The sequence below is a fragment of the Kitasatospora sp. NPDC030952 genome (assembly GCF_055571335.1).
The window spans coordinates 207,432-265,102 of sequence record NZ_JBVIFM010000004.1 but is presented as its reverse complement, the minus strand read 5'-3'; the positions used below and the strand labels follow the sequence as shown (position 1 = coordinate 265,102).

The following is a 57,671-nucleotide window of genomic DNA, read 5'->3' as shown; positions in this document are numbered from 1 at the left end:
CCACCGGCGGCAGGTACGACGGCCGGTCGTCCAGCCACCCGCGCATCGCCGGGTCCAGCGACACGTACCGCGTCCGCCCCAGGAACTCCCCGTCCCCGGGCACCCCCACGGCCTCCTCCCCGTACGCCCAGTCCTCCGGCCGGACCTCACCGACCGGACGACGGGCAAGGCGGATCTGGCGGTTGACGGCGGTCATGGGCAACTCCCGGGGGCGTACTCGCACGGAACACGGACAGATGCCCGAGTCTAAGCAAGCGCTTAATCAGCTGGCTAGAGATCGTCCGAAATCGGTTCACCCGCAGTGGTGGGACCGGCGGGTTCCAAGGCGCTCCTACCGGGCCAGCAGGTCGCGGAGGGCGGTGGTGACCAGGGCCGGTGCCTCCTCGGCCATGAAGTGGCCGCAGGTGACGGTGCGGTGGTCCAGGTCGGGGGCCCAGGCGCGCCAGCGGGCGGCGGCGTCGAAGCCGAGGGCGGCGCCCCAGTCCTGCTGGAGGACGGTGACGGGCATGGCGAGCAGGCGCCCGGCCGCGCGGTCGGCGGTGTCGTGGTCGACGTCGACGCCGGCCGAGGCGCGGTAGTCGGCGACGATGGACGGGACGGCCGCGCGGCAGGCGGCCAGGTAGGCGGCGCGGACGTCGGCGGGGATCGCTGCGGTGTCGCGGGACCACGAGTCGAGGAAGTGGCCGAAGAACGCGTCCGCCGAGGCGGCGATCATCCGCTCCGGCAGGCCCGGCGGCTGGGCCATCAGGTAGAGGTGGAAGCCGACGGCCGCCGTGGTGCCGTGCATCACCTCCCACATGTCGAGGGTCGGCAGGACGTCCAGCGCGGCGAGGTGGGTGACCCGGTCGGGGTGGTCCATGGCGGCGCGGAAGGCGACCAGCGCGCCCCGGTCGTGCCCGGCCAGCGCGAAGCGCCGGTGGCCGAGCGCGGCGGCCAGGGCGACGATGTCGGCGGCCATGGTGCGCTTGGCGTAGGCGAGGCCGTCGGGGGTCTCGGCGGGCTTGTCGCTGGCGCCGTAGCCGCGCAGGTCGGGGCAGATCACGGTGTGGTCGGCGGCGAGGTCGGCGGCCACGGCCCGCCACATCAGGTGGGTCTGCGGGAAGCCGTGCAGCAGCACGACCGGGCTGCCCTGGCCGCCGATCGCGGTGTGCAGCGAGACCCCGTCGGCCACGGGCACGCGGCGGTGGTCGAAGCCGGGGATGGTGACGGTCATGGCGAAGCCTCTCGTTCGGGGGCGGACGGTACGAGCCTGCCGGGCCCGGATCAGCATTCGATCAGCGCGGTAGCCTGACCTGCGGGAACGGCGGGAGGACGGAATGGCGCAGGTCACCTTCGGGGTGCTCGGTCCGCTGACGGCGGAGCGGGACGGCACCGCCCTCGGGCTCAGGGGGCCCCGGCACCGGGCGGTGCTGGCCCGGCTGATCGTGGCCCGCCGCCGGGTCGTGCCCGTCACCCGGCTGGTCGACGACCTGTGGGCCGACCCGCCGCCCGCCGCCCTCGGCGCCCTGCGCACCTTCGTCGCCGACCTGCGCCGGGTGCTCGAACCCGACCGGCCGCCCCGGGCGCCCGCCCGGCTGCTCGCCACCGAGGGGCCCGGGTACGTGCTGCGCGCCGAACCGCGGGCGGTGGACGCCTGGCGCTTCGAGGCGGCCGTCACCGGGACGGCCGCCACCGACGCGGACTCCGGCCCGTCCGCCGAGCGTGCCCTGGCCGTGTTGGACGAGGCCCTGGCGCTGTGGCGCGGCCCCGCCCACGCCGACCATCCGGACGAGGACTGGAGCCGCGCCGAACGGACCCGGCTCACCGAACTGCGGCTGCGCGCCGTCGAACAGCGCGCCGGAGCCCTGCTCGCGCTCGGCCGGGCCGCCCAGGCCGTGCCGGACCTGCGCGCCCACCTCGCCGACCACCCCTGGCGCGAGGAGGCCTGGCGGCTGCTGGCCCTCGCCCAGTACCGGAGCGGCCGTCAGGGTGAGGCACTGGCCGCCCTGCGCGAGGCCCGGGCGGTCCTCGCGGACGGCCTCGGACTGGACCCGGGCCCCGCGCTGCGCCGCCTGGAGGCGGACATCCTGGCCCAGGACCGGGGGCTCGACCCGGCGGCCGACACCTCGGCGGCCCGGCTGTGGCACGACGCGGCGACGGTGTACGACCGGACGGTGGCGCTCGGCGCGCGGGCGCGGCTGGAGAGCACGGTCGGCCTGATGCGCAGCCTCGCGGTGAGCGGCGGCGAGGGCCTGCACGCGGCCCGCGAGCAGCGGATGGCGGTGATCGCGGGCGCGGAGGAGTACGGCGACCCGGAGCTGACCGCCCGGGTCATCGGCGCGTACGACGTCCCGGCGATCTGGACCCGCAGCGACGACCCGGACCTCGCCGCCCGGGTGGTCGCGGCCGCCGAGCGCACCCTGGCCGCCCTGCCCGCCGGTGACGGCGTCGCCCGCTGCCGACTGCTCGCCACCGTCGCCCTGGAGTCACGCGGCAGCCGCGAACCACGGCCCCCGCGGGCCGCCCGCGAGGCGGAGGCGATCGCCCGCCGGCTGCACGACCCGGCGCTGCTCGCCTTCGCCCTGAACGGACGGTTCATGCAGTCCTGCACCCGGGCCGGCCTGGCGGCCGAACGCGACGCCGTCGGCGCCGAGCTGGTGGCGCTGTCGGCCCGGCACGGGCTGACCGTCCACGAGGTGCTCGGGCGGCTGATCCGCCTCCAGTGCGCCTGTGCCCGGGGGGACTTCGCGGCCGCCGACCAACACGCCGACGCGGCAATGGAGTTGTCGAACCGTCATGAACTGCCGCTGGTGCGGGTGTTCGCCGACTGGTACCGGGCGCTGCGCTCGGCCGCCCGCGGGCGCACCGCCGAGGCGGAGTCGGCCTACCGCGCGGCGGCCGCGGGCCTGCACGGCGCGGGCATGCCGGGGCTGGCGGCGGGCCTGTTGCCGCTCGCGCTGCTGGCTCTGCGGATCGCGGACGGGGAGCGCCGCCCCGAGGTGGACCTGAGTCTGGACTGGGGCCCGCACCGGCCCTGGGCCGAGCCCTTCGCCCTGCTGGCCGCCGGTGACCGCGCCGCGGCCCGGGCGGCGCTGCGGGCGCTGCCGCCGTCGCCCGCCGACCTGCTGTACGAGGCCCGCTACGGCCTGGAGGCCGTGCTGGCGGTCGAGTCGGGCGACCGCGAGGCGATGGCGCGGGCCCGGGACGCACTGCTGCCCGCCGCCGGCGAACTCGCCGGGGCGGGCAGCGGTCTGCTCACTCTGGGGTCGGTCGACGGCCATCTCGCCGCCCTGTCGAAGGGGTTGGGTTAGGGCGTGCCTGACAGTTCGCGTCGGATCAGCGCGTGCCCCGGCGTCGCGCGCCCGGCGGGAATTGTCAGACACGCCCCAGGCCTGAGCCGGTGGTGCCGGTCGGTCAGTACTGGGCGCTGACGGTCACACCGCTGAAGTCGGTGTCGGCGTGCAGGCTGACGTACCGGTAGCCGGCCGTCGGGTTGGTGACGGTGAGGGTCTGCGCGGTGCCGGGCTTGGTGGAGGAGGCGGTGAAGGCGGTGGGGGAGGCCCAGGTGTCGGCGTTGTAGTAGAGCGAGGCGTTGCCGGTGCCGCCAGAGCTGGAGACCTTCAGGGTGGTGGTGCCGGCCGGCAGGTAGAGGTAGAAGTAGTCGAGGCTGCCGGCGGTGCGGGCCTGGTTCGGCCGGGAGCAGTTCTGGCCGAGCGCGTCGGTGCGCGGGTCGGTGCAGGTCGGCAGGGTGGTGCTGCCACCGCCGGCGGTGACGGTGACCGAGGTCGGGGTGGCGGCGGTCCGACCGGCGCTGTCGGTCACGGTCAGGGCGACGGTGTAGGTGCCGGCGGCGGCGTAGGTGTGGACCGGGTTGCGCTGGTCGGAGCTGCTGCCGTCACCGAAGGTCCAGTGCCAGGAGGTCAGCGAGGCCTGGGAGTTGGTCTCGACGGACTTGTCGGTGAGGGTGACGGTGGCGCCGTCGACGGCCTGGCCGAAGAGCGCGGTGGGGCCGTCGGCGTAGCAGGCACCGGCGGCGCAGGCGTTCAGCCAGGTGTCGAAGTCGGCGTCGTAGGAGGTGCCGAGGCCGTTGTAGACCGCGTAGCCGCCCTGGTAGTCACCGGTGCGGAAGTGGCCGAGCATGTTCTGGACGTCGGCCGGGTGCTTCTCCAGCATGTAGCGGACGGCGAGGTAGCCCCACGGGTAGGTGCGCACCGTGTCCGAGTTGTCGTAGGTGTTCTGGAGGACGGTGCTCAGCTTGTACCGGTGGGTGGCGGCCTCGGCCATCGCCTGGGTGTCGGTGGTGCCGCGGTAGCTGTAGGACTCGTACTCGGCGACGCCCTCGATCCACCAGATGTCGGGGACGGAGATCTCGGTGCCGAAGTTGCCCTTCATGTCGTAGATGTTGTCGAGGTAGTGGGTGTACTCGTGGTTGAGGTTCCACACGTTGGCGGGGAAGCCGTCGTCGTAGGACTTCCGGTACATCACCGACACGGGCTTGTTGTTGGGGTCGGTGACGTCCATGACGGTCTGGCCGCCGTTGTTGGTGGAGTTGTTGTAGATGGCCCAGGAGTAGGTGAGGTAGTCGGCCTGGCTCTTGAAGACGGCGAGGGTGATGGTCTTGCCGTACTGGCCGGGGATCGGGCCGTTGTCCTTGACCATGGAGTGGAAGAAGGTGTCCTCGCCGCGCAGGCTCGCGCAGACGGTGGCCAGCTCCGCGGAGGTGAGGTTCTCGGTGCGTATGGTGCGGTTGTCGCACTCCAGGGTGTTGGGCAGGACGGCGGCGGTGAGCTTGCCGGGCAGGTCGCAGGTGCCGTAGTAGGAGCACTGCGCGCCGTCGTACTGGTTGGCGTTGTACGCGGTGTAGACGTACAGCGGGCCGGTGCTGCCGACGACCGGGGTGCCGTCGAGGACCTGCTTGACCAGCGGGCGGGTGAAGGCCGTGACGGAGCCGCCGTCGCCGGTGGTGCGGGCGAGGTCGTTGCCGGCGTTGACGTCGAGGAACTGGTTGGCGGTGCCGAGCAGGTCCTTGTGCTTCTGCGCGAAGTTCGCCAGGGCGGTGATCACGCCCTGGTCGGCGCTGATCGCGCTGACGTAGTCCGGGTTCCAGTTGGCCCGCCACAGCGGCGCGTACAGCACGGCGTTGACGGCCTTCACCATCTTGGGGAAGGCGTTGTAGCCGTTGTCGTAGCCGTTCAGGACCTGCTGGTAGACGTTCAGGTAGTGGCCCTGGATGTCGGCGCTGTCGGTGAGGATCAGCACCTCGTTGAGCACGGTGCCGTTGGCGTCGCTGACGTCCTTCCAGTGCGCGCCGGCGAAGAAGGCGTCGAGGCCGGCCTGGACGGTTCCGGTGAGCGAGGCGTCGTAGGGGCCGACGGTGCCCGCGTTGTTGGACTGGACGTAGTAGCCGGCCCGCAGGAAGAGCACCAGCTGCAGGAGGTTGGCGGAGTTGTCGCCGGTGTAGCTCCCGGCCTGGGCCTTGAAGGCGTTGGCGACGGCGAGCATCTGGGACTGCTTGAAGACGGCGGTCGCGTCGCCGCCGGTGACGTTGAACAGGGTGTTGACGCAGTCCGTGGTCGCGCCCTGGACGAAGGAGACCAGGTCGGCGCCACTGCGGGAGCCGAAGTCGGCGGGCGTGCAGCCGGCGGCGGCCGGTGCGGCCTGGGCGGTCGGCGCGTGCTTGGCCGCCGCCGGGGCGGTCGGGTGCCGGCTGGTCTGGACGGCCGTGCCGGTGGGCTGCAGCGCCTGGCCGAGCTGCTCCGGCGGCAGCGGCGCGGCGGTGCGGCCCAGGTCCTCGGAGACGGGGGCCGCGACCTCGGCGCCGAACGGCTTGGGCGCTGCGGGCGCTTTGGCCGTGGCGGACTGCGCCGTCGGCGCCGCGGCGGCGGTCGTGGACGCGGCGAGGGCGGGGGTGGGGAGCAGGGTGGCGGGGCCGGCGAGGGCGGCGGCCACCAGGAGCGGAAGGGATTGGCGCAGGCGCACTGCGGTGTCCTTGTCCTGAGGTGGGGGAGGTGACGCGGCGTCGGCCACGAGGCGGAGGGGGAAGTTGACGTGTGACCTGTCACCGGAATCAGGGTCAGAACAATGTCACAGGTTATATGTCATCGCAAGGGCGTGCGCAGGGGTGCGTGGAGGGGTGTGCGGAGGGGTTGCGGAGGGGCGGACGGACGCGGACGGGCGGCCGTCGGTGACCCTGCCGTGCTTCGTGTCCGAAGGGCGGATGCACGAACCAAAGTGACATGTCACACCCTATTGATTGTGACGGGTCGTCCGTGGCACGGTGCCAGGCGACGCCTCCGCGGCAAGCGCGTCGGAGGCTCACCCCCACGCCCCCCAGCAAGGAGTGACGATGCGTCACCTACGTCGGCTACCCCGGGCACTGGCCGTGCTCGCCGCCGCCAGCACCGCCATCACCGGCCTCGCCGCCGCCCCGAGCTTCGCCGCCCCCACGGCGCAGGCCGGCCAGCAGGTGAGCCGGGCCCCGCAAGCCGCGCACCCCCAGGGCATAGCCCCCACCGGCACCGCGTTCGGCCTCGACACCCACGCCGAGACCCAGGCGGGCCGCCTCGCACCCGCGCAACTCCCGCCCCGCTCACCGCAGTCGGCCGCCCCGCAGGCCCCGACGCCCAAGCTCGCCAAGGCTCCGACCAAGGGGGCCGCCGCCGTCGGCGGGCACGCGGCCGGTGCGGCCCAAACCTCCTGCACCCCGGCCGACTTCAGCAGCCGCAGCGGCGCCGACCTGGTGAGCTACCTCCAGGGCTCGCCCGTCGACTGCGTCAGCTCGCTGTTCCGGATCACCGGCGGCGACGCCCACGGGGTGTTCCAGCAGAGCCAGATGCTCGCCGTCGCCAACGGCCTGAAGGGCGCCGCCGCCTCGTACACCGGCGACAACTCCACCGGGATCTACCAGCTGGTCTACTTCCTCCAGGCCGGCTACTTCGTGCAGTACTACCACCCGGCCGACGTCGGCACCTACGACGCGACGCTCACCGCCGCGGTGCAGTCCGCGCTCGACACCCTGGTGGCAAGCCCGCACTTCCTGGACGTCAACGACGGCAACGGCCAGGTCGCCGGCCAGGCGATGGTCCTCTCCGACAGCGCCAACCTCCAGGCCCACTACCTGGGCACCTACCAGCGGGTGCTGAACGCGTACAACAGCTCGTGGGACGCGTCCTGGTACATGGTGAACTTCGCGAACAGCGTGTACACCCCGATCTTCCGCGGCCACCAGAACGCCGACTACGTCGCGGCGGTCACCGCCGACCCGAGCATCATCAACACCCTCGACAGCTTCGCGCTGAACCACAAGGGCATGCTCGGCGGCACCAACTCCTTCCTGGACTCCAACGCCGGCCTGGAGACGGCCCGGTTCATCGAGCACCCGGCGCTGACCGACACCGTCCGGCCGCTGATCAAGGGCCTGATGGACGCCTCCGCGATCACCGGCCCCACCGCGCCGCTCTGGGTCGGCGTGGCCGGCATGGCCGCCTTCTACGACAAGGCGAACTGCTCGTACTACGGCGTCTGCAACCTGTCGGACCAGCTCAAGGCCGCCGCCCTGCCGGTCAGCCACACCTGCGACTCCAGCCACAGCATCCTGGCACAGAGCCTGACCGCCGCCGATCTCGCCGCCGTCTGCGCCAGCCTCCAGAACCAGGACCCGTTCTTCCACAACCTGGTCAAGGACAGCGGCCCGATCGCCGGTCAGTACGAGAACTCGCTGCAGCTGGTGGTGTTCGCCTCGCCGCAGGACTACCAGACCTACGCGGGCGGCATCTACGGCATCAGCACCAACAACGGCGGCATGACCCTGATCGGCGACCCGACGGCCCCCGGCAACCAGCCGATCTCGGTGACCTACCAGAACGGCAACGACGGCTTCACCGCGGGCGTCTGGAACCTCAACCACGAGTACACCCACGCCCTCGACGGCCGCCTCGACATGAAGGGCGACTTCACCCAGCAGATCTCCGTCCCGGACGTCTGGTGGATCGAGGGCGTCGCCGAGTACGTCTCCTACAGCTACCGCAACGTCACCGACACCGGCGCGATCGCCGAGGCGCCCAAGCACACCTACGCGCTCAGCACGCTGTTCCAGAACACCTACGACAACAGCGACACCACCCGCACCTACCCGTGGGGCTACCTGGCCGTCCGCTTCATGGCCGAGAAGCACCCGGACGTCATCCGGAACATGCTGGGCCACTTCCGCACCGGCGACTACACCGGCGGCTACGCGACCTACAACTCGATCGGCACCGCGTACGACGCCGAGTTCAACACCTGGCTGGACGCCTGCGCCGCCGGCGCCTGCGTGGTGGGCGGCACCCCGACCGCCGCCTTCACCGCCGCCCCGTCCGGCCTGAACGTCCAGTTCACCGACCAGTCGACCGAGTCCGGCGGCTCCATCGCCTCCTGGGCCTGGAACTTCGGTGACGGCGCCACCTCCACCAGCCAGAGCCCCGCGCACAGCTACACCGCGGCCGGCAGCTACACCGTCAGCCTCACGGTGACCGACGGCAACGGCAAGACCAACACCATCAGCCAGTCCGTCACGGTCGGCAGCCTCACCGGCTGCACCGCCGCCGACGCCCGCGTGCTGGACAAGAACTGCTCCCGCACCGGCCAGTCCGCGACCGCCGGCAACCTGGACTACTACTACATCTACCTGCCGGCCGGCACCACCACCCTCAAGGTCTCCAGCTCCGGCGGCACCGGCACCGCCTACCTGCTCTACAACCCCGACACCTGGGCCACCCCGAGCGCCTACACCACCGGCTCCACCACCAACGGCACCACCAGCCAGAGCCTGACCGTCACCAACACCACGGCCGGCTACCGCTACATCAGCCTCTACGCCCAGACCGACTTCAGCGGCGTCACCATCACCACCCAGTACTGATCCCGACCCGCACGACGGCGGCGGCCCGGAGCACCGGCTCCGGGCCGCCGCCCGTTCGCCGTTCGCCGTTCGCCGGGCCCCGGGATGCGGGACGCTCGCGGTCCGTCAGCCGGCCCACGAGCACGTCAGGTCAGTCGGTGAAGTCCAGTTCCGGGTAGTAGCCGCGTTGGTACGGCGACAGACCGAAGACGCTCAGCTCGCCCCCGCCCCGACAGATGGCGCAGACCTTCGTCGTGCGGCACTCCCGGCATCGGCCCTTGCGCCCGGTCCGGTCGAGCACCCAGCCGCGGCCGGCGCAGCCGGGGCACCAGCCGAGGCCGTCGCACTCGTAGCAGAGGACGTAACCGGGTGTGAGGGTTTCCGGCGTCCGCACCGGCTCGGGCGTCGGCTCCGGCTCCGGCTCCGGCTCCGGCGTCCGCTCCGGCTCCGGCTGCCGGACCGGTGGCGGGGCGGACAGGTCCAGGGCCGGCGTCCGCGCGCGGAACACCACGGCGGGTGTGTCGTCGCTGGTCAGGATGCGGATCTCGTTGCCGTCCCGGTGAGCGACGAGCACCGTCCAGAGTCTCCCGTCGTCATCCTCCTGTGACGCCGTGACGTCCCAACCGGCGGCACGGAGGAGGGAGGTCGCACGGGAGGCCGTCTCGGCGGCGGTGGAGGTCTTCGGACGATTGCCCTGGTACCGCGTCGCGTAGTGGTGGAGCGGCGGCTCGTGTCGGCCGGCGACCTTCGGCTCGTCGAGGGACAGTCGGCGGAGGTGCACACGAATGGTCAAATGCGTGAGCAGCGTGACCAGTTGCTTGCGCAGCGAGTGCCTCAACCGGTCCAGTTCGGCACGCGCTTCCGATGTCTCATCCATGTCAGCCCCCTGGCGCTGGAACGTACCACAGGGCCACTCCCGCATCCGCCGGTCGGGGGGTCGGGGGGTCGGGGGGTCGGGCCGCGGCGCCGTGGCCCGACCACCCTGTCCAGGGGGTGCTGCTATCCGCTGCGTCAGGCGGTGGGCTCGGCGGCCTGCAGGTAGGCCCGCAGGTCGCCCACCGAGATCAGCACCAGTCCGTCGCGTTCGGCGAGGGCCCGCAGGTCGCCGAGGCGGGCCATGCTCCAGTCCGGCCGGACGACCTCGCACATGGTGGTCACGCCGGACAGTCCGGCCAGGCGGGACAGGTCCACCGCGGCTTCGGTGTGCCCGTCCCGCTCCAGCACGCCGCCGCGGGCCGCCCGCACCGGGAAGATGTGGCCGGGGCGTCCGAGGTCGTCCGGCCCGGTGGTCGGGTCGGCCAACGCCTGGGTGGTGCGGGCCCGCTCGTCGACCGGGATGCCGGTGGTGCCGCCGGCGATCAGGTCCACCGAGACGGTGAAGGCCGTGCCGTGCAGACCGGAGTTGTCGGCCGTCATCTGCGGCAGGCCGAGTTCCTCGCACCGCTCGTACGGCAGTGCCGCGCAGACCACGCCGGAGGAGTGGTCCAGCATGTACCGCATCGCGGCCTCGTCGGTGTGCTCGGCCGCCACCATGAGGTCGCCCTCGTTCTCGCGGGACTCGTCGTCGAAGACGATCACGAAGGCACCGCGGCGAAAGGCCTCGATCGCCTGTTCCACGTGGTGCAGGCGGTCGGTGGGGGTCGGAAATGTGGTTGCCATCTGCTCTCTCCTGGTCGGGAACCCCGGACCGGTGGGTCCGTGGGGTTCGCTGATCTGCGAGAGAACGCGGCCATCCGGAAGGACGCGTGACGACGCACACGGCCTTCCGCAATGGACGGCGCCCGGTGCGCGGGAGGATGACGAGTTGGCAGCCCGCCCCCGTGCACAGACGCCGTTCCGGGGAAAGCGAGCACCAAGCCGCGCGGCGGGCAGGGGAGTTGACCCCCGCCCGGGCGGACGATGTGTCGCCGCGCACTACCTTTCATCCGGACTTTCACCGTCGGTCCTGGAGTTTCACCAGGTCAACCAGCCGATGGCTTCGGCTGGGTCGCGGACTTTCACCGCCGGTTCGGAATTGCACCGACCCCGGAGCGCGCGAACACTCGGGAGGATCATGACACATCCTCCGCGGTACGTGGAGGTGGTTCATGACACATCGAAGGGGACCGGGCCGTCGCCGCGGCGGTCGAGCGGGCCGAGCACCCGGGGGTGCTCGGCCCGCGGCGCGGCAGGTCCGCCGGGGTCGGCCGGTCGCTGAACGGCCCTGGTCAGTAGGTCACTTGAGGGTCCAGTGCTGGAGCGCCGAACCGCTGTCCGGCTGCTGGGTCACCGGGGCGCCGTCGGTGGTGGAGGCGGTGGTGAGCAGCAGGCCGCTGTGGACGTTGGTGAGGGTGTACGTGCCGTCGGCGCGGCGGCCGGCGCTCCAGTGCTGGTTGGCGCCGCCGGTGCAGGTCCACTGGATGACGGTGGTGCCGGGGGCGGTGGCGCCGCCGTCGTCGTCGGCGCAGAGCCGGGACTCGGCGTTGACGAGCTGGTAGGAGCCGTCGGGCTGTTGGGTGAACTGCCAGTTCTGGTTGGCGCCGCCGTTGGGGGCCCAGGTGATCAGCTGGGTGCCGGCGGTGGTGCTGTGGCCGGGGTCGTCGAGGGCCTTGCCGTTGGCGGTCAGGGTGTGGGTGCCGTTGAGGTTGCCGGGGGCGGTGCCGACGGCGGTCATGGTGAGGGTCTGCTGGGTGGCGGTGCGGCCGCCGCCGACGCCGCTGCCGGTGGTGTCGGTCCAGTTGCGGGGGGCGGTGGTCTCGGCGGTGCCGCCGTTGCCGGCGGTCAGGCCGAGGACCAGGCCGCTGTACCGGTTGACCAGGCGGTAGCCGCCGGTCCCCGTGGCGTCGGGGAGGATGAACCACTGCTGGCCGACGGCGGCGGTGCCGCCGGCGGGGGCGGTGACGGTGGGCTGGGCGCCCCAGGCGCGGCCCGCCGTGCCGGTGGCGTCGACGCCGAGCAGTGCTCCGCTGGCGGCGTTGGTGATCCGGTAGGAGCCGTCGCCGTTGCCGGTGAAGCTCCAGGCCTCCCGGGCGGAGCCGGTGGGGGCGGCCGTGGAGGTGGTGGCGGAGCCGCTCGCGGCCTGGGTGAGGATCCGGCCGTTGCCGCTGGCGATGCGGTAGGTCCTGGTCGGGTCGAAGGGGGAGGCGGCGGGGGCGGAGGAGTCGACGGTGACGTTGGCGTACTCGCCGTCGGACTTGGCGCAGGCGATGGAGCAGTAGGAGCGGAAGCTCTTGCCGATGATGGTGGTGCTGGTGAGGTTGGCGCTGTCCAGCATCCAGCGGTACCAGGAGCCGGAGGTGTAGCTGCCGGAGTCGCCGGCCAGGTGCCACTGCTGGGTGGCGAGGTCGGAGGTGACGTAGAACTGCTGCGGCGCGGTGCCGGAGACCACCTCGGGCTCGCCGATGTACAGGCCGAGGTAGGCGTCGTAGGAGACGTTCATGATGAACAGCGGCGACTTGGCGGGCAGCACCCCGGCCGCGACCTGCTGGTCGACGCTGCCGGTGTTGGTGGGGCGATAGTCCTGGGCGACCGGGGTGTAGCCGCTCGGGGCGGCTGCGGTCGCCGGGACCATGTTGCTCTCCAGACCGCCCGTGCCGGGCTGGGTCCAGGCGCCGTCGTACCACTTCTGCCAGGTGCCGGCCGCCATCTTGCCGGAGATCGGGGAGCGGGCGACGTGCGCCAGGCCGCCGTTGCCGCCGCCGACGCCCGCCTTGGGGACGATCCGCGAGCCGTAGAAGACGTAGAAGTAGCCGGAGGCGGTGTCGACGAACAGCCGCTGGTCGCCGTCTCCGTAGTCGTAGGTCTGCTGGGGGAAGGCCGAGTTGTCGCCCCGGGTGGTGCTGTAGGGGGAGGTGATGGCGTGGCCGGAGATGGTCCAGGTGTGGCCCTGGTCGTGGGAGACGGCGGTGTCGATGGCGTCGTAGTGCAGGCCGTCGCCGAACGGCTGCGGGGTGAACTCGTTGTGCACCAGGCCGCGCCAGTCCCCGGTGTCCGGGTCGACCCAGACCCCGACCAGGTCGCAGTAGTTCGGCTGGGAGTAGCCCGAACCGGCGGGCGCGGACGTGGCGTTGACACCGGTGGGGCTGTGGTTGCAGCGCCAGGTGGTGTCGTTGTTCCGGTCGGCGGTGTTGGCGGGGTTGACGGCGTTGTCGAGCCCGGAGTCCGGGGTGGCGGTCTCGAAGTCGCGGCCGGTGAAGAAGTTCCACTGGCGGGAGTCGGTGGCGCCGTAGAGCGAGTGGGACTCCTGGAAGTGGAAGGTGCCGTCCTTGTCGAGGTACGGGGCGGCGGGGGTGTCGTCGGCGTAGTTGTACGGCCCGGTGGAGCCGATGGTGACGGTGTACGCGGGCGCGGCCGGTGCGTGCTTCGCGGGCGCCGCCGACGCCTGGAGGGCGGTGCCGCCGACCAGGGTCATGCTCAGGGCGGCTACGGCGCCGAGCAGTTTTCGTCGAGGAGCTGACACAGTGACTCCTTCTCGTCTCGGGGCCCCGCCGTGGGGGCGGGCCCCCGGGGGCACCGGCGCCGTGGGCCGGCGCCGGCGGGTCGGGGTGGGGGCCCCGACCAGCTCGTGGGTTCAGACCGACCGGCACATGGTGAGCGGCGTCGCCATGTGCCGGTCGGTCTCAGCCGTCCGCCGCCATCCGGAAGTCGTAGTGCGGGGGCACCGGTCGGCCGGGGTGGACGGCGAGCCAGAGGGTGTCCAGGGAGACCTCACCCTCGCGCATGTTGTCGACCCGGATCCCCTCGGCCAGCAGCCGGCGCACCCGGTCGTCGTCGCCGACGGCGTGGGCGGCGGTGGCCTCGGCCAGCCGGATCCGGCCGTGGGCGCGGACCGCCTCGGGCAGGGCCTCGATCAGGGAGAGGGCCTGGTGGGCGCGGTCGGCGGCGAGCAGGGCGGCCAGCACCTCGATGGTCAACTCCCGCAGCTGCGGCCGGAGTCGGTGCGCCTCGGCCATCAGGTCGGCGGCTTCCTGCGGATCGGCGGTGAGGAAGGCCAGGGCGCGCAGCGCCCAGGGGGTGCGCTGCTCGTCGAGGGAGCGGGTGAACGCCTCCCGGGCGGAGCCGGGTTCGCCGTCGGCCAGGCGCAGCAGGCCGAGCTGGTACCGGGCGTGCCAGTCCTCGGCGTGCCGCTCCAGCCGGGCGCGCCAGTGGGCGCCGGTGACCGGGGCGGCGGGCGGGTCGCTGACCGGCAGGGTGCCGGTGGTGAGCAACTGCCGCCAGGGTTCCTGTTCGACGCCCGGGGTGCCGAAGGGCAGCAGCTCCGACGGCGGCAGACACCCCGACTCGATCTCCAGGGCGGCCCAGCCGGAGCCCTCGGCCAGTTGCTCGACGGGCTCCCCGAAGTCGGCGGCGAGCCGGTGGGCGGTGTCCAGCCCGGCCGGCGGGAGCAGCCGGGCCAGCGCCTCCCCGGCGCTCTGTCGGGCCCGCTCCCAACTCCCGTGCACGGCGGCCGGGTCGGCTTCGAGCAGTCCGTACGCCTCGGTCCAGGACCAGGTCGCGCCGCCGGGCATCGGCAGGTGTTCCAGCTGGGTGCGGGCCAGTCCGGCCTGGATCTCCAGGTAGGCCGCGTCCGGGCCGGAGAGCCACTCCTGCCAGTGGCGGCCACCGGTCGAGGTGCCCCAGCAGAACAGCTTGCGTCCGCGCAGCCGCTCGGTGGAGGCCTGGACGAGGCCGGAGCCGTGGGCGTCCAGCGCGGCGATCCAGCGGCGTTCGCCGGCCGGCAGGTCGAGGAAGTAGTCGGCGGCGCGGGTGACCCGGCCGGGGTAGCTGCGATCGGTGCCGTCCAGGTGGGGGAAGTCCACCCGGGTGAGGTCGCTGACGTAGTCGCAGTGGAAGGCGTGGTCCGCCGGGCCGAGCACCCGGGTGCCGGCGTCCTGCGGGACGGCGATGTTGGACCACCAGTAGACCGGGGTGGTGTGCGGGGCGGGGTTGTGCAGCTCGACGTGGACGAAGAGCACCGGCGATCCGGCGGGCAGCCAGGTGTCCAGCCGCAGGACGACGCGCCGCAGCCGCTCGAAGGCGTACATCCGCAGCACCGGGGTGCCGTCCGGCGCGGCCAGGCGTACGGCGTGCAGCGGTTCGCAGGTGAGCGGCCAGTGCCCGGTGGTGCCGAGGTTCCACTCCACCCCGCCGGCCAGCCAGGCGTCGCGCAGCGCCAGGTTGGCGGGCTGGAGGACGGGGTTGCGGTGCAGCAGCTCCCGGCCGCTGGGCCGGTGCACCAGCGACCACAGCCGGCCGCCGAGCGAGGGCAGGAAGACCGCCGTCAGCTGCTCGTTCTCCAGTACCACGCACGGCAGTTCACGCTCGGCGCGGTTCCGGTCGTAGTCGCCCTGCCGGGTGTACGGCAGCAGCGAGGGCGGGGCGCCGTAGGCCAGGTTCCGGCGCATCTCCTCGTCCACCCCGACCCCGTCGGCGGTGTACGAGGACAGGCCGTGCAGGATCGGCAGCACCCCGGCGGCCGGATCGGCCGTGCCTTCGATCCGCAGCAGGTCCTGGCGCAGCGTGGAGGTCATTTCCCGATCCCAACCGTCATGCCCTGGATGATCCGCGTCCCCATCCAGGAGAACAGCGCGATCATCGGGGCGAGGATGATGCAGACTCCGGCGAAGGTGGTGCCGTAGTCCAGCCCGTTGAACTGCTGCGAGGCGACGAACTCGGCGAGGGCCACCGGGAGGGTGACCTTGCTCTGGCTGTTCGTCAGCACGATCGCGAAGAGCGTCTCGTTCCAGCCGGTGATGAACTGCAGCAGGAACGCGGTGATCAGCCCGCCGCGGGCGACCGGCAGGACCACCTGGAGGAAGGTGCGCAGCGGCCCGGCGCCGTCCAGGACGGCGGCCTCCTCCAGGACGCGGGGGATGCCGGAGAAGAAGCCGGTCAGCAGGAAGACGGTGAAGGGCATGGCCAGGCCGACGTAGACCAGCCCGAGGCCGAGGTCGCTGTCGGTGAGGTCGAGCTTGGCCAGGCCGACGAACAGCGGCACCACCAGCACCTGGCCGGGCACGCCCAGGCCGAGGGCGAAGAGCAGGGACAGCGAGGACGAGGTGCGCGAGCGGCGCCGGGCCAGCGCGTAGGCGCAGGGTGCGGCGAGGGCGATGGCCGCCAGTGAGGAGCAGACGGCGACGAGCACGCTGTCGACGGCGGCCTGGGCGAAGCCGCCCTCGTCCAGTGCGGTGCGGTAGTTGCCGAACCGCAGGGCGTCCGGCAGGGCGAAGTTGTGCTTGAGGATGTCGGGGCCGCTGCGCAGCGAGGTGAGGAGGATCCACAGGAGCAGCAGCAGGTTGGCGGCGACGACGGTCCACACGACCGCCGTGCCGATCCGGACCGCCGGCCCCGCCGATCGGCGTGTGCCGGGCACGGGAGTGGCCTTTCGTAGGATTCGTAGCAGGGTCATCGGCTCAGTACTCGATCGGTTCGCGGCGCAGCACCCGGCGGAGCACGACCGTCACCACGGTGACCATCAGCAGGGTGACCACGGCGGCGGCCGTGGCGACGCCCAGCCGGGGGATGGTCGCCCGGGGGAACGCCTCGGCGTACACGTACATGGCGGTGTTCCAACTGTCCACCGGGGGAAAGCGGTTGCTGCTGCCGCCGAAGAGCAGGATCAGCTCGAAGATCTTCACCGAGCTGACCGTCCAGAGCACCGCGCAGACCGAGATGACGTCCCAGGCGCAGGGCAGGGTGACGTGGCGGAAGCGCTGGAAGGCGTTGGCGCCGTCGAGTTCGGCGGCCTCGTACAGGTAGTCGGGGATCTGGTCGACGGCGGCCATGATGATCGAGGTGTAGTAGCCGGTGGCCGTCCAGATCACCGTGCCGAGGACCATCGGGAACAGGTTGGTGGTCGACAGCCACTTCGGCGGCGTGGTCACCCCGAGGAACTCCAGTGCCTGGTTGACCGGGCCGGAGGGGGAGAACAGGAAGCCGGCCGCGATGCCGAAGACCATGCCGTTGACCAGCGAGGGGAAGAAGAGCACGGACCGGGCGAAGAGCCGGCCCTTCATCTCCCGCAGGACCAGGGTCAGCAGGAAGCTGATCAGGAAGGTGATCGCGCCGCCGATGGCCATCAGCTCCAGGGTGTTGACCAGCGAGGTGCGGAACACCGGGTCCTGGAAGAGCTGTTGGTAGTTCTGCAGACCGCGCCACTGCATGGCGCCCATGCCGTCCCACTTGTAGAGGCTGGTCCACACCGCGTAGCCGACCGGGGCGAGGAACAGCACCGCGTAGGCGAGCAGCGCGGGTGCGGTGAACGGCCAGAACATCCGGCGCTGTTGGCGTTCGTGCGGCCCGGCGGTGCGCGGGCGGCGGGTGGTGGCGGAGCGGAGGCCGGGCGTCCGGGGGCGGGGCTGGATCGTGGTGGCCACCGGCTCAGCCCTGGGTCTTCCAGTACGCGACCTGGTCGGCCTTGCACTTGGCGGTGAACTGGGCGGCGCTCGTCGCGCCGTGCCAGAAGTCCAGGAAGTTCTGCTCGAACACCTTGGCCGACCAGTCGCCGGCCACGCCGTCGTACGGCAGCCGCACGGTCGGGGCGTCGAGCGACTTCTGGGCGTCCTCCAGGCCCGCCGGGGCCGGGACGTCGGTGCGCGGGGTCAGGTTGAGCGCGGTGGTGGCCATCCCGGCCACCTGCTTCTTCTGCAGGAAGAAGGCGATGAACTTCTCGGCGGCGCCGGCGTTCTTGGCCCGCTTGGGGACGGAGAAGCCGAACAGCGAGACGTCCGGGCTCTTGGCGCCGGGCGGCAGGATCGAGCCGAACTTCCAGCCCGCCGGGATCTGCTTGGCGACCTCGCCGGTGACGTAGCTGCCGTCCATGTAGAAGGCCGCCTTGCCGCTCGCCCAGTTGGTCTCCTGGGCCGGGTACTTGGTGGCGTCGTAGCCCTGGATCAGGTGGCCGCCCTTGACCAGCTGCTCCAGGTCCTGCGCCGCGGTGAGCACCGCCGGGTCGTCCCAGCGGGCGCCGGACTTGTCCGCCGAGAGCTTGGCGAAGTCGACGCCGGCGGCGTTCAGCAGGTAGTCGAAGTACAGGCCGTTGGTCCACGGGTCCTCGCCCTCGGAGGCGAGACAGGCCTTGCCCTTGGCCTTGAGCGCGTCGCACACCTTGAGCAGGCCGGCCCAGTCGGCGGGGGCGCTCGGCATGGCGGCGGCGAGGTCGGGGTCGGCGGCGTTGTAGAACATGCCGGTGGTGGCGAGGTAGTACGGGATCAGGTAGTGGTTCTGGCCGGACGGGTCCTTGGGCAGCACGTCGAGGTACTTGGCCGGGACGACGGCGGAGACGGGTACGTTCTCGCCGGGGACCTGCTGGGACAGCACCGGGGAGAGGTCCAGCGCCTGGCCGGCGGCGGCCACCGAGCCGTAGACCACGTCGTTGGACTCGTCCCACAGGTCGGGGGCCTGGTTGGCGGCGATCGCCGGGCCGATCTTCTTGGCGATGTCGCGACCGGTCCAGTTGACGGTCACCTTGATGCCGGTGGCGGCGGTGAAGTCGGCGATCGCGCCCTTCAGCACCTGCGCCTGCGGCTCGTCGGCGCGCCACATCGACCAGTAGGTGAAGCCGCCCCCGCCGTTCCCGCCGCCGGAGCCGCTGCCGCAGGCCGTCAGGCCCGCCACCAGCGCGACCGCCACGGCCGCACCGGCCACCCGCTTGGTCGGCATCGTCGTTCTGCCCATGAGTGTGTCCTCTCCGAGGCGCGGGAGCCGCGCGGGGGTTGCCGTCGGCGGGCCCGTCGCACCGGGGGCGTCATACCGGGGGCGTCATACCGGGGCCGTCGACTGGGTCGGAACCGTAGTGCGGATTTGACCGCTAAAACAAGAGGGAGGCGCAAGAAAACCGGGACGGGGTCGGCCCATTGACGGTTGAACCCCGGCTTTCCGGAGCCACCGGACGCCGATGGCTTGACGAGGTGACGGGGTGTGACTACTTTGCGAGCTGTTCTTCTTAACCGGTCAAATACGAGGGAACGCCGATGGTGACGATGCAGGACGTGGCCGAGCGGGCGGGGGTCACCAAGCAGACCGTCTCCAACGTCATCACCGGCCGGGTCGCCGTCCGCCCCACGACGGCCGCCCGGGTGCGGGCGGCGATCGAGGAACTCGGCTACACGCCCAACCTGGTGGCCCGCTCCCTGGCCACCGGCAGCACCAGGACGATCGGCCTCTTCGTCCCCACCGTGGCGGGCGCGTTCTACGGCGAGATGGTCGAGGAGGTCGAGGACGTCCTGGAGGAGGCCGGCTACCACCTGCTGCTCTGCACCACCCGGCTGGACGGCGAACGGGCCCGGCGCCACCTCGCCGGGCTGACCAGCCGATCGGTCGACGCGCTGCTGATCGCCGGCGACCAGGACCTGCTGGGCCACCTCCCGCTGCTCTCCGACGCCCGCTTCCCGGTAGTGCTCTGCGCCTGGGAGACCGAGGCGCCGGACCGCTTCCCGGTCGTCACCATCGACTACGAGCGGGCCGGCTACCTGGCCGGCCGCCACCTGCGCGAACTCGGCCACCAGCGGGTCGCCGTCCTGGCCAGCCCGGCCCACACCGCCCGAGTGGCGGGCTTCCGCCGGGCCTTCGCCGCGGACGGCCTCACCGTCCCCGACGACGCCGTCCGCTACGCCGCGGCGCCGACCCCGGCGGGCGGCTTCGCCGCGGCCGAGGCGGCCCTCGCCGCGGACCCCGGACTGACCGCCGTCTTCGCCACCCACGACGTGCTCGCGCTCGGCGCCCTGGAAGCCGCCCGGGCGGCCGGCCGCTCGGTGCCGCACGACCTCTCGCTGATCGGCCAGGACATCTCCGAAGTCCTGCTGACCCACCCGGCGCTCACCACGGTGGCCATCCCCAAGCGGGAGATGGCGCGGCAGGCCACCGAACTGCTGCTGCGCGCCCTCACCAAGACCGGCACCCCGGCCAACTCGGTGCAGCTGATGCGCCCGGAGCTGATCGTTCGGGGCAGCACGGCACCGCCCGCCGCACCGTGACGGTCGGGGCCCCGGAACGCATACCGGTCCCCCCGGTCTTCCGGTCTCCCGAACTCTCGGACTCCCGGACAGGAGAGCTCAGTTGACCAACGCCCGACCGAACCGGCCGTGGCGGACGGTCAGCCCCCGGTTCGCACCGGGCCACGGTGGAGCAGCCGGCCGAACCGGGAGCGCCGGGGTTCGGGCGGCGGGGCGAGGTCGTGCTCGTCGGCGGGGAGGCCGAGCTGTTCGCGCGCCCGGCGGCGGTCGGCACGGATCCGGTGGACCGGTTCGTGCTCGGGGCCCGGGCCGTGCGCCACGGCGGGTTCGGGGTCCGCGCCGTGCTGCAGCAGCTGGAGCGCGGTCGTCCAGTAGCCGACCGCGGGTTCGAGGTGTCCGGCGTCGGCCAGGTACTCGGCGAGCTGGTCGAACGCGTACGAGCCGCCGGAGCCGCGGGCGTACGCCTCGGCGGCCTCGACGGTGGCCCAGGCCTCCGCGGTGCGGCCCGCGGTGAAGAGGTTGAACGCGTACAGCGGCAGCAGCCAGTCCAGGTCGCCCTCGTCCGCTTCCCCGGGGAGCGGACCGGCACGGCGGGCCGCGGCCACCTCGTCGAGCAGGGCCAGCGCCCGGGGGTAGGCCTCGGCGTCGGTCCAGGACAGCGCCGCGTGGCCGAGCGATTCGAGCCGCTGGGCGCCGCTCTGGGCGGCGGCGGCCGAGGAGTCCGAGGCGGCCTCCGCGGAGGTGTGGGTCAGCGGGCCGAACGGTCTTCCCATGGTGCTCCTTCGCAAGGCCGGCGGGGTCAGCGGCGCCGAAGCCCGCGGCCCCATGATCCCGCATGATGATCCGGCAGGGGTGTCCGGCGCCGTCCGCCGGAGGCCATCGCGGCTCAGGAGCGCCCGCCGCCCGGCCGGCTGAGGCCGCGGGCGAAGTGGACCGCCACGGCCAGGACCGCGAGGGCGGCCGTGACGCCACCGAGGGTCATGACGGTGGACGGGGAGGTGCGGTCCACGACGCTCCCGCCGACCAGCGCACCGAGCGAGATCGTCGCCTGGAAGGAGGCGGTGAACAGGACCGAGGCCGCCTCGGGCGCGTGCGGGGCCGCCTTGGCGAACCAGGTCCGGGACGACACCGGAACCGCCCCGTAGGCGATGCCCCAGACCACCAGCAGGGTCACCGCGCCGGCCTTCGAGCCGCCCAGGACGGGCAGCAGCAGCGTGGCGCCGGCGAGCAGGGCGGCCGCGGCGCCGAAGCCGACGTGGGGGCGCCGGGCGACCAGCGAACCGCCGAGGAAGTTGCCGGCGATCCCCGCGGCACCGTAGACCAGCAGGAAGACGGTGATCACTGTGGAACCCGCGTGGGTGACGCGTTCGAGGAACGGGGTCACGTAGGTGTAGGCCCCGAACTGGGCCAGCACGACCAGGAAGGTCAGCAGCAGGGCGAAGCGGGTGTTCACGTCCCGGAACAGGCCGCCCAGCACGCTCAGCCGGGTGGCCCCGGTCGGCGGCAACGGCGGCAGTACCAGCAGCAGCATGACGAGCACGCCGACCGTCAGGACGCCCATGACGACGAACGCCGTCCGCCAGCCCGCCACGTCGCCGATGAACGTGCCGACCGGGACCCCGAGCACGGACCCGAGGGGGACGGCCGAGAAGATCACCGAGACGGCCCGGCCGACCTTCTCGGCCGGCACCAGGCGGTCGGCGACCCCGGCCCCGATCGACCAGAAGCCGCCGATGGTGACGCCCACCAGGACGCGGGACACCAGGACCAGCCAGTAGTCCGGCGCCACCGCGGCCAGACCGTTCGCCAGGGCCAGCAGGAGCATGAACACGCACAGCATCGAACGGCGGTCGATGCGCGCGGTCGCCGCCGTGACCAGGGGCGCCGAGACCGCCGCCAGGACTCCGGGCATGGTCATCATCAGCCCGGCCGTCCCGTCGGAGACGGTGAAGTCGGAACCGATCGAGGTGAGCAGGCCGATCGGCAGGATCTCGGTCGTGACGATCGAGAAGATCCCCAGCATGACCGCGAGCACGGCCAGCCACTCGATGACGGGGGACCGGGTCGGTAGGGCGGTGCTGCCCGGGCGCGGGGTGGCGGTGATGGTCGAGTCCACGAGGTCCGTCCAGTTGCGGGTTCGTCGGTGTCCGGCCAGTCCAGCAGCCCGGTCGGCGGGCGGCTGGCAGCTTTCCGACATCACCCTTGCGGGGCCGGGGGACCCTACGGTGCGGCGGTCCGCTCTCAGCTCGCGCCGTCGCCGGCCGCCCCGTACTCGCGGTGCACGTCCAGGTAGGGCAGCCGCACCCGCTCCCGCCAGTCCGTCACCTGCTGGTGCGCCGCCGGCCGCACCGCCGCCGCCTCGGCCGCGTCCTCCGCCCAGCCGTACGGGAACGGGCTGCCCAGGGCGAGCGCCGCCGCGGCCAGGTAGTGGGCCATCGCCGCGTCGTCCGGCACGGACAGGGTCTCGACCTCGCCCCGGTCGACCGGGATGCCGATCTCCCAACTCCCCTGCGCCGTCCGCCGCGCGCTCCAGCCCCGCGCCCACTGCACCTGCTCGGCCGTGACCTCGCCGCCGGGCCGCGGGTCCAGTCCTGCGTCACGCAGCGCGGGGACCACGGCGGCCGGGGAGCCCCAGGGGATCGGCAGCCCGGCGCTCACCGCCACGCCGAGCACCGTGCGGCACGGGTAGGGCGTGCGGCAGCACGCGCAGCGCGGCTGCCGCGGGTCGGCGTCCCTGCCCTCGGCCCGGGCGGGCTCGTGCAGCTGCACCACGGCACCGAGCAGGTACTGGTGGAGGCCGACCGGCTGCCCGGCCTCCTTGAGGTCCCGCAGGAAGAGCTGCAGCAGCCGGTGGAAGAGCCGGCCGGACTCGTAGCCGCCCAACGGCGGCACCGGTACCTGGACCACGCTGTCACTCCCTCGCGCGTCGACATCCATCCGGGCGAGCCTAGAGGTTCTGCGCTGGTCACCCGGTGGCGGTGCCGCCGTCGGGCGGAGCCGGGGGAGCGGATCAGCCGGTGACCCGGACGACCGTGGTCTGTCCGGCGGCGACGGTGACGGTGGCGCAGGTGTAGGTGGTGCCGTCGACGGTCACGGTGCGGACGGGTCGGGCGGTGCCGTCGACGGTGATGCCGGTGTGGCTGCCGGGGAAGCGGGCCGTCCAGCTGAGGCTGCCGCCGGTGGAGGTGTTGGTGAGGGTGGAGCCGGTGGTGCCGTCGTGCCGCAGGGTCACCGTGTGGCCGCCGACCGGGATGGAGGTGAGCTGGAGCCACCCGATGTCCTCCGGGAGCCGGGAGGTGGTGGTGAGCGCGTCGGCGCCGGAGTCGGGCTGGACGCCCAGCAGGCCCTGGACGGTCTGGCCGAGGAGCGTGTAGGAGATCTCGGGGTAGTCGGCGTTGAGGAAGCCGCCGTGCGAGGCGTTGACGTTGGCGTAGACGTACTGCATCCACTTCCAGCCGGTGGCGCCCCGGTCGTGGGCGAAGAAGACGTCGGGCAGGTAGGTGTCCGCTTCGAGGTTGCCGGGGGCGCCGGGGCCGGAGGCCTGGGCGTCGATGAAGTCGAGGTAGGCGTCCCGGCGGGGGCCCGGGTCCATGATGTCCTTCAGTGGCATGAACCAGGAGTTCTCCTTGCCCCAGTCCGTGTAGGCGGTGCCGTTGACGTCGTAGGCGCGGACCACCTTGGCGGGGTCGGCCGGGTCGACGCTCCAGGTGGAGTTGTAGTAGCTCTTCAGCTTCGCCGCGGCGTCGGTGTACGCGCGGGCACGGGCGGTGTCGCCGTTGGCGCCGGCCAGGGCGGCGGCGGCCAGGTAGGCCTGGTACTGGGAGCCGATGGCGTCGCCGGACTCGGCGAGGGTGGCGCCGTTCTCGTTGTAGCTGGCCACGCCCTGGAAGATGTCGCCGCTGGTCGCCTGGGCGACGGGCGTGCCGCCGTTGTCGATCGGGCCGGTGTGTCCGCTGACGTACGGGCCGACGGTGTTGGCGACGAAGGTGGACAGGGCCGGGTCGTGGAGGTAGTCCGGGTCGCCGGTCCAGGTGTAGGCGTCGTTGACCTTCTGGGCGAGTTCGAAGGCGGCGGGCAGCTCGCGGACGAAGGAGGTCGGGCCGTTGTAGTCGATCGCGCCGGGTGTCCTGGCGTCGAAGTTGACGGACCAGTACGGGTCGTAGCCCTGGCCGGGGGTGGCCGAGGCGGCGAAGGAGCGCAGCATGGTCTTGTTGGCGGCGTCGAGGCCGAGCAGGTGCGCGCCGACCAGCTGGTGGGCGAAGTCCCGGGAGTAGTAGTACGGGCGGAAGGGGTAGCCGGCCCAGACGGTGTTGGAGTAGACGCCCTGCCGGGTGGCGTCGCCGTTGATCGGGCCGGTGACGCCGGGCTGGGTGGCGAAGGAGTTGGCCTTGGTCTTGGCCCAGTCGAACAGCGCGGTGACCGTCGGGTTGGCGGAGCTGATCTGCGGGTCGTTGGGCGCGGACGGCGTGACGGTGACGTCGTCCGCGTTGACCCAGCCGCCGGGGGCGGAGCCGATCGCCAGGGTGACGGTGTCACCGGCGCGCACCTGGACGCGGGGCACGGTGTACAGGGCGTAGGTGGTCTGGGCCGGGAGGGTCAGCGAGCCGGCGGTGCCGCCGTTGACCTGGACGGTGAGGGTGCCGCCGGCGGCGCCGGCGGCGATCCAGGCGCTGACGTCGTAACTGCCGTTCCGGGGCGCGGTGATGCTCTGGCTGATCCGGTACCCGGTGCCGGCGTCGAGGTAGGCCAGGCCGGAGCCGCTGTGCGGGTTGTTCGTGGCGGTGCCGGTGTGGGCGGTGAACGTCCAGCCGCCGGCGCCCGGTTCGAAGCCGGGGTCGGCGAAGGTCAGCGGGTCGGTGCGGGTGAGCAGCCACCGCTGGTTGGCGCCGCCGTGGCAGGGGTACTGCTGGAGCCGGAGGCCGGGGGTCGGGGAGCCGCCCGGCAGGTCGAGGCAGAGCGCGCTGTTCTGCGGGTGGAGGAGGGTGGCGCCGTCGGGCGCGGTGGTGAGGGTGAACCGCTCGTTGGCCCCGCCGTTGCAGGCGTACTCGATGATCGGGGTGCCGGGGGTGGTGGCTCCGGCCTGGACGTTCAGGCAGGTGTGGGCGGCGCGGTTGGCGATGGTGTAGCCGCCGGTGCCGTCGGGGGTGAGCTGCCAGCTCTGGTCCAGCAGCCCCTGGCAGGGCTGCTGGACGACCGGTGTGCGGTCGGCGGTGGCGGCCCACAGGCCGCCGAGGCACTGGCCGGTCGCGCCGGAGGCCAGGGCGTAGCTGCTGCCGGGGACGACGGGCGTGCCGGTCGCACCGTGGGCCGCGGTGGCGGGCACGAGGCCGAGGGCGCTCGCGGCCAGTGATATCAGGCCCAGGTGGGCGTGGACGCGGCGGCTGGAGAGGTGGGGCATGGGTCCTCCGACATCGGTGTGGGGGGCTTGTGCTCCCCGGCGGCCCGGCGGCCGCAGGACGCGCCTTAGGCGGGCGGCCGCCGGTCGTGGTGGGGGCCGGTCGTGCCGCGCACGACGACCTCGGGTTGGAACATCAGCTCGCCGACCGGGACTTGGCGCCCGGACAGCAGGCCGACCAGGCCGCGGGCGACCTCGGCGGCCAGCCGGTCGACGGGCTGGCGCACGGTGGTCAGCGGCGGGTCGGTGAACTCCATCAGCGGGCCGTCGTCGTAGCCGATCACCGAGACGTCCCCGGGGACGGCGAGGCCCTGACGGCGGGCGGCGCGGATCGCCCCGAGGGCCATCTGGTCGCTGCAGGCGATCACCGCGCGGGCGCCCTGGTCGAGCAGTTGCTCGGCGGCGAACTGGCCGCCCTCGACGGAGTAGGTCTGACGCACGATCAGCCCCTCGGTGTCGAGCCCGAGGGCGGCCATCGCCGCGCGGTATCCCTCGACCCGCCGGTCGGCCGGGCGGTTCCCGACCGGCCCGGCGGCCATGCCGATCCGGCGGTGGCCGAGCTGGTGCAGGTGGCGCACCGAGAGTTCGGCGGCGTAGCCGTCGTCGGTCGAGTAGGCGACCGAACTGCCCTCCTCGAAGCGGCCGTTGATGCACACATAGGGGACGGCCCGGCTCTCCAGCAGCGGTACCAGTTCGGGGTCGACGGTGTCGAGGGTGTTGCTGGCGGAGCAGAACACGATGCCGCTGGCGCCGAGGTCCAGCAGCGACTTCAGGAAGTCCCGCTCCTGGACGCCGCCCGGCAGGGCGGGGCAGACGACGGCGCGCAGGCCGTGGGGGGCCAGGGCGAGGCCGATCTTCTCGGCCAGCACGCCGAAGATCGGGATCGACAGACCGGGTGTGATCACCCCGATGATGCCGCCGCCGGTGATGCTGCGCTCGTACCCGAGCTCCTCCAGCACCCGCTCGACGGCCTGGCGGGTCTTCTGCGAGACGCCCGTCTTGCGGTTCAGGACCCGGCTGACGGTCGCCACGCTCACCCCCGCGCGCTCGGCCACCTCGACGATCCCGACCTTCTCGTGCTCCATTGCGGTCCCCAACTCCTGCTCTTCGCTTGCTCTCGGCTCGGCGGTAACTATGTCATTCGGTGTCCTCTTCGAACCGGCACAGGCCACCGGGCGGAACGGGGAGGGAGTGCAGGCCGGGAGCGAGGTCGAGGCCGACGGGCGGCCGCGGCCGGCCCGCCGCGTCGTAGGCCTCGATCCGGACCCGGCGGGGCGCCTCCGCGACCTCCAGCAGCAGCCGGTCGGCGGTGGAGGCGTTGATCAGGGTGAGGCTGCGCCAGGGTCCGACGGGCAGGGCGACCGGTCGGCCGGTGTAGTCGGCGATCACCCACTGCTCGCCGTGGCGGGCGCTGACCTGCGGGTAGAGCTCGTCGGGGCGGCCGGGCTCGTAGTGGCCGCCGGTGAGGGCCGGGCTGAGGCGCCGCCAGGTGGCCAGCCAGAAGGCGAGGGCCTCGCGGTGCGGCGCCGGGAGTTCGGCGAGCCGGGCGGAGATCTGCGGGACGGCGAACAGGGCGCCGTGGACCTGTCGGGCGAGGGCCTCCGGGGCCGCCCTCGGATCCCACATCAGCATGTCGGAGTGGACGGCTCCGCCGGGGGCGAGCAGGCCGATGTCCAGCGTCCGGACCCGGTTGGCCAGGGCGTCGGCCGGGCAGTCGTTGGCGCGCAGCAGGTTGCCGTACGCGGTCATGGCCGGGCCGGTGTAGGACTGGCGCAGCTCGATGACGAACTCGTCGCCGCGCAGCCCGTGCAGTTCCTCGCGCAGCCGGCCCAGCAGCAGGGCCATCGCCTCGCCGACGTCGGGGACGAAGCCGGGGCCCGGGTGCGCGGGGGCCGGCGCGCCGGTGTAGTGGGCGGCCTCGTCCAGGAAGTCGATCTTCAGGCCGTCCAGGCCGTGGGCGTCGACGACCTCCCGGCAGGTGCGCACGACGTGGTCGCGGACCTCGGCGTGCCGGGGGTCGAGGATCCGGCAGTCGAGCCGGTGGCTGTGGTGCGGGGCGAAGCGGGACCACTGCCGGTGGGCCGCGGAGCGCTCGCCGAGCAGCAGCGGGGCGATCCACGCGGTGTAGCGCAGGCCCATGGCGCGGACGGTTGCGACGTGGCCGGGCAGGTCGGGGAACTTCTCCGGGTCGGGCCGCCAGTCGCCGCAGCCCGCGTAGCCGCGGCCGTTGGCGTGCAGCTGCCAGCCGTCGTCCAGGAAGAGCTGGCCGCAGCCGATCGCGGCGGCGAGTTCGGCCTCGCGCTCGACGCCGGCGGCGTCGACGTCCTGGGTGAAGGCGTACCAGGTGGAGTAGACGGGGGTGCGGCCGAACGCGGGGGTGGGCAGGGGCCGCCCGCCGGGGAGGGCGGCGAACCAGTCGCGCAGTTCCCGCAGCGCGGCGGCGAAGGTGCCGCCCGGTGCGGCCAGCCGCAGCCGGTGGCTCCGGCCGGCCGGGAGCGGGAAGCGCAGCCAGACGCCGAAGCGCTTGTGCTCCTCGGAGACCCCGAACCGCAGCGCCGTCACCTGCTCGGTGCGGTCGGTGGCGAAGGCGAGCACGGCGCGCCCGGCGGTGTCGTAGAGGCAGCCGACGGGGGCGGAGTCGACCAGGGAGACCGTGCGCCACGGCGACCAGTCGGCCGGCAGGCTGCGCTCCCAGCCGGCGTTCGGGTGCCAGTAGCCGGCCGCGTCGCCGAGCGGGACGTCCAGACGGACCGTCACCTCCGTGGCGGCGGAGGCCGTGACGACGGCTTCGGAGCCGTCCCGGGCGGTCAGCTCGACGGCGCCGCCGGGGGCGTGCACGGTGATCCGCACGCCGTGCAGCCGGAGTTCGTGCGGGCTCCGGGCCCACTGGTCCGGGGTGAAGGTGGGCAGCGCGGCGGGGTCGAGGGTGCCGGTTTCCACGGGGGGCCTCTCTGGGACGGGTTCGGGTTCGGGCCGGGGTTCGGTGCGCTGTCGGGGTTCGGTGCGCTGGGGGCCGGTCACTGCTTGACGGCTCCGGCGAGCATTCCCGACACGAAGTGCTTCTGCAGGAAGAGGAAGAGCACGGCCATCGGCACCGCCGCGACGGCCGTCCCGGTGAGGAGCTGGCCGTAGTCGACGTCGATGCTGCCGGTCAGCGCGGCCAGCGCGACCGGGATCGTGTACGAGGACTGGTCGCGCAGCACGACCAGCGGCCAGAGGAAGTCGTTCCACTGGAACAGGAAGAGGAACATCGCCAGCGCCGCCAGGGCCGGCCGCATGGTCGGCAGCGCGATGCGGAAGAACAGGCCCAGCTCGCCGCAGCCGTCGATCCGTCCGGCCTGGAGCAGTTCGTCCGGCAGGGCCCGCATCGACTGGCGCATCAGGAAGACGCCGAACGGCAGGGCGAGGTTGGGCAGCAGCACGGCCTGCCAGGTGTTGAGCCAGTCGAGGTCCACCATCATCTTGAACAGCGGGACGACGGTCAGCTGGGTGGGCACCACGAGGGCCAGCAGCAGCACGGAGAACAGGAAGCCCCGGCCGCGGAAGCGGTACTTGGCGAAGCCGTAGCCGGCCAGCGTGCAGACGGTGCCGCCGAGCACCGTGTAGCCGAGGGACAGCAGCACGGAGTTGAGCACGACCCGGCCGAAGCCCACGGACTCCTGGAGGTGGCCGAGGTTCGAGCCGAGCGCGCCGCCGGGCAGCAGGTGCGGCGGGCGGCCGAAGACGTCGTGCGAGGTGTGGGTGGCGGCGATCACCAGCCAGTACAGCGGTGCGACGGTGAAGGCGAGCAGCACCAGCATGCCGCCGGTCAGCAGCACCTGGCCGCGGCGGGACGCGCGCGGGGCGGGGCGGTGGTTGGCGGGGCGAGGGGTGGCGGGGCGGTGGTTGGTGGGGCTGGGGGTGGTGGCCATCAGTCCTCCTCCTTGGCGAACTTGACCTGGAGGGCACCGAAGACCGCGATGATCAGCACCAGGGCGTAGCCGATCGCCGAGGCGTAGCCGAAGTCGAAGTAGCGGAAGCCGGTCTGGTACAGGTACACGCCGATGGTGGTGGTCGCGTTGTCCGGGCCGCCGCCGGTCATGATGAACGGTTCGTCGAACAGCTGGAGGGTGCCGATGGTGGACAGCACCACGGTCAGCAGCAGGGCGGGGCGCAGACCGGGCAGGGTCACGTGCCAGAACCGGCGCCAGGGGCCGGCGCCGTCGACGGCCGCGGCCTCGTACTGATCCGCCGGGATGCCCTGCAGCCGGGCCAGGTAGATGACGGCGTTGTAGCCGGTGTAGTGCCAGGTCAGCGCGAGCATGATGGACACCCGCGCCCAGAACGGGTCGGTGAGCCAGTGCACTTGGGGCAGGCCGACCAGCTCCAGCAGCCAGTTGACGGCGCCCGAGTCCTGGTTGAGCAGCGCGCCGATCAGCAGTCCGTAGGTGACCAGACCGGTCACCACCGGCAGGAAGAAGGCGAGCCGGAAGAGCGGCTTCCAGCGCAACAGCGCGGAGTTGAGCGCCACCGAGAGGCCGAGCGCGAGCGCCAGCATGACCGGCACCTGGCCGACCAGGATCAGCGCGGTGTTGCCCAACGCCTTCCAGAACAGCGGATCGTCCAGCAGACGACGGTAGTTGTCGAGCCCGGCCCAGGTCTGCGCCATGCCGTCGGTGTGGTACAGGCTGAGGACGAACGACCAGCCGATCGGGTAGAGCCGGAACGCCGCGAACAGCGCGAGCGCGGGCAGCACGAACAGGTACGGCGCGGGCCGGGCGGTGCGCCGCCGACCGCGTCGCGGAGCGGGGCGCCCCCCGGCGGCGGGGCCGGCCGGTGCGCCGAGCGAGGTGGTGCTCATGCCTGCGACCGCCGGGTCTGCCGGGCGAGCTGCTCGGCGGCCGCCTTCAGCACCGCGGCCGGGTCGGCGCCCTGCATCAGCACCTTGGTCTGGGCGTCGTCGATGGCCTTGAGGGCCCGGGCGTAGTCGGCGGTGTAGTTGGTCGCCACCGACGGCTTGGACAGCTCGTCGATGAGGACCTCGGCGTACTTCTGCCCGCCGAAGAACGCGTCGGCCCCGTGGAAGGCCGGGTCCTGGTAGGCGTCGAGCAGCGCCGGGAAGATGCCCTTCGCCTTGAAGACCTGCACCTGGGAGGAGGGGCGGGTGAGGGCGAACTCGGCGAAGGCGAACGCGGCCCGCTGGTTCCTGCTGCTGCCGGAGACGGCCAGGTGGGTGGAGTTGACGATCGCCGAGCGCGAGCCGCCGGGGGTGACGGCGGGCGGGAGCATCAGCTGCCAGTCGCCGCTCTGCTCGGGGGCGAAGGTCTCCAGGTAGCCGCCGTACCAGGCCGGGTTGGGGCAGACCGCGACCTTTCCGGCCTTCACCACGCCGTCGTAGCCGGGGGCGCCGGGTGCGCCCGGGGCGTCGAGGACCAGGCCCGCGTCGTTCAGCTCCTTGATCAGGGTGAGCGCTCGGACGGCCTCGGGGGAGTTGAGGGTGATCTTCCCGTCCAGGTTGAAGTAGAAGGATCCCTGGAGCTGGAGCAGCAGTTGGAACAGGTTGGCCGAGTCGGCCTGGGAGGCGGAGCGGTCCACGGCCAGCAGGGCGGTGCCGGTGGCGTCCTTGACCTTCTTCCCGGCGGCGACGACGTCGTCCCAGGTCGCCAGCGCGGTGGGATCCACGCCCGCGGTCCTGAAGAGGTCGGCGCGGTAGAAGAAGCCGGCGGCGTTCGCCTCCCAGGGCAGCGCGTAGACCTTGTCCCCGCGGGAGACGGTCTGCCACAGGCCCGGCGCGAAGGCGCCGGCGTACTTGCCCGCGCCCAGCTTCGAGAGGTCGGCCAGCCCGCCGGGGAACTTCTCGATGTAGCTGGGCAGGTAGTCCACGCCGAGGTGCAGGACGTCGCCCAGGCCCTGCCCGCCGGCCGCCATCGCGATGGTGATCTTGTCCCAGATCGCGGGGTTGCCGATGTCCTGCACCGTGACCTTGACGTCCGGGTAGACCGCGTTGAACGCCGGTACCAGGGCCTTGAGTTCGGCGGCCGGGTTCTTCCAGCTCCACACCGTGATCGAGCCGGACGGGGTGCCGGAGCCTCCGGTGACGTCGGCTCCGGCCCCCGAACCGCTGCACGCCGAGAGGACCGGGGCCCCGGCGGCGGCCACGGCCGCGGCTCCCAGTCCCTTCAGGAATCCGCGCCGACTCGGCCCGCCCACGACTCTGCCACCCATGTCCGGGTCTTCCTCCCTCGAGACGCGCTGCCCGCACCGGGGAACAGGGGGCGCGCGGATGTCTCAGCGGTTCCCGGGGTCGGGTCGCCGCTGCGCCGCCGGTCTGGCAGGCGGCCGAGGAGGAATGTAGCGACCTCCGTCAGAGGCGAACAAGAGTTTTCATTCAGTTTTCGTCGTACAGAGCGAAAGGGTTACGATGTGTAGGGATGTCGACTTGTGATGGATCCTGTTTGCTCCTGGCTGCTCCCGACTGCTCCTGTTCGTCGCGGCGGCGCGGGTGGTACGTCAGGCCGGGACGGCCTCCACCACGGAGAGCACCGTCGGGGTGGAGATGACCCGGGAGAGGCGCAGGCCGGAGTTCCCGAAGAGCTCCGCGAAGTCCTCCTCGGTGCGCTCGCGGCCGCCGAGCGAGGCCAGCATCATCAGGTCCAGCGCCTTGGACTGGTGCGGGGCGTTGCCGCGCGGGACCACCGCGTCCAGCACCAGGACCCGGCCGCCCGGGCGCAGGGCGCGTCGGCAGTGGCCCAGCAGGGTCGCGCACTGCTCGTCGTCCCAGTCGTGGGTGATCCGCTTGAGCAGGTGGACGTCGCCGGGCGGCACGGCGGTGAAGAAGTCGCCCTCCGCGAGGCTCCAGCGCCCCGCCAACTCCTCGGCCGCGCCCAGGCGGTGGCCCGCGATGACGTGGGCGCGGTCGTAGAGGACACCGGTCAGCCCGGGGTTGCGGAGCAGCACCTCCGACAGCAGGCCGCCGTGGCCGCCGCCGACGTCCACGACGGTGCCGCTCTCCGGGTAGTCGTAGGCGGCGGCGATGGCGGCGTTCTCCGCGTCGGACATCGCCGCCATGCCCACGTGGAACACGTCGGCGGTGCGCGAGTCCTGGGCGAAGTGGTCGAAGAACGGCATGCCGAAGATCTCGTCGAACGCCGAGCCGCCCTCGGTGAGACAGCGGGTCAACTCCCCGGCGGGCCGCCACATCGTGCGGTCGCTGAGCATCCGCACGGCCGCCCGTGCGGAGTACGGGACGTCGCTGCGCAGCGCCTGCCCGGCCTCGGTCAGCGCGAAACGGCCCGACTCGTCCTCCGCCACCACGCCCCGGGTGGCGAGCAGCCGCAGCACCCGGTACAGGCCGCGGGCGTCCGTACCGGTGGCAGCGGCCAGCTCGGCGGGGGTGCCGGGGCCCTTCGCGAGGTGGTCGGCCACACCCACCTCGGCGGCGGCGCGCAGCGCGGCGGGGTGGAGGAAGCCGAGGATCTCGTCCACCAGGAAGGCGTTGGACCGGCGGAGGCGCTCGTCGGGATCGCCTCCGCCGCTCCCGGCCGCCGTCCCCGCCGGCCCGTCCGGGAACGTGCCGTCGCTCTGGTTCATACCGTCCTCCTCTGCTCCGGATTCCCCCGCCCGGGAACGCTTCCCGCGCCGGCCCGCGCCGAAGCCCGCTCCGTCCGGGCCCCGCCCGGCGTCGAGGGCCGTCCGGGGCCCGCCAGGGAAGGCGGTCGCCGACGCGGTGGTGACAAGCCCGGCGGGGACGGCCAGGATTCCTAGAGCTCGTCTTCAAACCCCCGCAGACGGGGGTTTGAAGACGGGCCCTGGCCGCACAGGCACGGAGGGGGTAGCGATGTTCACGACCCGGCCGACGTTGCAGGGGACCTTCGGGATGGTGTCGTCGACGCACTGGCTGGCCTCGGCGGCCGGGATGGCGGTGCTGGAGGACGGCGGGAACGCCTTCGACGCCGCGGTGGCGGCCGGCTTCACCCTGCAGGTGGTGGAGCCGCACCTGAACGGCCCCGCGGGGGAGGTGCCGATCATCCTGGCGCCGGCGGACGGGCCGGTGCGGGTGCTCTGCGGGCAGGGGCCGGCACCGGCGGGGGCGGGCATCGGGCACTACCGCGCGCTCGGCCTCTCGCTCGTCCCCGGGACGGGACCGCTGGCGGCCGCCGTGCCCGGGGCCTTCGACGCCTGGCTCCTGCTGCTGCGCGACCACGGCACCCGGCGGCTCGCCGAGGTGCTGCGCTTCGCGATCGGCTACGCCGAGTACGGGCACCCGGCGGTCGAGCGGATCGGGACGACCGTCGAGACGGTGCGGGAGCTGTTCGAGAAGGAGTGGACGACCTCGGCGGAGCTCTACCTTCCCGGCGGGCGGGCGCCGCAGCCCGGCGCGCTGCTGACCAATCCGGCGCTCGCCGCGACCTGGCGGCGGCTGATCCGTGAGGCGGAGGCCGCCGGGAGCGGACGAGAGGCCCAGATCGACGCCGCCCGGCGGATCTGGCGGGAGGGCTTCATCGCCGAGGCGCTCGCCGGCTTCGCCGCCCGGCCCGCGATGGACACCTCCGGCGAGCGCCACCCGGGCACCCTGACCGGGGACGACCTGGCGGAGTTCAGTGCGCACTACGAGGAGCCGGTGACGCACACCTGGAACGGCTGGACGGTCGCCAAACCGGGCCCGTGGAGCCAGGGTCCGGCGTTCCTCCAGCAACTCGCCCTGTTGCCGGCCGACTTGGCGGAGCTCGACGAAGCCGAGTACGTGCACACCCTGGTCGAGGGCACCAAGCTCGCGATGGCCGACCGCGAGGCCTGGTACGGCGACGCGGCCGAGGTGCCGATCGGGGCGCTGCTCTCGCCCGGGTACAACGACGCCCGGCGCGCCCTGATCGCCGATCGGGCGTCCCACGACCTCCGGCCGGGCAGCCCGGACGGGCGGGCGCCCCGCCTCGCGGAGTACGCCGGCGCCCAGGACCCGTCCGGGCGGGACGCCCCCGGGGCGGGCGAGCCGACCGTCGGCACGGACGGCACCACCCGCGGCGACACCTGCCACCTGGACGTGGTCGACCGCTGGGGCAACCTGGTCTCCGCCACCCCGAGCGGCGGCTGGCTCCAGTCCAACCCGGTCGTCCCGGGCCTCGGCTTCCCGCTCGGCACCCGGCTCCAGATGGCCTCGCTCACCCCCGGACTGCCGAACTCCCTCACCCCGGGCCGCCGTCCGCGCACCACCCTCTCGCCCTCGCTCGCCCTGCGCGAGGGCCGACCCGTGCTGGCCTTCGGCACCCCGGGCGGTGACCAGCAGGACCAGTGGAGCCTGCACTTCCTGCTCGCCGCCGCGCTGCGCCCACCGGTGCGCGGCGGGCTCGACCTCCAGGGCGCGATCGACGCCCCGAACTGGCACACCGAGGGCTTCCCCAGCTCCTTCCACCCGCGCCGCAGCCGGCCCGGCAGCCTCTTCGTGGAGTCCCGGTTCGGCCCGGACACCGTCGAGCGGCTGCGCCGGCGCGGGCACCAGGTCACGGTCGGACCGCCGTGGTCGGAGGGGCGGCTGTGCGCCGTCGCCCGTGACCCCGAGACCGGGGTGCTCTCGGCGGGCGCCAATCCGCGCGGCATGCAGGGCTACGCTGTCGGCCGGTGAGCGGTGAGCGGTGAGCGGTGAGCGCTGGGCAGGCTGCGGCCGGGTGATCGGGTGCGGCGGCCGTTCAGCCCTGCCCGGGCGCCGAGGGCGACCAGCCGAGGGCGGGCCCGAGCCGGGTGGCGAGGTCGGTGAGGATCTGCACGTAGTCCTGGTGGTCGAAGCTGAAGGGCAGCGCGAAGGCGACTTCGTCGACCTCCTGGTAGCCGGCGTGGGCGTGCAGTCGTTCGGCGAGTTCCGCGGAGCTGCCGACCAGGTCGGGGGCGAACAGCAGCCGGGCCGGTCCCTGCGGGGCGAGGGTGCGCGGGGTGCGGGCGAGGGCGTACGCCTGGTACTTGGCGCGCTGCTCCGGGGTGGCGCCGTCGGTGGGGATGACCACCAGGCCTTGGGAGACCCGGGCGCGCTCGCCGTCGGGGTGGTGGGCGCGGAAGGCGCGGATCTGCGAGGCCTGGATGCCGGCGAAGTCCGGTGCGGCGGTGTCGGGTTCAGCGGCGGCGGGTTCAGTGTCGTCGGGTTCGGGCTTGACCACGCTGCTGGTCAGCAGGTTGAGCCCGTGCTCGCCCGCCCAGCGGGCCGAGCGCAGGCTGGCGGCCCCGTACCAGAGCCGGTCGGCCAGGCCGGGGGAGTGCGGCTGGACGCGGCGCGAGTACACCTCGATGCCCTCGGTGCCCGCGAAGTCGGAGGCGTCCTCGCCGCGCACCAGGGCGAGGAAGCGTTCGGCGCGGGCGGGGCTGAAGTCCTCCTGCTCGCCGGTGTCGGGGTAGAGGGCGCCGCGCACGTGCTCGTAGTGGACGGGCGGGCCGACGCTGAAGCCGGGGTTGAGCCGGCCGCCGGAGAGCACGTCGACGGTGGCGAGGTCCTCGGCGAGCCGCAGCGGGTTCTCCCAGCCGAGCGGGGTGACGGCGGTGCCGAGCTGGATGCGGCGGGTGCGCTGGGTGGCGGCGGCGAGGACGGCGACGGGGGAGGAGATCCCGTACTGGAGGTGGCGGTGGCGCAGCCAGGCGCTGTCGAAGCCGAGCTGCTCACCGAGGGTGATCAGTTCGAGGGTGGATTCATGGCCCCGGTGCGGGTCGGCCTCGTCGAAGAGCCCGATGGTGAGGAAGCCGAGTTTCCGCAGCGGGCGTGGGGAGGTCGGCATGGTGGCGGCTCCGCGTGGGCTCTTGCGGCCCCGGTGGGGGCCGGACGGGTGGTGCCCGTCGACCGTACGCAGGCCGTCCGCGGCGCCACAAGATCGGCGCACGATCCGGACAACGGTTCGCAACCCGGCGCAACACGGCGCAACGGGCGGAGCCGCGGCGCCGGTTCGCACCCCGCTCCGGCGGCCCCCGTCCCAGGAGGGCGGGCGCCCGCCGGAGCCGGGGGCGGGACCGAGGGGGATCAGCAGCTGCGCAGCTCCGGGCTCTGGTTGCGGATCTGGTTGTGCAGCGAGGTGAACTCCCGGTACGCCTCGCTGGACTCCGCGCCGGGGCGGAAGGCGCCGACCCGGTGGCAGTTGACGAAGGCCAGCTTCACGCCGAAGTGCTCCTCCAGGCTGCCGCGGATGGCGTTGCTGGCCAGCGCGCGCAGCAGCTGGGCGCGCTGCTCGTCGCTGGGCGTGGTGTTGTCGGTGGTGAACTCGTCCTCGGTGGCAGCGAGTTCGGTGCTGAGACCGGCGACGACCTGGTAGGCGTAGGGGAGCGAGGCGCGGACGGTGTCGAGGAAGTCGGCCTGCTCCACGTGGCCGGCGCGGGCCTGGTCGAGCAGGGCGGGGGAGACGTCGAGCGACATGGGGGTCCTCTTTCGCGGGCGCGCGCTGGGCGCGGACGGGGAATGGTTAACGAAGATGAAAACCATGTGCGTAAAAGGACTGTCCTGGACGCCCCGACACCCTGTCAAGTACCGCCCCCCGAAGGGCTGACGCTCGCCGCCTCGGGCACCCGCCGCACCTTGATGACGAACACCGCGATCAGCACCGCCAGCGACGCGAACACCAGCCCCAGCTGGAAGGCCGTCGCGATGCCGTGCACCAGCACCTCCGAGGAGTACGGCGCCGGCAGCTTCCCGCTCGCCTTGAACTGGAGGGCCTGCCCCGGCGTCGCCTGCCGCAGGAACGCCCCGACCTGCTGCTTGGCCTCGTTGCGGCTGGCGGTGCCGTACACCGTGACCAGGATCGACAGGCCGAGCGAACCGCCCACCTGCTGCGTGGTGTTGAGCATGCCGGTGGCCGCGCCGGTCTCGTGCGGCGCCACGTGCGAGACGGCGGTGAGCATCACCGGCACGAAGATCGAGCCCATCCCGAAGCCGAACAGCAGCGTCGGCCCGAGGATGCCGCCCGCGTAGGTGCTGTGGATGTCGATCCTGGTCGCCCAGAACACCCCGGCGAGCACCAGCGCCGAGCCGGTCACCAGGAACGGCTTGGGTCCCCACCGCAGCTGGTTGCGGGCCGCGAACTGGGCGGCCGCCACGATCGCCACGCTGATCGGCAGGAACGCGAAACCGGCCCGCAGCGGGCTGTAGTTGAGGATCTCCTGCACGAACAGGGTGATGAAGAAGAAGATGCTGAACATCGTCGCGGCCACGCACAGCATCAGCCCGTACGCGCCGGAGCGGTTGCGGTCGCGGAACAGGTGCAGCGGGGTGATCGGCTGCGCCACCCGCCGCTCGTTCAGCAGGAAGGCCGCCAGCAGCAGTACGGCCAGGCCGAAGGCGGTCAGCGTGACGGCGTCCGTCCAGCCGTGGTCGGAGGCCCGGATGAACCCGTACACCAGCGAGACCATGCCCGCGGTGGCGGTGAACGCGCCGGGCAGGTCGAAGCGCCCGGGGTGCCGTTCGGACTCGTTGATGTAGAGCGGCGCCAGCAGTGCGATCGCGATGCCGATCGGCACATTGACGAACAGCACCCAGCGCCAGGAGAGCCAGGAGGTCAGCATGCCGCCGAGCAGCAGACCCACCGCACCGCCCGCACCGGCCACGGCGGAGTAGACGCCGAAGGCCCGGTTGCGTTCCGGGCCCTCCTTGAAGTTGGTGGCGATCAGCGCCAGCGCCGTCGGCGAGGCGATCGCCCCGCCCACGCCCTGCAACGCCCGGGCCGCCAGCAGCCAGGGGGCGTTCTGGGCGACCCCGCCGAGCAGCGAGGCCAGGCTGAACACCAGCACGCCGACGATGAACACCCGCCGGCGCCCGAGGATGTCACCGGCCCGCCCACCGAGCAGCAGCAGCCCGCCGAAGGTCAGCGTGTAGGCGTTGATCACCCAGGACAGGTCGGTGGTGGAGAAGCTCAGGGCCCGCTGGATGTGCGGCAGGGCGATGTTCACGATCGTGATGTCCAGAACGACCATGAGCTGGGTGGCCGCGATGACGGTGAGGGCTATCCCTGGGTGCTGGCCGCGTCGCGCGGACGCGGGCGGTGCGAGCGGCAGGGTGCGCGGGGTTGCCATGGCAGGGTCCCCCAATGGCGTGGGGTCGAACGACGGTGGGTGAACGGAGTCCGTTCGCTACCACCGACCGTAGCCCCGGGGAGATAGGGAACACAACCGTTCATTACCGACAACCGTCTGTTTTCGGACGATGGCGGGCGGTGGCGCCGGTGCAGGCGCCTGGTCGAACCCTGCGGCCGTTGGCCCCGCACGGGCGGTGCGGTCGGAGTGCCGGTGCGGGTCTGACGGAGAAACCCACTACCCGGCACCGGGCCCTTCGGGCAGGATGCGCACATGGACAACGCGGTGGGGCTGGCGGGGCGCTTGGTGACCGCGGCGCGAGTGGCGCAGGCATCGGAGGCGGACGACGACAGCCACACCTACTGGAATCTGGTCAGGGAGGCGGTGAAGGGGGAGGGCGAGGAGACCGCATTGCGCGGCGGACTGGGGCTGCTGGGGTCGGCCGATCCCCTGGAGCGGACGGTGGGCTGCGATCTGATGGGATACGCGGCCGACGGGGCGCATGAGTCTTTGCGTGGCGAGGCGGCAACCGCCCTGATGGCGCTGGCGGAAGCGGAGACGGAGACGTGCGTGCTGAGCTCCCTCGTCTGCGCCCTGGGCCGAGCGCAGGACCCGCGCGCCGTTCCCCTGCTGGCAAGGCTTTCCGGACACGAGGACACCGACCTGCGGCGGCATGTCGCCTCGACGTTCAGTTCCACCAACAGCGGACTGCCCGACGGACCCGACATCCGGGCGCTGATCCGGCTCACCCAGGACCAGGACCCCGAGGTCCGCGAGTGGGCGGCCTTCACGCTGGGATTCCAACTGGAGCAGGACACGGCCGCCATCAGGGACGCGCTGTGGAAGTGCACCACCGATGAGTGCGGCCAGGTCCGGGAGGAGGGCGCGCGAGGGCTGGCCGTACGGCACGACCTGCGGGCCGTCCCACTGATCGCGCAACTGCTGTACTCCGACGGCTGGTCCCACAGCTTCACCCTGCACGCAGCGGCAGTCCTGGGCGTCCCCGAACTCCTGCCGGCTCTGGCCGGCTGCGAGCCCGACCCACCCGCAACCGACCAGGCCATCGAGGCGTGCGACCCGGTACGACGAGCCCGGATCGAGGACGACGCCTGGACGGTCGTCGTGGAGTTGGAGCGGCTGCGCCCCGACATCGGCGCCGCACTCAGCTCACCGCGCTACCAGCCCGTGCACGGGATGACAGTGACCCACCGAGGGATGGTCGACGCGGCCTACGACGTGGCCCCGCTGCTCACCCGCGCCGGAGGGGACCCGGTACGGGCGGCCGAGCTGGTAGTGGCCGACCTCGCTGGCCCTTCGAGGACCGGGGCGGCGCCGGCCAACCCTTGACATCACTCCGTCAACACCGGTGGTGAGCCGATTGTCGATGAGGCCCTCACCTCCGGCAAGATGGGCGCCATGACCGAGATCCACACCCCCCGCCTCCTCCTCCGTCGCTGGCGTGACGACGACCTCGCGCCGATGGCGGACATCAACGCCGACCCGGAGGTCATGCGCTGGATCGACGACGGCTCGGTGCGCGACCTCGACGAGACGGCTGAGGCCATCGAGAGGTGGGAGGAGGAGTGGGACGACGAGGGCTTCGGCCTCTTCGCCGTCGAGATGCTGGCCTCGGGTGAGCTGGCCGGCTTCACGGGTCTGTTCGTGCCTGAGTTCCTGCCGGAGGTACTGCCGGACGTGGCGATCAGCTGGCGGCTCGGCCGACAGTTCTGGGGCCAGGGATACGCGTCCGAAGCCGCCCAGGCCACCCTGGAGTTCGCACTCCAGGATCGTGGCCTCGACCGCGTCATCAGCATCAACCGAGTGGGTGACGAGGCCTCTGAGAACGTCATTCGCAAGCTCGGCATGGTGCCGGAACGTGAGACGGAACACCCGGTGTACGGCTATCCGCTGCGCGTTCACGCCATCGATCTCACCGAGTACCAGGCGTGAGCCGACCGATCCACCGGATCACCACAAGATCGCGGACCGCCGTCCGTACGTCCCCGGCCGCATCGATCGCCACCGGGTGAGGTGCCTCGGCTGAGGCGTGCGTGTGCCTCAGAACCGGCTGCGGCGCAGGGCGTCGGTGAGCATGAGGGCCGGGACCACCTGGTGCACCTGGCCGGTGTTGGCGTAGGGGACGGTGCTGCCCAGCTTGAGGGCCAGGGAGTTCCACGCCGCGAGGGGGAGCGAGGTGAGGGAGTTGCGGTCGTCCGGGGTGGCGGCGTCGAAGGGGGCGGGGCCGGGGGCGGCGACGCCGAGCCGACCGAGCAGCGGGGCGAGTTGGGCGGGGTCGTTCTGGGTGTAGAGGCGGGCGACCTTGGTGTCGGAGCTGCCGCGGGCGGCCCAGGCGGCGACCTGGGTCAGTGGCGGGAGGGTTTCGGACACCAGGTCGGCGTGCGGATCGAACAGGTAGACCTCCTGGAGGGTGTCCAGGTACAGGGAGTGGGCCTGGTTGGTGGCGTTGCCGAGGAAGCAGGTCAGGGCTGCGTGGCCGCTGCTGAAGGAGGCCATGCCGAGTCGGCCGATCGGTCCGGACTGGAAGTTGCCCTTGCGCCGGAACATGAAGGCCTGGATCTCCGGCAGGTACTCCTGGAGGAAGGCGGCGTCGGCGAAGGACCCGATCTCGTCGCAGGGGCGGCCGGCGACCCGCATCAGGGGCAGGACCAGCACGACGTTCCGTCCGGAGGCCGTCAGCTGGAGTCCGAGGCCCTTGGCGAAGGGGTTGGTGAGGAAGGGGTCGTCGATGTACTGGAGGTACTTGAGCAGGCCGTGGAACTGGTAGTCCCAGCCGAAGGGGTAGGTGTTGCCCGTGACCGGGTCGTGGCGGTCGCGGGGGTCGTCGTAGAACTCCGGGGAGTTCTGGGCCATGCCGGCGTGGAAGTAGACCAGGAACGGGGCGGGCGGCGCGCCCGGGTCGCGGGAGACGCCGTCCGGCCAGTGGACGGCGACGAGCTGCGGCGCGGAGATCCCGGGGAGCTGCAGGACGACGGTCTCGGCGAAGGGCGACACGGTCTGGGTCTGGACCTGGATGTTGCCGCTGTCGATCGCCGGTGAGGCGATGACGGTGGCGTCGATGGCCGAGGGAACGCCGTAGACCAGCGGTGGCAGCGAGACGCCCGGGGCGCGGAAGCTCATGTCGCCGGGCGGCTGGGCGGGCGGACTGCCCGGGTAGTCGGAGCCGGTCTGGGCCAGGCTGACCCGCGCCTGCTCGGTGGCGTCGCGGAGCGGCGCGAAGAAGGCGGTCATGGCGATGGTCTGGCCGATGGCCGAGGAGGTGACGGTCGGGTCGGGCCAGTTGCTGTTCACCGGGGGGAAGGTGGCCTGGACGGTGCCGGTGGAGTCGATGTCGAGGTGGGCGGTGAGCGTGCCGTACTTGGCCTGGTCGACGGCGTCCGCCTCGATGTCGATCGCCGTGTCGGTGTCCGGGATGGTGAAGATCGACTGGTCCAGGACGACGCTGTCCGGTCCGACCGGGGCGCCGCCGTCGACGGCGATGGTGAAGTTGCACAGGGTGCTGGTCTGGTCTTGGATCTGGCCGGTGAGGACGAGCTGGGCCATCGGAGTCTCCTTCTCCTCAGCGCCCGGCGAGGGCCAGGGCGGCGGCACGGGCGATGGGTTGGCCGGTGTGGGCCTCGTAGTAGGTGAAGGCCGGGCAGGGGTTGACCTCGAAGCAGTAGACCTCGCCGTCGTCGGCCAGCATCAGGTCGATGCCGGCGAGTTCGAGCCCCAGTCGTGCTGCCAGGCGCAGGCAGCGTTCGGCGAGCTCGTCGGGGGGCTGCCAGGCGGAGAGTTCGGCGTGGCCGCCGTCGCTGTGGGCGTAGCGGTAGTCGACCCGGTCGGTCTCGACCCGGGTGGCGAACACCTGGTCGGCGACCGTGTGCACCCGGACGTTGGTGCCGGTGACGTACCGCTGGAACTGCACCGGGCAGTAGCGGATGAGCGGCAGCCGGTCGAGGGCCTGCCGGTCGAGGATCCGGACGATCGAACGGACCCCGCTGATCGATTTGTAGACCAACTCGCCGTGCTGCTTCCTGAACTCCTGGACGTCGTCCGGGTCGTTGGTCACCAGCGTCTCCGGGACGAGGAATCCGGACCGCTGGATCAGCTGGGCCTGGTGGGGCTTGGACATGTTGGAGGCCATCGCGCTCTCCCGGTTCATCACGCAACCCGGGGTGAGCTCCGACCAGGTGCTCACGGCCGTGTGCCAGGACTCGCAGCCGCGCACCGTGGACTCGCCCGCCCCGAGGACCTCGGGGAGTCTGCGCCAGTCCATCAGCCGGAGGTAGACGCCGGTGACGTCGCCGCAGTCGACGGATCCGCCGTCGTACGGGATCCGCCCCCGGACGGCGGTGCCGGTGGCCTCCAGCTCCAACGGCAGCTCCTGGAAGCGCCGTTGGTGGAGCATGGCGAACGGCAGGCCGAGAGCGTCGAGCTCGGCGGTGATCCGGGCGACCGGCGGCTCGCTGGCGATGCCGCAGAGGACGATCACGGCGCACCCGGCGAGAGCGCGGTGAGGTGTTTGAGCAGGCGGTCGAGGAAGGGATCGCAGCCCGGGCGGAGGTCGGGCAGCGGGCTCGCGCCCGCGAAGACCGCCGGTTCCCCGTTCTCGCGGTGGAGGTCGACGCCGAGCAGGTCGAGTTCGGCGAGCCGGGCGAGCCGGAGGTACGGCTCCTCGTCCTCGGCCGCGGGCGCGCCGAAGACGTGCTCGCCGAGTACCAGGACGTCGCCGCGCCCGGCCGGGGGCCTGCGCGGCTCGACGTCGGGGCTGCTGGAGATCCGGGCCGGCGGGACCGGCAGCCCGGCCCTGATCGCGAGCGTGGTCCACTCCGCGGTCGAGCGCCAGGCTCCGCACAGCCCGTACCCGCCGGGCGGGTTGACGGAGACCGGGGCGAGGCAGGTGAGCAGGCTGCGCAGGAGCGCGCTCAGCTCCTGGGCGGCGTACGTGGCGTCGGCGTGCGTGGTGAACGGCAGGTATCCGAAGGGCGCGGAGGCCACCCGGTTGAGCACGCCGTCGACGTCACGGCTGTCCAGGACGCGCCCGTCGGGCAGGGTGAGTTCGAAGCGCGCGCCGAGGCGGTCGACGCGGTGCGCCGTCCTGGTGGAGCCGAGCAGGGTCTGCGGGGAGAGCAGTTCCAGCGGCGCCAGCCCGCGTTCGCGCAGCCCTTGGTGGGCCCACACGGCGGCCCGGTCCGCCGGGTCGCAGAGCACCAGCCACATGGGGCGCCTACCCTTCGGTCCGTCCCGGCTCGGGGGGTTCGTCCCGGAGGGCGCTGTCCGTGAGGTCGGGGCGCTGCGCCGGGGGGATGAAGTGCTCGGGCGGGGGGACGGCTTCGGCGGCCCGGCCGGGGTGCTCGGGGGGGTCCTCCTTGAACGCGTCCTTGTCCTCCTTGTCGTCCTTGTGGTCCTTGTCGTCCTTCTCCTCCTTGCTCTCCTTGGTGACGTCCTTGTGCTCCTTGGTCTCCTTGGGCTTCTCCGTGCGGGCCAGCGGCAGGGTGACCTCCTTCTCCACCGGATCGTTGCAGTCCAGGACGAAGCTGGCGGTCACCGTGCTGGTGACGGGCGGTACGGACGCGGCGGTGATCCCGATCTGGAGGTGGTCGCAGGCGTTGGGCTGGAGGGGGGTCACGAAGCTCTTCAACACGTAGCCCGCGCCCATGGGCTGGTCGGCGCTGCCGTTGATGGTCAGCGGTCCGGTGCCGATGTTGGAGATCGGGATCGAGATCTCCGGAAGGGCGGCGCCCACGATCACGGTGCTCTGGAGCGGGGTGGTGTCCATGACGATCCGCGGCTGCTGGGCCTTCTCCGGGCTCGACGCGGTGGACCAGACGAAGCCGAGCTCCACCGGGTCGGTGTTGGTGAACCGCACGGCCCAGGGGCGGTCGTTCGGCTTGGTGATGTCGATCTGCACCGTGAAGACGTCGAAACCGGCTCTGGTCCAGGAAGCGGTCCCGACCGCCGTCGACGTCTTGTCGACGATCGAGGCGGTGGCGGGCGCCTCCGGGATGCTGGTGAGCGGCCCGCTGCCCGCCTGGATCTCGATCCGCGGTGGCCGTGCACCCAGGGGTGCGCAGTCCGGCCCGACGGCCACCACCAGCAGGGCCCAGACCTTCGCGACCTGGTCCACCACGAAGGGGAGCACCCCGGTGGAGGCGAGGTGCGCCAGCCGGATCTGGCCGGTGTCGGGAAAGATGTCTGCCATGATCCCTCTTCTTGTCGCGGAGGTGAGGTGGCTCGCGGAGGTGCGGTGGCGACCGTCACCACGTTCCGAGCGGTACGACGTCGAGGAAGACCGGTCGCCCCGTGGCGCTGCCCGCGGACACGGGTTGGATCTCGAACTCCCGGACCACCAGGCGCTGGGCCCGCTGCCCGGTGTCCGGGACACTGATCGCGGCGGTCTGCCCGAGCACGGCGGAGGCCGTCAGCACGGTGGACCAGCCGGTGACGCCGTCGGGGGCCGGCACCCCCGGGTCCTGGACCTGGAGTTCGGTCCGGACGGCGGTCCCGGCCCCGCCCGGCCCGAGGCCCTCCAGGACGACGCCCGCCCGTCCGGCGCTCCGGGTGACCGTCAGCCGTCGCTGTGGGGCGAGTTGGACGGGCTCGGTGAGCACCACCGGTGAGACGGCGGGGAGACCGGTGAGGGTGTACGGCTGGTAGCGGGCCAGGGCGAGCCGGACGAACGGGAAGTAGGAGGCGGCGACGACCGGGGCCAGGTCCAGGTCGGCGAACCAGCAGTCGCCCTCGGCGTCGAACTCGACCGGGTACAGGGCGGCGTCCAGCTGGCGCTGCAGCTCGGGGAGGGTGGCCCGGGCCCGCTGCACCGCGTTGACCTGGGCGGCGGTGAGGACGGCGGGCGGTGCGCCGGTGTTCCGGATCGGGTCGCGGCCGGCGACCGCGACGTACCGCAGGGCGTCGGGGGGCACCGGACCGGGCGGGAAGGTGAGCACCGCCAGGGCCTCGCCGTAGCCCGAGACGTACCAGGGCCGCCCGAGGAGGACCCGCAGGCCGCCGCCCTGGCGCAGCCGGGTGAGCGACTGCTGCCCGTCGGTGGTCCGGGTCCAGCCGAACGACGGGATGCAGCCCAGCAGTTGGGGAGCGGGCGGGCGTACGGTGCTCGGCACGTCGAGGTCGGCGAGCTGCCCGGCGACGGTGCAGGCGCCGGGGTCGGAGGCGAGGACGCGGGCGAAGCAGTCCTCGAAGCGGGACACGGCCGTTACGGCGTAGCTCACGTGGTGGTGGCGGGTGTCGCCGAACTCCTGGCGGATCACCGGGAGCGCCTCCAGCTGCGCCAGGTGCTGGACTTCGTAGGAGCCGACGTGCGCCGTCCGCCGGATGGTGGTCGGTGCGGCGGGCGGGTTGTCGTCCTGGTCGGTCCACTCGGCGTGCAGGTCGATCCGCCCGGTGCTCGGGATGTCGATCGCCAGGCTCTCCGGGCCGAGGACGGTGTCGCGGTCGCCGGGCGCCCGGTGGGCCGTCAGCTGCCCGTGCGGGTCGGTGAGGGGGCGTTGCACCGCGTGCACCAGGGTGACCGTGCGCGTCGGCGTGATCAGGCGGTTCCGGCCGGCGACGATGTCCTGGAACTCCTGCTTGTGCGGCACACCCGGGTCGACGCCCTGCCAGAATGCGATGCCGAACAGGCCGACGTCGTCGTAGCCGGGGCAGGACGGGATGTCGAAGGTCACCTGCTGGGTCGGGCCGAGCGCGACCGTCACGTGGCGCGGGTCCGCTCGGCTGACCTTGCAGCCGCCCGCGGCCGCCTCCAGCCGGATGGACGCGGTCTGCAGCTCGGGCCAGGTGCCCTGCCAGATGGCGAGCACGTCCTGGCCGGCCGGGTCGATCGCGCCGGGTCGCCCGTTGGCGGGGTCGATCGGGCGGGGCCGGGCCTTCAGGGCGGCACACACGCCGCTGCGGTCGGCCAGCCAGGGGAGTGCCGCGTCGGCCTCGGGCACGATGACGTACGAGGACGGCGCGGTCGGTCCGGCGGGGACGGTCTGCGAGTTCGGTATGTCGGTGAGCTCGCCGTCGGCCAAGGTGGCGACGTCGAACAGCCCGGACACCACGGTGTCGGGCACCGCCGGGCCCAGCGCGGCGTCGAAGGCGCCGTCGTACTGCATCGCCAGGGCGAGCGAGCACTTCGGCGGCAGCAGGTGCCGCAAGTCGTACGGCCGGTAGCCGTGCAGGGCCGCGTAGTCGGCGGCCGAGGTGCCGCGATCGCTGCGGATCACCATCCGGTCCTGGCCGTCGCCGTCGTCCCACTGTCGGGTGGGTACCAGCTCCGGGGGCGGCAGCGGCTCGAAGCGGTAGTAGGTGACCGGCTCCGACCGGGCCTCGGTGGTGGTGACCTCCTCGGCGTGCAGCCCGCCGCCGGCCAGGTCGGCGATCCGGATCCGGAACCGGTACGTGCGGCCGAACCGCAGGCGCGGCAGCGAACCGGGGTCGCACTCCACCGCCGTGTCGAGGGCCGACGCCACCGGCAGCGGCCCGGAGTCCCCGGTGGCGGTGACCCGCTCCGGCCGCTGGGCCACCTGGCTCCAGCCGTCCCAGCGCGCCACGATCTCGTGCAGGTACAGCGCGTCGGCGTCGCCGAAGCCGGTGACGGCCGGGCCGGGCCGCAGGTAGCCCTCGTCGAGCAGGCCGCCGGTCAGCAGCGGCACGCCGCCGACGGTGTAGTGCACTCGTCGTCGGCACAGCGAGTGCCAGGTCCCGTGCTTGACGTCGAGAACGTCCATCCGGTAGCCGCCGAGCAGGGAGTCCGCCAGCAGGGCGGCGGCGGTCAGGCCGGCCGGGGTGGCGCGCTGCTGCGCCCGCTGGAGCTGCTTGCGGTGCTCGTCCTCGCGCGCCCGGTCCACCAGGGCGAAGCCCGTCGAATGGAGGGCGGGCAGCGCGCCGACCGGGGCCGGGGAGGTCCCCTCGGACGTGCCCGGGGTCGCGTCCGACCGGGCGGTGCTGACCAGCCGCAGGGCGGCACCGTCCACGTCGAAGGACAACAGCTCGAACCGGGGGTTGGCGGAGGGCGCGAGGCCGGCGCCGGCCAGTGGCAGGAGGCCGCCGCTGAAAGCGGTGGAGGTTGGACCGTCGACGGAGGCGGGGACGAAGCGGGTGCCGCTGAGCGTGTAGGCGGTGGCGGGGGAGAGGTCGGTCTGGTGGGCTCCGGTCCAGCCCGTCGTCGGGTCCGGGTCGGGGGAGGGCCACAGCGGCGTCACCCTCAGCTCCGCCGGGTGGGACTGGTCCACCGGGGTGAGCCCGGCGACGGGGACGGCGAGATCCACCAGCAGCCCGAGCGCGCGCAGCACCACGGGGTGGTCGGCCAGGTACGCGACGCTCTGGTGGAACTCGGGCGCGGGAGGGGCCGCCGTCCGCTCGGCCGGCGGGGAGGTGGTCTGCGCTCCGCGCCGGTAGAAGGCGTACGCCCGGGCGAGGGCCGGGGTGGCGTCGGGCGGGGCGGCGTCGGGCGGAGCTCCGGCGGGCGCCAGCAGGCCGGGGCGCCACTGCTCGCCGATCGCCCGCAACGCGGCCCGCAGGGCCGGGTCGGTCTCCGGCGAGGCGCCGCGGTGCGCGGCGTGGGCCTGGGCGGTGGCGGTGTAGACGCCCTTGACGTCGGTGCCGGCCTGGCCGGCTGGGAAGGCGTTGGTGGCGCGTCCGGCGTAGCTGGTGGGCCGGTACGGCTCCACCCGCATGGTCGCGCTGAACAGTGCCTGCCAGACGGCGAGTTGGCGGTCCGGTGGGAACTGCACGGTGCTCCCGTCGAGGGTGGTGTACGGGACCCGCACGGACGGCAGCGGCTGCCCGGCGCGGCGGACGTCGAAGCCGACCCCGGCGAGTCGCTTCGGCCAGTCCTGCATCCCGAAGTCCGTGACGGTGAGCGGGGTGGCGTCCGGGCCCAGCAGGCGCGGGGTCAGCAGCACCGACAGCAGCGCCATCGGCGCGGACTGGCCGGGCACGGCCGCCACCCGGCCCGCGGGGAGCACCGTCCAGACGAACTGCCGTTGCAGGCCGGCCGGGCTCAGCAGGGCGTTCGGGTTCGTCGGGTCGTACGGGCTCTTCGGGCCGGCCGATGGCATGACTCACTCCCCTGCGAACGCCCGGCAGTAGGTCTGCCACGGGAAGGACTGCCCCTGCGGCCCGAGCGCGGCCCGGACCGACGGGTCCGCGGCGGTGGCGGCGCCGGGTAGGGCGCCGCGTAGTCCCGCGGAGGACGGGCAGTTGCCGAAGCACTTGTGGCACTCCAGCGTGAAGGACTTGGAGAAGAAGGTCAGGTCCACGGTGATCACGAGCCGCGCCGAGCCGCTCAGCGAGCCGGCGCCGGTGTCCCAGGTCAGGGCGAGGGTCAGCTCGATCGAGACGCTGATCAGACCCAGCAGGGAGACGCTGCCGCCGATCCGCAGGTATCCGGTGACCTCGGTGTGCTTCCCGTCCTTGACGAAGACGACGCCGCCGAAGACGTGCACCTCCGCGGAGACGATGACGAAGTCCATGACGACGGCGGCGCCGAACTCGATCCCGCCGGTGAATCGCTGCAGGCCGCTGTCGGTGCCGCCGGCGCTCACGCCCAGTTCCAGGTACCCGCCGCCGCCGAAGCCCGACACCGTGACCAGGAACGGCCGTTCCCGGGTGCCGAACGCGAAGTCCATGAGGATCGGCTGGTCGGTCAGCGACAGCGTGACGCCGGCCTGCACGGTGAGGTTCTGCACGCTGAACACCAGCAGGCCGATGCTGGGGACGGCGACGGTGTAGGAGGCCGTGATGCTGGTGGCCGAGGGGTCGATGTGCGGGCCGTTGTCCCCGAACCGCAGGTACTGCTGCAGGGTGGCGAGGAAGCCGAGGTCCCCGCCGAGCGTGACGTCCGTGAGGTGGACCGAAAGGTCGAGCCGCTTGCCGGGGTCGGCGGTGAACTTCACGGACGTGAAGGTGAGGTCGACGTACGCGGGGGCGCTCCGGTCGGGGACGATCAGGTGGAAGTCGCTGATCGTCCCGGTGGCGTGCGTCTCGGGCTTCCCGTCGACCAGTCGGGCCCGGACATCGAGGTCCAGCGCACAGTCGGGGCCGGGCTGGAAGGGCGGGTAGGGCTTGTGCAGGTCCTGGTGCCAGGTGAGTTCCGCCGACGGGTTGGGAATGCCCTGCCCGGCGAGGTCCGCCGACCGGTCGGTCGTCGCCTGCTGCCAGAGCAGCTTCGGGGGCTCGGTGACGGCCTGGATGAGCTCGCTCAGCGGGACCACGCCGAACAGGCTGGCGTCCGGTGCGAACAGCTTGGTGGGATCGGTCTGGAACGCGTCGCTGACGGCCGGCCCGAGCTTGCGCGACACCTGTGACACCAGCATGTTGGGCGCGGCCAGCCCGCCGACCCGGGCGCCGGCGGCCCCGAAGTCGAGCGGGTGCGGCGGTACCAGGTCGAGCAGGGCGTCGGGGATCGGGCTGCCCCAGGGGGTGTCGAGGAGCTTCCTGGTGAGCGTCGCCGGGAGCGCCGGGAGCGGGCCGAGCAGTTGGCGGACCGCCGGCAGGCCCACGGCCAGCTGGGTGACCTGCGGGTAGAAGCCGACGCCGCTGGGGGAGTGCCCGGCGCCGAGCCCGCCGAAGGTCATCGACTGCACCTCCTGCACCGTGTCCTCGATCGCCTGGGTCGCCGAGGCCATGGCGAGCGGGATGCGGGCCGCGATGTCGGACAGCGGGCGGCCGGGCCCGTCGAAGGCCCCGGCGAAGACCCCTGCGAAGGCTCCGGCGACCGGGCCGTGCCCGTAGATCCCGTCGAGCAGCGCGCCGTAGGCGGCGCCGGTGGCGGCGTCCTCGACGAACAGCAGCGGCAGGTGCAGTTCCACGTCCTGCCGGCCGGCCCTGGCCTGGAGGGTGAACACCACCGGGACCCGGGCCCGGGCGGGCCAGAAGCACCTCGGCGGGGTCGACGAGGAGTCCACGGGGAGCCAGTGGGCGTCGTCCAGGTCCTCGGTCTGCCCGGGGTCGATGGCGATCCGCTGGAACGGGAACGCGCGTTCGTGCGGGCCGCCCTCGCCGATGCCGTAGTCGTCGCGGACGGGTTCGGTGACGATCAGGAACGCCTTGCGGTGCAGGGCGGCCACCGCCGGGTCCGTGCCGTCGAACCGGCGGTCGGAGACCTCGATGTAGGCGGCCCGGTGGCCGAACGGGAACAGGGCGCCGGGGACGGAGACCTTGACGTGGAAGTCCCGGCCGAGCGCGGCGTCGTGGGCCCACTCCAGGTGCGGCCAGTGGGTGGCGGCGGAGAACCGGGCGCCGAAGGCGCTGAGGACCAGCCGGTCCACGGTGAGCGGGATGCCCGGATTCCGGGCGGCGGCCGTGACGATCTGCTCGTACCATTTGTCCAGCGGGGTGCCGTGGTCGGTGCCGTCGGCCAGGGACCGGAGGGGGTGCGCCGTCAGGTGCCCGTCGGGGCCGGCGATCCGGCTGTGCCACAGTTCGGTGCCGCCGGCCGTGCCGGTGGAGGGCAGGGTGCGGTGGGTGCACCGGGCGTCCGGTTGCAGCGTGAGCAGCAGGTTCCAGGGGATTTCGAGTCGGGCCAGCAGGTCGGCGGTGGTGGCGGTCCCGATGAGCAGTGGCAGGCGGTTCATCGCGTCGAGCAGGCCGGCCACGGTGAGGGTGACCGGGTCCGGGCCGACGGCGAAGCACAGGGTCGACGGTCCGGCGAGGAAGCCCTGGGGCGGCTGCCCGGACTCCACCACGGTCTCGGCCAGGTGCTGCGGGGGGACGTCCACCAGCAGGTGGCCGCCGCCGGGGTCGGCGACCAGTTGCACCGTGCCGTCGGGCCGGGTCTGCTGGTGCAGGCCCTGGCTCCGGACGGTCAGGGTGACCAGGTCCTCCGGACGCAGCACGGGGTAGCTGTCCGTGGACGCCTCCGGCAGGTCGAGGAGCTGCCAGTCCTGCCAGCCGTGGTCGTGGCGGCGGTGCATCAGCGCGGCACCGGCCCAGACGGCGAAGAGGTCGGTGCGGCCGCCGCCGGAGGCGAGGGCGGCCAGCCGGGGGCCGGTCGGGCCGGGGGCGGTGAGGTCGCCGCCGAGCTGCTCCCAGCCGAGCCAGGGGGCCAGCGCGGAGTGGTGGAGGCCGTGGTCGCCGCCGAGGAAGACGTCACGATCCGTCGCGGCGAGGCAGGTGAGGGAGTGTTCGTCGCCGTCGGGGAGCGGGCCGAGTGCCTCCCAGACGGGTGGCTGCCGCGTCCCGGGCGTGTCGCTCTCCAGCTGGGCGCGGAGCAGGCGGTGCCTGCGGGGGTCGGCGAGGAGGAGGTCGACCCGTCCGGGTGCGGTGGCCGTGGCGGTGAGATGCCCGGGCGGCCGCTCGCCCGTATGGAGCACAATTGGCCCCTTGGTTGGGTGGGCGTGCAGGAACTCCCAACCGTCGGCGCCGGTGTCCAGCACGAGGTGGACCTCGCCGGTCCGGCTCGTCACGACCGTGAAGCCGGCCGCCGTGAAGCCGGTCGCCGCCCTGCCCCGGGTGAGGGTGCCCAGCGAACTCCAGCGCGGCCGCTCCTCGGCGCCCGGGCGCAGGCGCCACAGCTCGCCGGCGGCGCTGAGGGCGAAGAGCTCGATCGGGCGGCCCTCGACCGCCGTCGCGCTCAGCCAGTTGAACCCGGGGGCGCCGCGCGTGGGCCAGGGGCGGTCCAGCGGGTGCCATGCGTGCCAGCGGCCGTCGAAGGTCCGCTGCCGTACGGAGCCGTCGTCCGCGCCGACGAAGAGGTGGAGTCTGCCGTGCCCTGGCGAACAGGCGGCCAGGGCCCGTGCCGGATGGGTGTGCATCGGGCGCCCCCAGCGGGTGGACGCGGTGGAGGGGTACGGTGTGCCGCTCGGCGGGCCAGGATTCCGGCCCGCCAACTCGCGGTGGTTCCAGGCTATTCCCGGTTCGGGCACGTCTCAATTCCTGGCCCCGGCCCGCTCCCCGGACGGCAATGGCGTCACTGTGCGTAGGTGCCGTCGGGCCTCGCTGTCGGTCACCCGCCGTCACCGCCGCCCCGCGCCCACGGGCCGTTGATCACCCGGCGTGGGGGCGCGAGAGCATGTGTGATGGAGCGTCAATTCATCTGTCCCGCACCGCGTGACGACGCCCCTGCTCGACGTCGCCTCAGCCCGGCTCCGTCGGGGCTCTTGGAGCCTTCCCGGTGTGCCGGCCTGGTCAGCGGGCATGCTCGGGGCCGATCGAAGACCGTGCAGTTGCCGGGGCGTCAGTTGTCGCTCCGTCCCCGCTCTGGCTCGCAAGTCCCCTCTGACCGCGCGGATCGCGCCGATCGCGCGGGCGAGCAACCCGGCGGCACGACGGCGATGTGGGTCAGAGGCCGGCTGGACGGACTGTGGCGGTCGGGGCGTCGCGTACCGTCCCGAAGCGGTTCGGTGTCGCCGGCCACGTCCCGCACGGTGGTGAAGCCGCGCATCAGCAGTTCGCGGCCGCGGCCAGGGCCCGGACCGCCGTCCGTGACCGCCCCCGTGCGGCGTCCCACCCGGCAGTCGCGACGCCGAAACCCCCGACCTCCTCGCCGACGGGAGCTCGCCCCGGGCCGCGCGGCCGACTTGGAGGACGAACGCGGACGCCACCGCGGCTGCGGCCACGGCGACGCTGACGGTCCGGCGGCGGATGGTGCTCGTTCTCGCCATGTACGGAGCTGGAGCTCCCTTCGACTCGCTTGTGATCCGGGTCGATGACCAGCCGGATCCGGTCGGCCTCGCCGAACTTGCTGTTGCGGCGCAGGGACGCCTTGCCCTTCATGTCGGGGATGTCGAGGGCGAGGTCGAAGTTGTACCAGGCGGCCTTGTGGTTGGCCACGTGCACGGCCCACTCGACCTCCACCCCGGCCTCGGAGGGCTTCAACTCGCGCACCACCCCGCCGGAGCTGTCGTAGCCGTAGATCCGGAACCGGGCGGCCTGGCGTTTGATCGCGCCGGTGTCGTCCTTGTGGAAGCCGACCGGGGCCGGTTCGGGCGCGGGCGTCTCGGGGCCGTAGAACCAGCCGTCCGCACGGGTGCTGTTGCCGACGCGGGCCACCCCGATCGCGGGGTGGATCTTCGCATAGGCGATCTCGTCGGTCATCGGGTTCGCTCGTCCTTTCCTGGAACGGGTGGAGAAGCCGTGCGGCTGAGAACAATTGACGATGCGTCAGATTGGGGTGCGCGCAGCATGGCGAGCTCGGGCTTCGGTTCGGGCTCGGGCTCCGGCGCGATGGCGTGGCACGGCGCGCGGCGGCGTGTGGGCAGCACGATCGGGCGCGGAGTGCCGCCGACGATGACAGATCGCATACGACCTTTTCGGGTGGCTCGCAGGTCCGACTCAAGGTGTAGCCCGAATGGGCGGGAGTCGACTGTCCGCCCCGGCCCGGTGTCCCGGTGCGTCCGGCCGGCTGCCACCGGTCGGCCGGCGCTGTGGAGGCCGGCCCCGAAGCCGTTCCGAACATGTTCGTTACGATCGGGCCATGGATGTGAGACGAGGACCGGTCAGCCGCCGCGAGCGCCCCGCGAAGCCCGCGCTGACCCGGCAGGGCATCGTGGAGACGGCCGTGCGGATCATGCGCGCGGAGGGGCTGGAGAAGGTGACCATGCGTCGCCTCGCCCAGGAGCTGGACACCGGACCGGCCTCGCTGTACGTCTACGTGGCCAACACCGCGGAGCTGCACGCGGCCGTCCTGGACGCGTTGCTGGGCGAGGTGGACCTGGCCGCTGGGGAGGTGGGGGAGGGCTGGCGCGAGCAGCTCTTCGCGGTGCTCGCCTCGTACACCCGGGTCCTGTTCGAGCACCCGCAGCTCGCCCGCTCGGCGCTGGTCGCCCGCCCCAGTGGCGAGAACTACCTGCGCCTGGTGGAGCGGATCCTCGGCCTGCTGGCCCGCAGCGGTGCCGCCCGGGAGCAGGTGGCCTGGGGAGTCGACATTCTGCTGCAGCATGCCACGGCCACCGCGGCGGAGCACGGCACCCAGCAGCGCGATGCCGCCTCGCGCGAGGACTGGGCCGCCTTGACGCAGGCCGTACGGTCCGCGGGCGAGGCCACCCATCCGATGATCAACGCCCATATGCCGGCCCTGCTCGCCGGCGCCGCTGAGGAGCGGCTGGCCTGGGGCTTCGACGTCCTGGTCAACGGCATCATCCGGACGCCCCTTCCCGGCACGGCCGGCTGACCGCCCTCTCGAAACGGCCCCGGGCGCCCCGCCCCGGGGCCGTTTCGCATGTGCCGACACCGTGCCGCCGCCGGTTCGCGCTTGTTCGTGCCTGTTCGTGCCTGTTCGCGCTTCGTGGCGAACTTGTTCGTGACGAACATGTTCGTTACGGTGGAGCGGTCGGGCACGACGCCCGGCGGCGACGGCCGGGCGTGGGCATCACCGCCCGCCGGGCCGGCGCCCGGTACCACGGGCTCCCGGAGGCATCCGCATGAACACGCACGTCCCCATCGCGATCATCGGCGGCGGCCTGGGCGGTCTCACCGCCGCCCGGGTGCTGCACGTCAATGGCATCCAGGCCGCCGTCTTCGACCAGGAGGCGGGCGCCGAGGTCCGCTCGCAGGGCGGCATGCTCGACATCCACGAGGAGGACGGCCAGCAGGCACTGCTCGCCGCCGGCCTCCACGACGACTTCCTCGGGATCGTCCACCCGGGCGGCCAGGCCCTGCGCCTCCTCGGCCCGGACGGCACCGTCCACCTGGCCGAGGAGGACGACGGGACGGGCGGCCGGCCCGAGGTGGACCGGGGCGACCTCCGGGACCTCCTGCTGAACTCCCTGCCCGAGGGCACCCTCCACTGGGGGAGGAAGGTCACCGGTGCCCGCCCGCTGGCGGCCGGACGCCACGAGGTGACGTTCGCCGACGGCACCGCCATCACCACCGACCTGCTGATCGGGGCGGACGGCGCCTGGTCCCGGATCAGGCCACTGCTCTCGGACGCCAGGCCCGCCTACACCGGCATCTCCTTCATCGAGGCCGACCTCTTCGACGCCGACACCCGCCACCCGCGCAGCGCCGCCCTGATCGGCGGCGGGTTCTTCATCTGCCTCGGTGACCGGAACGGCATCCTCGCCCACCGGGAGACCGACGGAAGCCTGCACGTCTACACCGCGCTCAAGATCGACGAGGACTGGCTGGACACCCTCGACTTCAGCGCCGCCGGCGCGGAGGCCGCCAAGGCCGCCGTCCTGGCCCACTTCGACGGGTGGAGCGAGGACCTGCGCCGTCTGGTCGCCGACGCCGACACGCTCACCCCTCGCCGCATCCACGCCCTGCCGATCGGCCACCGCTGGGACCGCGTCCCCGGCGTGACCCTGCTCGGCGACGCGGCGCACCTGATGTCCCCGTTCGCCGGCGAGGGCGCCAACCTGGCCATGTTCGACGGCGCCGAACTCGGACGGGCCGTCGCCGCCCACCCCGGCGACGTCGAGGCGGCCCTGACCGCCTACGAGCAGGCCCTCTTCCCGCGCAGCGAGGCGAGCGCCGCCGAGTCCGCCGCCAGTCTGGACAGCATGTTCGGCGGGGCGGGCCTGGAGAGGATGACCGCCCTCCTCACCGCCGGCCCGACCGACGCCTGACGGCCCGCCGTACTCTCCGGGTCAACGGCTACTCGTGCTGCGCCGTTTGGCACTGAACCCGGATCCGGCCGGGGTGTTCGGTGACCGCGGTTCCGGCCACCGAACGCCTATGGCCACCGGTTCGGGTGGGCTCAGCGGCGCCAGCGGTGGAAGGCATCCCACTCCTGGGTGATCCAGGTGCCGTCACCGACCGGCACCACGGTGTCGACCTCGGCCATCGGGTACTCGATCCGGCCGTGCAGGGCACCGGTGGCCGGGTCGGCGAGCCAGTGGCTGTGCTCCCGCCAGTCCTGCTCGCCGAACACGTACACCGCGGCCTCGTCGTACGGGTTGTGGAGCGTCACCATCGCGGTGTCGTCGTCCACGAACCCGCTCCAGGAGGAGATGTACGGGGCGTTGTGCACCGAGCAGTCGCCGGTGCCGGGGGCCGGGAAGTCGCCCAGGGCGAGCGTGGCGGTGACCTGGTGGCCGGGCAGGCGGTGCCAGCTGACGTCCCGTCCCCTGCGGTCGACGGTCATGCAGCGGGTGTTCCCGGAGTCCGCGCCCAGGTAGTCGCGCTCGCCGAGGCGCAGCGCGTCCTGGTCCTGCGGCACCGGCCCGCCCAGCACGATGGCGCCGGACTCCCACCGGGCCGCGTAGCGGGTGTCCGCCTGCCGCCCCCCGGACACCGTCACACCGGTGACCTCGCCGTGCTCGTCCCAGCGCAGGGCGACGAACCGTTCGTAGCCGCCGCACGGGAGCACGCTGCGCGCCAGCACCGTCCCCCGGGCGTCCAGGGTGAGGATCAGGGTGCGGTCGGGCAGGCCGGACGGGAGCCGCAGCCAGATCCGCAGCTCCCGGTCGGTGCCGCCCGCCGAGAACGCGAGGTAGCCCCAGCGGCCCACCTCCCAAGTGCCGTACGGCTGTTCCCACAGCTTGCGGCCGTCCGGAGCGACGGCGACGTACCCCGTCGCGGTGCCGAAGACGGCGAACGACAGATCGGGCGCCGTCCACGCCCTCAGCCACCCGACGGGCGCCGGCGCGGGGAACTCGGCCACCTGCTCCGCCCGTTCCCGCAGCTCGTGGACGCGCAGCGACCCGGCCGTGCGGACCTCCAGCCGGGGGACCGGCCCGGTGGGGTCGATGAAGGCCTGGGCACCGGCCGGGTCCGGGATCGGGTACGTGGCCACCAGCCGCGGTGTGATCGTCATGCCGGAATCCTCTCGCAGCGTACGGCCGGCCGGACGGGGCCTACTCCGCCAACGCCGTCAGCCAGGGATGCCCGGCGTGGATGCGCTCCAGCCAGCCGGCGAGGGCGTCGCGCCGGGTCCGGCTCAGCAGCGGCAGCACACCGTCGAAGTCCGCCTGGTCCTTGGGCCGTACCGCCTTCGCCTTGAACAGCAGCACCAACTCGGGTGCCAGGTAGGGGATCCCGTCCGCCGTCCGCTCGATGATCGTGTCGTACGACAGCCGCAGGCTTGCGTCCCGCCGGCAGATCCAGGTCCCGCCCTCGTGCGGTTCACGGAAGACGTCGAGCAGGAACCGGTCGCTCGCTGGGTCCCGCAGCCAGGTCTGGTGCGTGGCGGCCAGCGCCTCCGCCCCCGCTGCGGGCCAGACCCGCCCCGAACCGGCCGCGTCGAACACGTACTCCGGGAAGCGCTCCCGGATTTCCGGGAACCCGGCCGAGGGGACGGCGATCTCCAGATCGCCGTGCGGCCGCGACCGGCTCCCCCGGAACAGGTCCAGCGCCCAGCCCGCCGCGACGCACCAGGTCGTGCGGACCCCGTCCAGCCGCTCCGCGGCCCGGTCCGGCCGCCAGGCCTCCGCCCAACGGGCCGCCAGTTCGCCCGCATCGAGCTCGACGCCGCCGGGCGGCAGGGGTTCGGTCACCGTGACAACCTACTACCGCCGGTGCCACGGCGATCGTTGAGCGAGGACCGTCACCCCGCCAGGGCTGCGCGGAGGAACCGGAGGATCTCCGACTGGGCGGCCTCGGCCTGCGGTTCGAC

41 protein-coding genes and 1 riboswitch (2 of these 42 cut by a window edge) are annotated in these 57,671 nt (G+C 72.9%); of the genes, 8 read left to right on the top strand and 33 right to left on the bottom strand.

Features of this window, described 5'->3' with window-relative positions; genetic code table 11:
- Positions 1-196, bottom strand: partial view of an NADP-dependent oxidoreductase gene (locus ACZ47G_RS10890; RefSeq protein WP_465741127.1) — the start only. 812 nt of this gene lie to the left of the window's left edge; the window shows 196 of its 1,008 coding nt (coding positions 1-196); it begins with the start codon at positions 194-196; its stop codon lies beyond the left edge, outside the window.
- A gap of 135 nt (positions 197-331) precedes the next feature.
- Positions 332-1,213 carry an alpha/beta fold hydrolase gene (locus ACZ47G_RS10885; RefSeq protein ID WP_465741125.1) on the bottom strand — a complete coding sequence of 294 codons (882 nt, stop codon included), beginning with the start codon at positions 1,211-1,213 and terminating at the stop codon, positions 332-334.
- 103 nt (positions 1,214-1,316) lie between these two features.
- Between ACZ47G_RS10885 and ACZ47G_RS10880 the strand changes: the two genes are divergently transcribed.
- Entirely contained in the window at positions 1,317-3,290 is a 1,974-nt protein-coding gene (locus ACZ47G_RS10880; RefSeq protein ID WP_465741123.1) for an AfsR/SARP family transcriptional regulator, read from the top strand.
- A 103-nt stretch (positions 3,291-3,393) separates the two neighbouring features.
- Here ACZ47G_RS10880 and ACZ47G_RS10875 read toward each other — a convergent pair whose 3' ends face one another.
- Positions 3,394-5,958, bottom strand: a complete 2,565-nt coding sequence (locus ACZ47G_RS10875) for a collagenase (protein ID WP_465741121.1) — start codon at positions 5,956-5,958, stop codon at positions 3,394-3,396.
- Between the two features lie 367 nt (positions 5,959-6,325).
- Between ACZ47G_RS10875 and ACZ47G_RS10870 the strand changes: the two genes are divergently transcribed.
- Positions 6,326-8,878, top strand: coding sequence for a collagenase (locus ACZ47G_RS10870; protein WP_465741119.1), 2,553 nt, complete (start codon positions 6,326-6,328; stop codon positions 8,876-8,878).
- Positions 8,879-9,008: 130 nt separating this feature from the next.
- Here ACZ47G_RS10870 and ACZ47G_RS10865 read toward each other — a convergent pair whose 3' ends face one another.
- The 7 genes from ACZ47G_RS10865 to ACZ47G_RS10835 form a co-directional block, all read right to left on the bottom strand.
- Positions 9,009-9,734 carry a hypothetical protein gene (locus ACZ47G_RS10865; protein ID WP_465741117.1) on the bottom strand — a complete coding sequence of 242 codons (726 nt, stop codon included), beginning with the start codon at positions 9,732-9,734 and terminating at the stop codon, positions 9,009-9,011.
- A gap of 134 nt (positions 9,735-9,868) precedes the next feature.
- Complete coding sequence (ribB, locus tag ACZ47G_RS10860) at positions 9,869-10,516, bottom strand: 3,4-dihydroxy-2-butanone-4-phosphate synthase (protein ID WP_465741115.1); 648 nt, start codon at positions 10,514-10,516, stop codon at positions 9,869-9,871.
- Positions 10,517-10,764: 248 nt separating this feature from the next.
- A riboswitch (FMN riboswitch) is annotated at positions 10,765-10,895 on the bottom strand.
- Positions 10,896-11,072: 177 nt separating this feature from the next.
- Positions 11,073-13,295, bottom strand: a complete 2,223-nt coding sequence (locus ACZ47G_RS10855; RefSeq protein ID WP_465741113.1) for an RICIN domain-containing protein — start codon at positions 13,293-13,295, stop codon at positions 11,073-11,075.
- A gap of 160 nt (positions 13,296-13,455) precedes the next feature.
- Complete coding sequence (locus tag ACZ47G_RS10850; protein ID WP_465741111.1) at positions 13,456-15,345, bottom strand: DUF5107 domain-containing protein; 1,890 nt, start codon at positions 15,343-15,345, stop codon at positions 13,456-13,458.
- Complete coding sequence (locus ACZ47G_RS10845; RefSeq protein ID WP_465741109.1) at positions 15,342-16,187, bottom strand: carbohydrate ABC transporter permease; 846 nt, start codon at positions 16,185-16,187, stop codon at positions 15,342-15,344. The genes ACZ47G_RS10850 and ACZ47G_RS10845 overlap by 4 nt, the downstream gene beginning before the upstream one ends.
- Before the next feature lie 40 nt (positions 16,188-16,227).
- On the bottom strand, positions 16,228-17,190 hold the full coding sequence (locus ACZ47G_RS10840) for a carbohydrate ABC transporter permease (RefSeq protein ID WP_465741107.1): 963 nt from the start codon (positions 17,188-17,190) through the stop codon (positions 16,228-16,230).
- Between the two features lie 4 nt (positions 17,191-17,194).
- A complete protein-coding gene (locus ACZ47G_RS10835) occupies positions 17,195-18,490 on the bottom strand; it encodes an ABC transporter substrate-binding protein (protein WP_465741105.1) in 1,296 nt (431 codons plus the stop codon).
- 296 nt (positions 18,491-18,786) lie between these two features.
- Here ACZ47G_RS10835 and ACZ47G_RS10830 point away from each other — a divergent pair, with 296 nt between their 5' ends.
- Positions 18,787-19,788, top strand: coding sequence for a LacI family DNA-binding transcriptional regulator (locus ACZ47G_RS10830; RefSeq protein ID WP_380455910.1), 1,002 nt, complete (start codon positions 18,787-18,789; stop codon positions 19,786-19,788).
- 119 nt (positions 19,789-19,907) lie between these two features.
- Here the strand turns inward: ACZ47G_RS10830 and ACZ47G_RS10825 are convergent, their stop codons facing one another.
- The 10 genes from ACZ47G_RS10825 to ACZ47G_RS10780 form a co-directional block, all read right to left on the bottom strand.
- Entirely contained in the window at positions 19,908-20,540 is a 633-nt protein-coding gene (locus tag ACZ47G_RS10825; RefSeq protein ID WP_465741103.1) for a hypothetical protein, read from the bottom strand.
- Between the two features lie 113 nt (positions 20,541-20,653).
- Entirely contained in the window at positions 20,654-21,790 is a 1,137-nt protein-coding gene (locus ACZ47G_RS10820) for an MFS transporter (RefSeq protein ID WP_465741470.1), read from the bottom strand.
- Between the two features lie 218 nt (positions 21,791-22,008).
- Entirely contained in the window at positions 22,009-22,704 is a 696-nt protein-coding gene (locus ACZ47G_RS10815) for a hypothetical protein (RefSeq protein WP_465741101.1), read from the bottom strand.
- A 73-nt stretch (positions 22,705-22,777) separates the two neighbouring features.
- On the bottom strand, positions 22,778-25,165 hold the full coding sequence (locus ACZ47G_RS10810) for an RICIN domain-containing protein (RefSeq protein ID WP_465741099.1): 2,388 nt from the start codon (positions 25,163-25,165) through the stop codon (positions 22,778-22,780).
- Between the two features lie 65 nt (positions 25,166-25,230).
- Positions 25,231-26,247: a LacI family DNA-binding transcriptional regulator gene (locus ACZ47G_RS10805; RefSeq protein ID WP_465741097.1), complete on the bottom strand. Its 1,017-nt coding sequence runs from the start codon at positions 26,245-26,247 to the stop codon at positions 25,231-25,233.
- Between the two features lie 52 nt (positions 26,248-26,299).
- Positions 26,300-28,102: a glycoside hydrolase family 36 protein gene (locus tag ACZ47G_RS10800; RefSeq protein WP_465741095.1), complete on the bottom strand. Its 1,803-nt coding sequence runs from the start codon at positions 28,100-28,102 to the stop codon at positions 26,300-26,302.
- Between the two features lie 77 nt (positions 28,103-28,179).
- A complete protein-coding gene (locus ACZ47G_RS10795; protein WP_465741093.1) occupies positions 28,180-29,073 on the bottom strand; it encodes a carbohydrate ABC transporter permease in 894 nt (297 codons plus the stop codon).
- Positions 29,073-30,002, bottom strand: coding sequence for a carbohydrate ABC transporter permease (locus tag ACZ47G_RS10790; RefSeq protein ID WP_465741091.1), 930 nt, complete (start codon positions 30,000-30,002; stop codon positions 29,073-29,075). The genes ACZ47G_RS10795 and ACZ47G_RS10790 overlap by 1 nt, the downstream gene beginning before the upstream one ends.
- Complete coding sequence (locus ACZ47G_RS10785; protein ID WP_465741089.1) at positions 29,999-31,300, bottom strand: ABC transporter substrate-binding protein; 1,302 nt, start codon at positions 31,298-31,300, stop codon at positions 29,999-30,001. Before ACZ47G_RS10785 ends, ACZ47G_RS10790 begins: the two co-directional genes overlap by 4 nt.
- A gap of 351 nt (positions 31,301-31,651) precedes the next feature.
- Positions 31,652-32,731 (bottom strand): methyltransferase, encoded by a 1,080-nt coding sequence (locus ACZ47G_RS10780; protein ID WP_465741087.1) that lies wholly within the window; start codon positions 32,729-32,731, stop codon positions 31,652-31,654.
- 247 nt (positions 32,732-32,978) lie between these two features.
- Here ACZ47G_RS10780 and ACZ47G_RS10775 point away from each other — a divergent pair, with 247 nt between their 5' ends.
- Entirely contained in the window at positions 32,979-34,760 is a 1,782-nt protein-coding gene (locus ACZ47G_RS10775) for a gamma-glutamyltransferase family protein (protein WP_465741085.1), read from the top strand.
- Positions 34,761-34,824: 64 nt separating this feature from the next.
- Here the strand turns inward: ACZ47G_RS10775 and ACZ47G_RS10770 are convergent, their stop codons facing one another.
- From ACZ47G_RS10770 to ACZ47G_RS10760, 3 genes are all read right to left on the bottom strand, one after another.
- The gene (locus tag ACZ47G_RS10770; protein ID WP_465741083.1) at positions 34,825-35,895 is read right to left on the bottom strand and encodes an LLM class flavin-dependent oxidoreductase; all 1,071 of its coding nucleotides are present in this window, start codon (positions 35,893-35,895) and stop codon (positions 34,825-34,827) included.
- A gap of 239 nt (positions 35,896-36,134) precedes the next feature.
- Positions 36,135-36,524 carry an SCO5389 family protein gene (locus ACZ47G_RS10765; RefSeq protein WP_465741081.1) on the bottom strand — a complete coding sequence of 130 codons (390 nt, stop codon included), beginning with the start codon at positions 36,522-36,524 and terminating at the stop codon, positions 36,135-36,137.
- Between the two features lie 104 nt (positions 36,525-36,628).
- On the bottom strand, positions 36,629-38,173 hold the full coding sequence (locus tag ACZ47G_RS10760) for an MFS transporter (protein ID WP_465741079.1): 1,545 nt from the start codon (positions 38,171-38,173) through the stop codon (positions 36,629-36,631).
- Positions 38,174-38,446: 273 nt separating this feature from the next.
- On the opposite strand from ACZ47G_RS10760, the gene ACZ47G_RS10755 reads away from it, so the two are divergent.
- The gene (locus ACZ47G_RS10755; RefSeq protein ID WP_465741078.1) at positions 38,447-39,520 is read left to right on the top strand and encodes a HEAT repeat domain-containing protein; all 1,074 of its coding nucleotides are present in this window, start codon (positions 38,447-38,449) and stop codon (positions 39,518-39,520) included.
- A gap of 69 nt (positions 39,521-39,589) precedes the next feature.
- Positions 39,590-40,123 carry a GNAT family N-acetyltransferase gene (locus ACZ47G_RS10750; protein WP_465741077.1) on the top strand — a complete coding sequence of 178 codons (534 nt, stop codon included), beginning with the start codon at positions 39,590-39,592 and terminating at the stop codon, positions 40,121-40,123.
- A gap of 108 nt (positions 40,124-40,231) precedes the next feature.
- Here the strand turns inward: ACZ47G_RS10750 and ACZ47G_RS10745 are convergent, their stop codons facing one another.
- The 7 genes from ACZ47G_RS10745 to ACZ47G_RS10715 form a co-directional block, all read right to left on the bottom strand.
- A complete protein-coding gene (locus tag ACZ47G_RS10745) occupies positions 40,232-41,734 on the bottom strand; it encodes a hypothetical protein (RefSeq protein ID WP_465741076.1) in 1,503 nt (500 codons plus the stop codon).
- 16 nt (positions 41,735-41,750) lie between these two features.
- On the bottom strand, positions 41,751-42,665 hold the full coding sequence (locus tag ACZ47G_RS10740; RefSeq protein ID WP_465741075.1) for an ATP-grasp domain-containing protein: 915 nt from the start codon (positions 42,663-42,665) through the stop codon (positions 41,751-41,753).
- The gene (locus ACZ47G_RS10735; RefSeq protein WP_465741074.1) at positions 42,662-43,393 is read right to left on the bottom strand and encodes a hypothetical protein; all 732 of its coding nucleotides are present in this window, start codon (positions 43,391-43,393) and stop codon (positions 42,662-42,664) included. The genes ACZ47G_RS10740 and ACZ47G_RS10735 overlap by 4 nt, the downstream gene beginning before the upstream one ends.
- Positions 43,394-43,400: 7 nt before the next feature.
- Positions 43,401-44,375, bottom strand: a complete 975-nt coding sequence (locus ACZ47G_RS10730) for a hypothetical protein (RefSeq protein ID WP_465741073.1) — start codon at positions 44,373-44,375, stop codon at positions 43,401-43,403.
- Between the two features lie 55 nt (positions 44,376-44,430).
- Positions 44,431-48,234 carry a hypothetical protein gene (locus tag ACZ47G_RS10725; RefSeq protein ID WP_465741072.1) on the bottom strand — a complete coding sequence of 1,268 codons (3,804 nt, stop codon included), beginning with the start codon at positions 48,232-48,234 and terminating at the stop codon, positions 44,431-44,433.
- Between the two features lie 3 nt (positions 48,235-48,237).
- Positions 48,238-51,930 (bottom strand): PLL family lectin, encoded by a 3,693-nt coding sequence (locus ACZ47G_RS10720; RefSeq protein WP_465741071.1) that lies wholly within the window; start codon positions 51,928-51,930, stop codon positions 48,238-48,240.
- Positions 51,931-52,558: 628 nt separating this feature from the next.
- Positions 52,559-53,212, bottom strand: a complete 654-nt coding sequence (locus tag ACZ47G_RS10715; RefSeq protein WP_465741070.1) for a LodA/GoxA family CTQ-dependent oxidase — start codon at positions 53,210-53,212, stop codon at positions 52,559-52,561.
- A 379-nt stretch (positions 53,213-53,591) separates the two neighbouring features.
- On the opposite strand from ACZ47G_RS10715, the gene ACZ47G_RS10710 reads away from it, so the two are divergent.
- Both ACZ47G_RS10710 and ACZ47G_RS10705 read left to right on the top strand, forming a co-directional pair.
- Complete coding sequence (locus ACZ47G_RS10710; protein ID WP_465741069.1) at positions 53,592-54,287, top strand: TetR/AcrR family transcriptional regulator; 696 nt, start codon at positions 53,592-53,594, stop codon at positions 54,285-54,287.
- 250 nt (positions 54,288-54,537) lie between these two features.
- The gene (locus ACZ47G_RS10705; protein WP_465741068.1) at positions 54,538-55,683 is read left to right on the top strand and encodes an FAD-dependent oxidoreductase; all 1,146 of its coding nucleotides are present in this window, start codon (positions 54,538-54,540) and stop codon (positions 55,681-55,683) included.
- Positions 55,684-55,814: 131 nt separating this feature from the next.
- Here the strand turns inward: ACZ47G_RS10705 and ACZ47G_RS10700 are convergent, their stop codons facing one another.
- The 3 genes in view from ACZ47G_RS10700 to ACZ47G_RS10690 are tightly spaced (at most 50 nt apart) and all read right to left on the bottom strand, a layout consistent with a single transcriptional unit that may run on beyond the window.
- Positions 55,815-56,873, bottom strand: coding sequence for a hypothetical protein (locus tag ACZ47G_RS10700; RefSeq protein ID WP_465741067.1), 1,059 nt, complete (start codon positions 56,871-56,873; stop codon positions 55,815-55,817).
- A 40-nt stretch (positions 56,874-56,913) separates the two neighbouring features.
- The gene (locus tag ACZ47G_RS10695; protein ID WP_465741066.1) at positions 56,914-57,552 is read right to left on the bottom strand and encodes a nucleotidyltransferase domain-containing protein; all 639 of its coding nucleotides are present in this window, start codon (positions 57,550-57,552) and stop codon (positions 56,914-56,916) included.
- A gap of 50 nt (positions 57,553-57,602) precedes the next feature.
- On the bottom strand, positions 57,603-57,671 hold the 3' portion of the coding sequence (locus ACZ47G_RS10690) for an alpha/beta hydrolase (RefSeq protein ID WP_465741065.1). The gene runs 930 nt beyond the window's last position; the window shows 69 of its 999 coding nt (coding positions 931-999); its start codon lies beyond the right edge, outside the window — the gene reads right to left on this strand; the stop codon is at positions 57,603-57,605.

Bases quoted from the DNA above. Each gene is read 5' to 3' on its own strand.
- ACZ47G_RS10870 (WP_465741119.1), top strand. From the start codon at position 6,326: ATGCGTCACCTACGTCGGCTACCCCGGGCACTGGCCGTGCTCGCCGCC.
- ACZ47G_RS10735 (WP_465741074.1), bottom strand. From the start codon at position 43,393: ATGTGGCTGGTGCTCTGCGACCCGGCGGACCGGGCCGCCGTGTGGGCC.
- ACZ47G_RS10750 (WP_465741077.1), top strand. From the start codon at position 39,590: ATGACCGAGATCCACACCCCCCGCCTCCTCCTCCGTCGCTGGCGTGAC.
- ACZ47G_RS10715 (WP_465741070.1), bottom strand. From the start codon at position 53,212: ATGACCGACGAGATCGCCTATGCGAAGATCCACCCCGCGATCGGGGTG.
- ACZ47G_RS10830 (WP_380455910.1), top strand. From the start codon at position 18,787: ATGGTGACGATGCAGGACGTGGCCGAGCGGGCGGGGGTCACCAAGCAG.
- ribB (WP_465741115.1), bottom strand. From the start codon at position 10,516: ATGGCAACCACATTTCCGACCCCCACCGACCGCCTGCACCACGTGGAA.
- ACZ47G_RS10725 (WP_465741072.1), bottom strand. From the start codon at position 48,234: ATGCCATCGGCCGGCCCGAAGAGCCCGTACGACCCGACGAACCCGAAC.
- ACZ47G_RS10700 (WP_465741067.1), bottom strand. From the start codon at position 56,873: ATGACGATCACACCGCGGCTGGTGGCCACGTACCCGATCCCGGACCCG.
- ACZ47G_RS10810 (WP_465741099.1), bottom strand. From the start codon at position 25,165: ATGCCCCACCTCTCCAGCCGCCGCGTCCACGCCCACCTGGGCCTGATA.
- ACZ47G_RS10885 (WP_465741125.1), bottom strand. From the start codon at position 1,213: ATGACCGTCACCATCCCCGGCTTCGACCACCGCCGCGTGCCCGTGGCC.
- ACZ47G_RS10780 (WP_465741087.1), bottom strand. From the start codon at position 32,731: ATGAACCAGAGCGACGGCACGTTCCCGGACGGGCCGGCGGGGACGGCG.
- ACZ47G_RS10815 (WP_465741101.1), bottom strand. From the start codon at position 22,704: ATGGATGTCGACGCGCGAGGGAGTGACAGCGTGGTCCAGGTACCGGTG.
- ACZ47G_RS10775 (WP_465741085.1), top strand. From the start codon at position 32,979: ATGTTCACGACCCGGCCGACGTTGCAGGGGACCTTCGGGATGGTGTCG.
- ACZ47G_RS10820 (WP_465741470.1), bottom strand. From the start codon at position 21,790: ATGCTGGGGATCTTCTCGATCGTCACGACCGAGATCCTGCCGATCGGC.
- ACZ47G_RS10730 (WP_465741073.1), bottom strand. From the start codon at position 44,375: ATGGCAGACATCTTTCCCGACACCGGCCAGATCCGGCTGGCGCACCTC.
- ACZ47G_RS10755 (WP_465741078.1), top strand. From the start codon at position 38,447: ATGGACAACGCGGTGGGGCTGGCGGGGCGCTTGGTGACCGCGGCGCGA.
- ACZ47G_RS10705 (WP_465741068.1), top strand. From the start codon at position 54,538: ATGAACACGCACGTCCCCATCGCGATCATCGGCGGCGGCCTGGGCGGT.
- ACZ47G_RS10710 (WP_465741069.1), top strand. From the start codon at position 53,592: ATGGATGTGAGACGAGGACCGGTCAGCCGCCGCGAGCGCCCCGCGAAG.
- ACZ47G_RS10880 (WP_465741123.1), top strand. From the start codon at position 1,317: ATGGCGCAGGTCACCTTCGGGGTGCTCGGTCCGCTGACGGCGGAGCGG.
- ACZ47G_RS10765 (WP_465741081.1), bottom strand. From the start codon at position 36,524: ATGTCGCTCGACGTCTCCCCCGCCCTGCTCGACCAGGCCCGCGCCGGC.
- ACZ47G_RS10850 (WP_465741111.1), bottom strand. From the start codon at position 15,345: ATGACCTCCACGCTGCGCCAGGACCTGCTGCGGATCGAAGGCACGGCC.
- ACZ47G_RS10760 (WP_465741079.1), bottom strand. From the start codon at position 38,173: ATGGCAACCCCGCGCACCCTGCCGCTCGCACCGCCCGCGTCCGCGCGA.
- ACZ47G_RS10825 (WP_465741103.1), bottom strand. From the start codon at position 20,540: ATGGGAAGACCGTTCGGCCCGCTGACCCACACCTCCGCGGAGGCCGCC.
- ACZ47G_RS10795 (WP_465741093.1), bottom strand. From the start codon at position 29,073: ATGGCCACCACCCCCAGCCCCACCAACCACCGCCCCGCCACCCCTCGC.
- ACZ47G_RS10805 (WP_465741097.1), bottom strand. From the start codon at position 26,247: ATGGAGCACGAGAAGGTCGGGATCGTCGAGGTGGCCGAGCGCGCGGGG.
- ACZ47G_RS10865 (WP_465741117.1), bottom strand. From the start codon at position 9,734: ATGGATGAGACATCGGAAGCGCGTGCCGAACTGGACCGGTTGAGGCAC.
- ACZ47G_RS10770 (WP_465741083.1), bottom strand. From the start codon at position 35,895: ATGCCGACCTCCCCACGCCCGCTGCGGAAACTCGGCTTCCTCACCATC.
- ACZ47G_RS10835 (WP_465741105.1), bottom strand. From the start codon at position 18,490: ATGGGCAGAACGACGATGCCGACCAAGCGGGTGGCCGGTGCGGCCGTG.
- ACZ47G_RS10720 (WP_465741071.1), bottom strand. From the start codon at position 51,930: ATGCACACCCATCCGGCACGGGCCCTGGCCGCCTGTTCGCCAGGGCAC.
- ACZ47G_RS10745 (WP_465741076.1), bottom strand. From the start codon at position 41,734: ATGGCCCAGCTCGTCCTCACCGGCCAGATCCAAGACCAGACCAGCACC.
- ACZ47G_RS10790 (WP_465741091.1), bottom strand. From the start codon at position 30,002: ATGAGCACCACCTCGCTCGGCGCACCGGCCGGCCCCGCCGCCGGGGGG.